Raw genomic sequence first — 54,860 nt, 5'->3', positions numbered from 1 at the left:
GCGCCCCGCGGCCCCCGCCCCCCCCCGCCCCCCCCCCCACGGCTGGGTGCTGGCTAACCGCGCGCCTGTAGGCGTAGCACCTCGCCCTGGCCGACCACGGTGCCCTTGTTGGAGATGTAGATCGTGCCGTCGTGGGCGACCGCGACGGCCGTGGGCGTGACGAGACCAGCTCGGGCGAGTTCCGTACGCGAGCCGTCGCGTTCGACCCTGATCAAGGCGCCGGTCGCGTCGCCGCTGAGCAGGCCGTTGGCGAAGATTTCCAGGACCAGCAGCCGGCCCTTCTTGTCGAAGGCGATGTCGGCGATGTTGGTGAAACCGCCGGCGGCGACGGCGGGCGCCTTGCCGGGCACGACGCGCCACACCTTCGCCCCGCCGACGGGGAACGGGAATCCGGTCAACTGTCCGACGTAGAGCGCGCCGTCGGGCCCGGCCGCCACGGTGGTGGGCACCGGGCGCCGCCGGACCGGCCTGCCGGGTGGCCGTCGTCCGCTGCTCGCCTGGACGGATTTGGTCGCGCGGCGGATCACGCGGCAAGCGTTTCCTTGATCTGTCAGGTGGTCGGTGATTAATTGACCGGTTGACGACTGAGATATCGGTCAACACCCCGGCCGCCGGGTTCGCAACTGCCGCTTGAACAGGGATTTTGCTAGGCGGATGTCATTTCGTTGACAGATCGAAAAGGGTGGAGCAGCTGACGCGGAATTCACTGTCGGCAAGCCGTCCGCTAATTCGCTTTCCTCGCCACGCTGCCGTGCCGCTAACTGTAGACATCCATTCGATGAAACGGAGTCAACCGTGTCCACTACCAATGAGATGCGGCAGGCGCTCGTCCTCGGCGGCAGCATCGGCGGCCTGCTCGCGGCGCGGGTGCTGAGCGAGTCGTACGCGAAGGTGACCGTCTTCGACCGGGACGAGTTGCCGACGGAGGCCACCGACCGCAAGGGTGTGCCGCAGAGCGAGCACTCGCACGGCCTGCTCGCCCGGGGCCGGCAGATCCTCGAGGAGCTCTTCCCCGGTCTGGTCGCCGACCTGACCGCCCAGGGCGCCACCGCCATCGACGTCCAGCGGGACTGTCTCTGGGTCAACGACGGCCACCCGATTCCCCGGGTCGCCTCCGGGCTGGACGGGCTCTGCGTCAGCCGGCGCGCCCTGGAGACGTACCTCCGGGGTCGGGTCCGGGCCCTGCCCAACGTGGAGATCCGGGACAGGTGCGAGGCGTTGGGCCTGCTCGCCGACGCCGACGGCGGCCGGGTCACCGGCGCGCGGATCCTCCCCCGGGGCGGCCAGGAGGAGCGCCACGACGCCGACCTGGTCGTCGACGCGACCGGCCGCGGCAACCGCGGCCCCACCTGGCTCGCCGAGCTCGGCTACCAGCCGCCCGCCGAGGACCGGGTGGACCCCCACACCGTGTACGTCTCCCGTGACTACCGCCGCACGCCCGGCGAGGCCGACTTCGCCGCCATCGTCTGCAGCCCGTCACCGGCCGTCCCGTACGGCGGGGTGGCCGTCTCGGTGGAGGGCGACCAGTGGATGGTCACGCTGCTCGGCGTCGGCCCGGGCCAGGCCCCGCCGACCGACGACGAGGGCTACCTCGACTTCACCAGGCGGCTGCCCGCCCCGGAGCTGCACGCGCTGCTGAGCCGGGCAGAGCCGCTCGGCCCGCCGAGGCGGATGCGGCTGCCCGCCAGCATGCGCCGCCGCTACGAGCACCTCACCCGCCTCCCGGAGGGCTTCATCGCGGTGGCCGACGCGGTGTGCAGCTTCAACCCGGCGTACGGGCAGGGCATGACGGTGGCCGCGGCGGAGGCGATGGTGCTGCGCGACTGCCTCCGGCAGGGCCGGCAGGAGCTGTCCCGCCGCTTCTTCGCCGCCGCGGCGAAGGTGGTGGACGTGCCCTGGGACATGGCCGTCGGCGCCGACCTGCGTTACCCGACGGTCGTCGGGCCGCGCAGCCGCCGAACCCGCTTCCTCAACGGGTACGTCAGCCGGCTGCACATCGCCGCCGCGCGGCACCCCGTCGTCGGGCGGCGGTTCCTGAGCGTGGCCAACCTGATGACCCCGCCGCCGGGGCTCTTCGCGCCGGGGATCGTCGCCCGGGTGCTCTGGTCCGGCCGGCGGGCCGTGCCTCAGGCGGCCCACCCCGAGCCGGCGGCGCGGGCCGAGGAGTTGGTGGCCAGGTGAGCGGGGCCTGCAAACGGGCTCAGAGATGCCACCGGCACGTCAGCCCGTGGTGACCGCAGCGGTCACCTCGACCTCCAGCACCGCCTCGTCCAGGAAGAGCCGGCTCACCTCCACGGTGGTGCTGGCGGGACGGGAGCGCGGGAAGTATCGGCTGCGGACCTCCGCGTAGCCGGCCAGGTTCACGCAGGTCGGTCATGAAGGTCCGGACGTGCATGACATCGTCGAACGTGGCGCCGTGCGCGGCGAGCAGACCGCCGATCAGCGCGAAGATGCGTTCGGACTGGGCTCGGACGTCGCCGGGCTCGACGATCGCGCCGTCGTCGTCCACATCCATCACGGCGGCAGCCCGGAGCCTGCGCTACACCCAGTCCGCGGTGTCCCGACAGGTCGCTGGGCTGGAGGCCGAGGTCGGGGCGCCCCTGTTCGACCGGCTGCCGCGCGGTGTCGCCCTGACCGAAGAGGGTCGCTGCCTGCTCGGCCACGTCGAGGCCGTCCTCGACCGGCTCGACAGCGCCCGTCGGGACCTGGCCGCGCTGCGCGAACTGACCGCCGGCCGGTTGCGGGTCGGCGCGTTTCCGACGGCGGTCGCCGCGCTCGTGCCACGTGCCCTGGCCACGTTCCGGTCCGCTCATCCGCAGGTGGCGTTGCAGCTCGTCGAAGGGCTGACGCCGGGGCTGCTGGACCGCCTGCTCGCCGGGGACGCCGACGTCGCCGTGGTGAGCGCGGCGCCCGATCAGCCGCTCGACGGCGAGCGGTTCGACCTGTGCCACCTCGTCGACGAGGTGCTGCTGGTGGCGGTGCCCCGCACGCACCGGCTCGCCCACCGCCGCACCGCCCGACCTCGCCCTGCTCCGCCTGCACCCCGACGACGCCTCGGCCCGGCGGGTCTTCGCCGCCACGGTGGCCGGACGCAGCCGACCGCCCGCGGTGCAGCGGTTCCTCACCGACCTGCAGGAGGCAGCGGCCGGGATGGGCTGAAGCAGTCTACTTATTTAGATTGATCGAGATTATGCTCTCAGCCAGTCCCGACGTGATCCACAACGGAGGTGCCCATGAGGAAGATGACCATCCGCCGCAACAGCACGCTGCGCCTGCTGTCCGGTGCCCGCCGGCTCTGGATCGAGTGGTGCTGGTAGTAGCCGGCACGGCGGGCGTCTCCGGACGCCCGCCCCTGCGGCCATCGGCCCGGCCGTGACCGGCGACCTCGGCGGCTACGACTGCCACCGCGACCACGGGCCGTACGCCGGGGTCGCGGCCTTCCTCAGCCGGATCGCCGCCGACCGACCCCGCCTGGCCTCCCGCCATCAGGTCGAGCTGCACGCGATCGCCCCACGGATCGACCCCACGGCACGACCGGCCGCCGAGGAGGAACCGATCCGGTTCCACCCGGCCCGGCGCACCGCCTACCTGGCCTACGGCGTGACCGAGTTCGTGGCCGCCTGGGCGGGCACCCTCCGACACCCGGTCACCGTGCGGTTCGACCACGTCGACAACGCCGACGAGACCACCCGGGAGCTGCTGGACGCGCTGACCCGCCACTGCCCCGAGCCGCTGCGCCTGGACCTGCGCGACGGCGGCAGCGAGCCGGCAACGGCCGACCAGACGCCGGAGACGATCCGGACCGCCCTGGGCGACAGCCTCGCCCGCGGCTTCTACCACCACGCGGCGCGAACCGCCCGGCGCGGCCGCGCCACGGTCACCCCCGACGGCGACCTGCGGCACTGGTGGGCGTTCACCACCGGCCTGGCCACCGCCCTGGCCGCGCTCGAGCGCGCCACCGAAGCGCTCGACCTCTACCACGAGGCCCGCGCCGCCACCGACGACCCGAAGATCACCATGTCGGCCGCGTACGCCACCGCCATGCTGTACGCCCGGCACCTGCCGGCGGCCGACCAGGACCCGGCGCAGGCGCGGCGCTGGCTGGAACAGGCGCTTCACCTCGCCGCCGGGTTGCCCGATCCGCGGCAGCGGGTGCTGTCCACTGTTTTCTACGAGCAGGGCCTGGCGTTGCTGGACAGCAGGGCCGGCGAACCCGCCCGCGCGCTGCGGCTGATCGATGACGGGCTGGCCCGGCTGGCGGCGGTGCTCGCCCCCGGCGAACGCCCGCAGGACCTGGCCCGGCTACGCCACAACCGGGCGCAGGTGCACCTGGCCCTGGGCGACCCGGCCCAGGCCCTGGCCGACCTGGACACCGTGATCGCCCACGACCCCGACAACTGCGAGTACTACGTGGACCGGGCCGCCCTGCACCGGGCGGCGGGCCGGAACCAGGCCGCGATCCGGGACTACGACACCGCGATCCGCCTGGGACCGCACCTGCCCGAGGCGTACTACAACCGGGCCGTGCTGCAGCAGGAGCGGGGCCGCCCCGGGCGGGCGCGGGAGGACCTGGATCGGGTTCTCGCCATCGACCCCGGGCACGTCGACGCCCGGATCGCCCTGGTCAACCTGCACCTGGAGCGCGGCGCCCGCGACGCGGCCGAGACGGCCGCCCGGGCCGGGCTCGCGCTGGCCCCACAGGAGCCCGCGCTGCTGTGCACCCTCGGGCTGGTCCGCTCCGAGCGCGGCAGCCTCGCCGAAGCCGAGGACCTGTTGACCCGGGCCCTGGCGGGGGACCCGAAGCTGGTCGAGGCGTGGACGAACCGGGCCGCCGTCCGGTTCGACCGTGGTGACGTGGCCGCCGCCGTGACCGACCTGGACCACGCGGTGGCCCTGTCAGCGGCGCCGGTGCCCCGCTACAACCGGGGTACGGCGCTGATGCGGCTCGGCCGGTGGGACGAGGCCGCCCGCGACTTCGACCACGCGCTCGCCCAGCCCGGCCTGGACCGGGCGCTGCGCCGCGACCTGCGCGCCGAGCTGGCCCGCTGCCGCCGCGCCCTGGCCGGCTGAGTTTCGCTGACCCCGAACCCATCACGGCTGTAGGTCGGTGCGTGCGGCACCGGTGTGCGGATCGAACGGGAACGACAGGTGCTGATGCACCATTGCCCAGCCGCCGCCGGTGCGGCGGAAGACGCGAGTGCCCCGCGACCAGAACTCGTCCACCTGACCGTCCAGCCCTTTCACCCGTACCCGGTTGAGCCCCCATGCCACGGCGAGGTCGTCCCGGGCCACGACCCTCAGGTCGGGCACCTGCCAGGTCACCTCGCCGGAGCCGGCATCGAGGCCGCGCTGGCACACCTGCCGCACCTGCGCCAGGCCGATGTACTGCAACGGCGTCTCGTGCTCGTACGACACCACCTCATCGGCGATGTGCGCCATGAGCCCGTCGAGGTCCTTGGCGGCCGTACGGTCGAACCACTCCTCGTGCAGTTCTCGGATTCCTCTTTGACGGCGGCGGTGTCCGCGGCCTCGTGAAGGGGGAACGAGTGATGCTCGTGCGCGACAACCCACCGGCCGCCCTCCTTACGCAACCCGAGCGTGATCCGTAGCCGGTGGTCGGGGTGACGGGAGAAATGCTCTGGCGTCCCGCAGCGCAGCAGCGCGTGGGCGAACGCCACGTCGGCACCGGCGGTCACCTCGAGGCGGACAATCTCGAAGACCGCGCCGCTGTCGAGCCACCGGAAGAACGGCGGCCACGCGTCGCGGTAGGCGTCGATGCCCCGCACCCCGTCCTGCGGCGGCGGCACGTCGAACATCACGATGTCATCGGCGTGGTCGGCGAGAACGCCCGCCAGGTCGCCCGCACGGATCGCGGCCGCCCACCGCTCGACGAGGTCGCTGATGAGCGTCTCGTCGTCCTTCTGTGTCTGCACCATGTGTGCCTCCTTTCACCGGTACAACCCGGCGAGAAGGCTGAACTCATCGCTGCGTCGTCACCCGCACAGACGCGCGGGTAGACCGAACGCGCCGACGTCCGCGTCGAGGAACGACACGACCTCCGCGATCCCGGAGCGGCGCAGCGTGAGCACGTCCAGCCCGCCGGGCACGAACGCGGCGAGGTCGTCGTCCCAGCGGTACGTGCCGAAGGCGAGTTGACCGTTCGCGATGGCGGGCACGAAACGCCACCGGTACGCCAGCGGACCGTCGAGCAGGAACCGACGGATCGCGTCCCGACCGGCGAACCAGGACCGCACCGGCGGCATCGAATACCGCGCGTCGTCGGTGAGCATGGCGACGATCCGGCCGACGTCGCCGTCCTCCCACGCCGCCGCGTACCGCCGGGCCAGCTCGCGGACCGCGGCATCGCCCAACTCACGTACGGCCTCCTGCTGGGTGACAGATGGCCGCCCCGCGTCAAGCATCTTGCGGGCGCGCTGCAGCGCGCTGTTGACGGCGGCCGCGCTCGTGTCGAGCTGTTCGGCCACCTCGCGCGCGGTGAAGCCGAGCACCTCGCACAGCAGCAGCACCGCTCGCTGTCTGGCGGGCAGCCGCTGCAACGCGGCGACGAACGACAGCTCCAGGCTCTCCCTGGCCAGCGCCCGCCCCTCGGGCCCCACCCGGTCGTCGGGGTACGGCTCAAGCCAGGCCACCTCGGCGTCGGGTGTGTCGGCGGAATGCAGGTCGGCGGGCAGCTCGCGGCGGGCACGCCGGTCGAGCATCGACAGGCAGCGGTTGGTGGCGATCCGGTACAGCCACGGCCGGATCGAACCGCGGTCTTCGAAACGTTTCAGCGCGCGCCAGGCCCGCAGGAGCGTGTCCTGAACCGCGTCGTCGGCATCGTGGGCGGAGCCGAGCATGCGGTAGCAGTGAGCGTGCAACTGCCCGCGCAGCGGGCCGACCATCGCCGTGAAGGCGTCCGCGTCCCCAGCCGGTGCCGCCAGCAACTGGTCGGGGCAGGACGCGTGCACCATCGGCTCATCCTTCCACACGGGATTTGCCTGGACCGGCTTGCGACGCAGGTCAGCGACGGTCACCGCCATCAGCCGGCCAGCTGCAGGATCTTGGCGGGGTACCTGCGCAGCTGATCTCCTATATATGCGCACCAACGCCAGGAGTCACGCGGCGGGTGCTTGGTTCCGCTCTCCGCCCGCATGCTCGAACACCTTGCGGTACTCGCCGTATCCTTCGCGCTCGAGGTCATCGCGCGGGATGAACCGAAGTGCGGCCGAGTTCATGCAGTAACGCAATCCGCCGGCTTCTGGGGGGCCGTCGTCGAACACGTGGCCGAGGTGACTGTCCCCGTGCGCCGACCGGACCTCGGTGCGGCTCATGCCGAGGCTCGATTCTCGGCGTTCGACCACGTTGTTCGGTTCGATCGGCGTGGTGAAACTCGGCCAGCCGGTGCCGCTGTCGTACTTGTTGACGGAGGCGAACAGGGGTTCACCGGACACGATGTCGACGTAGATGCCCGACTCCTTGTTGTCCCAATAGGCGTTGTCGAAGGCCGGCTCTGTTCCGGCCTCCTGAGTGACTCGGTATTGCTCCGGCGACAGCCGAGAGATTGCTTCGGGGTCCTTGCGGTATTCGTGTGACACCGTGGTTCCTCTCGGTCAGGTTCTCGGTAAGAGAGGCTCGGTTCAGGCGGCCTTCGCGCGCATTTTGGTGCGTACCCCGCCGGCGGTGGACTAACCACGATCTGCTGGTTCCGCAACTTGCCGCCGAGATCGCCTGGATGTCGCCCCTGCCCGGCAGACAGCAGCGACAGGAATTGGGTGGAGATCACGCGCCCCGCACGCGGACCCGTTGGTCAAGTTCCCGCAGGTAGGCCAGATTGTCCCGGGTTCGCTCGGCGAGTGGCACGACGGTCGAGAAGTCCTCGACCGTCACCCAACCGTCATACCCGAACTGGTGCAGGGCGGCGAAGTATGCCTCGATGTCGGCCTGCCCCTCGCGTAGCGGCGCCCACTCGGCCGACCAGCGCGGGCCGCCGTCGGCCCGGGTGCCGGTCACCAACCACGCGACGTTTTTCACGTGCACGTGGGCGAGGTACGGGCCGAGCATCTCGAAGGCCGCCAGCGGATCCTCGAATCCCTCGATCGTCAGGTTGCCGATGTCGTGGATCACCCCCACTTGCTGCGGGGCGAGGCCGTCGAGCAGCCGCATCGCCGCCGACGCGGAGGCGACGATGGTGCGGTGATGCAGTTCGACCAGCGCGGTGACGCCGTGGGCGGCCGCACGGTCGGCGATCCAGGTCAGGTCCCGGCGGGTCTGGTCCATCAGTTCCCGGTAGTCGCCGCTGTCCAAGCCCGGCAAAATGACCCGTGCCCGGCCGGCGCCGAGTGCTGCGACCGCGGCGAGCACCCGCTCGGCGTTGGCGCGGTCGCGTACTGGCACGTACGTGCCCAGCCCGGATATCTCCAAGCCCGCGGCGCGGGTGATCGCGGCAATTCGGGGTAGGTCCCCTTCCAGTCCGGAGAGGGGAAAGGTCGCCCGGTTGCCGGCCCAGAAGCCGGGCGGGTCGGCCTCATCCTGGTCCGTGACTCGCCATTCGACGCCGTCCCAGCCCTGCGCCGCCAGCTGCGCGACCGTCTCTTCCGGGGTCCAGTCCGGTGTGGACGCGCTGAACACCGCGAACCTCATCGCGTCGTCGCCGTTGAGGGGATGGCGGAACTCTCCAGCGTCGCGAGGACGTCGTCGAACTCGCCGGCGAGCACGGCCGGGACCTGGATCGGCCGGTGCAGGTACGCCGAGAGGTAGACCGTCTTCACGACCGCGACGGCGAGTAATGCATCGGCGGTAGTGACTGCCGGGCGGCGGCCGGTGTCGATCGCGTCGACCATGTCCTGGTACTGCCGTAGGTGCCCGGTGACGAAGGCCTCGGCGGGCTTGGGGGCGCCCCGCAGTTCGGACTCGGGCACCGCGGCGGATGACTGGTCCGGCCCGGCGGCGTAGGCGGACGGGTCCGGGCCGTCGGCTGTGTGCAGGTATTCCAACTGGTCGTCGTGGATCACCGCCGAGCCCTGCGTGCCGTGCACCTGCAGCCGCACACCGAGGCCCGGATACGCGGCGGTGGTGGCGTGCAGCACGGCGAGTGCGCCGCTGGCGAAGCGGATTGTTGCCGTGGCGACATCTTCGATCTCGATCCGATCGTGGGCGGTGGCGCCGGTGTAGGCGAACACCTCCTCGGGATGGCCGAGCAGCCACAGCAGCAGGTCCACGGTGTGCACACCCTGGTTCATGGTGGCGCCGCCGCCGTCCTGTCGCCAGGTGCCGCGCCAGCCCGCGGAGTCGTAGTACCGCTGGCCCCGCCACCACGGCACGCTGGCGACCGCCGAGGTGATCCGCCCGAACGCGCCGGCCCGTACCCGGGTGGCGACCGCGACGCTGGCCGGGTCGAACCGGTGTTGGCAGACCACCGCGCAGACCTGACCGGACGCCTCGACGTGCGCGGCCGCCTGGGCGATGCGGCGCGCAGCTGGCAGCGAGGCGTCGAGCGGCTTCTCGACGAGCACGTGCACGCCCGCCGCGAGCGCCTGCTCGGCGAGTTCGGCGTGCAGGCCGCTGGGCGTGCAGATCGCGACGAGGTCCACCGTCCCGGCCGCGAGCGCCTCGCCCAGCGAGTCGTGGCGCTGCGGCGCCGGGCCGCCGTGCTCGGTGATCCACCTGGCGAGCCGATCGTTGGCCTGTGCATCCGGATCGGCGAGTGCGGCGACACGCAGCCCGGGGTGGCGCAGGATCGCGCCGGCGTGCGTGTGGCCGATCACGCTGCTGCCCGCGATGACGACGGTGAGCCCGGTCATTGAAGATCTACTCCTATCGAGGTCGTGAGCTGCGCGAACGCGCGTGCGGCCCGGCCAAACTGGGCCGGCCCGGACAACCCGTGTTGGATGAAGAGGTGCGGTTCGAGGGAGGCGAACCCGGCGTAGCCGTCGTCGCGTAGCGCGGTGAGTGTCTGTCGTAGCTGGCCGTCGCCGTCACCTGCCGGCACGACCTCGCCGGTCGTCATCAGGGCGTCCTTGACCTGCAGGTAGTCGATGTGGGGGCGCAGCAACGCGTACCCGTCGTCGTACGGGCGCACGCCGACCTGCACGAAGTTGGCGCTGTCCCAAGCGACGCGCAGTGCCGGCGAGTCGACCGTTTCGAGGATGTCGATGATTCGCTCCGGCACGTCACCGTAGATGTTCTTCTCGTTTTCATGCAGGAGCACGACGCCCGAGTCCTCGGCGAGGGCGGCGAAGGCTCGCATCCGGGCCAGCACAGCGTCGCGGATCTCGGCTGCGGCCATTCCGGCGGGGCGGTAGAAGGAGAAGATCCGGATGTACCGGCTTCCCAACCGGCGGGCCGCGGACACGGCGGCCCGCAGCCGGGCCAGTTCGCCGCCGTCGTCGCTGGTCACATCGGCCTTGCCGACCGGGGACGCGATGGCCGAGACCGCCATGCCGCGTTCGGCGATCGCATCGCTGAGGGTGTGCAGCTGGACGTCGCTCATCTCCACGATGTTGGTGCCCCACGCGCTGCGTACCTCGATGTGTTTCGCGCCGAGGGCGCTGAGCACCGCGAGTTGGACGGCGGGTTCGGGGTCGATCTCGTCGCCGAAGCCGGACAATGTCCACTCGGTCATTTCTCGCCTCCTGAGGTCAGGCCGTTGACGATGTACCGCTGGAACACGAGGTAGAGCGCGACGACCGGTAGCGCGCAGACGAGTGCCGCGGCCATCATCTGCCCGTACGGCGGTATCGCCCCGCCCTCGGCGGATGAGCCGAAGACCTGGAGTACGACTGCTGCGGTCCGGGTGTCCACATCCGTCATGACCGAGGCGAAGAGCACGTCGTTCCAGCCGAGCAGGAACGCGAAGATCGCGGCGACGACCAGCCCGGGCCAGCTCAGCGGGATCACGATGCGCAGCAGGATCTGCCAGGTCCCGGCGCCGTCGAGTGTTGCGGCCTCCACGAGTTCGCCGGGCAGCCCGCGCAGGTAGGTCACCATGATCCAGGTCGAGAACGGCAGTCCGAAGGTGAGGTAGGTGATGAAGAGTGACGATCGGGTGCCGATGATCGGCACGCCCACGGTGTAGCCGATCGTGGCGAACAGGACGAACAGCGGCAGGAGCAGCAGCGTGCCGGGAATCGACTGCATGCCCAGCAGCGCACGCAGGATGGTTCGCCGGCCCCGGAAAGCATGCCGCACCAACACGTACGCCGAGAAGACCGCGGCGGCCGCGCACGCGAGTGCCACCGCCCCGGCGACGAGCAGGCTGTTGGCCAGCCCCCGGCTCAGGGGGACCGTCGACCAGATCTGCCGGTAGTTGCCGAAGCTGACCTGCTCGGGCCAGAACTCACCGGCGGCGACGGCCAGGTCGGAGTTGACCGAGGCGAGGAAGACGTAGCCGATCGGCAGGCCGACGATCCCCAGCAGGATCACCGTCAGGGCCACCTGCAGCGGCCGCGGCAGCAGACGCAGTACCGAGGTCATGTGGTGGCCTCCGTGGTGTCGAGTCGCACGGTGCGCAGGTAGACCAGCAGGGGGATCAGGATCAGCACGAGTGAGATCACGGCCATCGCCGCGCTCAGGCCGAACCGCAGGTTCTGGAAGCTTTCCACGTAGGTCAGCACCGGCAGCGCCTCGACGTCGTGGGGTGCCGGCACGCCGAACAGCACGAACGGCAGGGTGAAGCTGTTGAATACGTGTAGTACCGAGATGATCGCGGCGAGCGACAGGGGGCCGCGTAGCAACGGGAGGACGACGTACCGAAGTTTGGCCTGCCAGTGCGCGCCGTCGAGCGCTGCCGCCTCATGCAGGGTGTCGTCGATGCCCTGCAGGCCGGAGAGGGTGAGCAGGTAGATCAGTGGCCAGGACGACCAGGCCTGCACGACGATCAGGGCCAGATAGCTCTTTGGCCCGTTGAGCCACAGTCCGCCGTCGATGCCCAGCTGCGCGAGGCCGTGGTTGGCGACGCCGTCAGGCTGCAGGATGATCCGCCACATGGTGCCGACGACGAAGGCCGGTAGCACGTAGGGGACGAGGTACAGCGACCGGATGAGGGCCCGGCCGTGGAACGGCAGGTGCGTCGTCAGCGCGGCGGCCACCCCGAGCGGGAGTGCGACGAGCGTCGCGATGAGGGCGGTGGATCCGCTCACCCAGATTGCGTGCGGCATGCTCGTCTCTGCCAGCGCCTCGGCGTAGTTGCCGATGCCGATGAACGGCGCGGACAACCACTGCCGGAACGTGTACTGGTCGAGGTCGAGCACCGACATCACGATCGCGACGGCGAACGGGACGACGATGACGGTCACGGTGAGCAGGCCGCCGGGCGCGAGTAGCCACAGCGGGGCAGCGGAGCCGGCGGCGCGGCGGGCCTGTCGACCGGATCGCGCCGGACCGGGCGCCCGCGGTCGGTGCGGGTGCCCTCGGTCCGGTGCGTCCCCCGTCACCGATTCGGTGACGGCCATTTACTTCGCCTTGTCCAGGGCGGACTGCGCCTCGGACTGGGCTTGGGCCAGCAGGGTGTCGAGGGCCTTGCCGTCCACCTTGCCGGCGGCGAGGTTCGGCACCGACTGGACGACCACGTTGACCAGCGCGAGCTGAATCTGGCTCCAACCGCCGTGGAACGGGGTGCCGTGTGCCTTCGACGCGGATTCCACGATCGCCGCGAGTGCCGGGTCGGCGACGAGCTTGCCCGCCAATTCCTCATTCGTCGGCAACTCGCCGAAGGTCCGGTAGTAGGTCTCCTGTGCGTCGGCGCTGGTGAGCATGTTGACCAGCCGCAGCGCCAGGTCCTTGTTCTTGCTGTACTTGGCGATCACCAGGTTGTCGCCGGAGAGGATGCTGGTGGCGCCGACGCCGTCGGCGGGCAGGTCGGTGGCGCCCGGCGGGACCGTCGGCATGAGCGCGTAGCCGTACTTGCCGGCGACTGCGGACTTGTCCAGGGTGACCTTCGAGGTCGCGGAGACCATCGGCAGGAAGGCGGCCTTGCCGGCACCGAACGCGGCGATCGCCTGGGCGTTCTTCCAGCCGGTCGCGGCCGGGGCGACGATCTTGTCGGTGGCGAGCCAGCCGAGGTAGGTCTGGTAGGCCCTGACCGTCGCCGGATCGGTCAGCCGTGCCTTTCCGTCCTCCACTAGGGGGTTGCCGGCCTGGATGCTCATGGCCCAGATGAACTTCCACGGGTCGAAGCCGTCGGCGTAGGCGACGGCCAGGCCGTACCTGCCGTCCCCGGTCAGTTTCCTGGCCTGCTCTCGCAGACCGTCCCAGGTCACGGCCGGCTTGTCGATGCCCGCGGCGGCGAGCATCTCCTTGTTGTATGCCATGACGAACGGCCGGCTGGTGAAGGGAACAGCGATCTCGTGTGCGGGGTCCGGCCCCGAGATGCCCAGCGTCGCGGGCAGGAACCGATCGCGGCCGCCGATCTTCGTCCAGTCGTCGGCGGTGAGGTCGGCAAAGGCGCCGGTCGAGTACGCGGTGGGAGTGAAGGTCGTGCCGAGCGAGTAGATGTCTGGCCCTTGCCCGGACAGCACCGAAGTCTGGATCTTGGTGAGTTCGTCGTTGGGGCTGGCGAAGGTCTCGAAACGGACCGTCGCTCCGGTCAACTGCTGGAACTTCGCCGAGACGTCGGCGAACCACTGCTTCTGCTCGTTGGGATAGATCGAGTTCGCAGCGACGAGCATGTTGAGCGTCTTCGGGTCGTCGCCAGCCGAGCCGGAGTCACAGCCGGCCAGGGGAATGCTAATCGCGGCGACCGCGGCCGCCGCGACAAGTCGACGTGTGGCGATCATCTGCGCTCCTTACGTGGTTGGTTGTCCGTTTTCGATGGAGCGTGGGAGGCAACGTAACAACCTCAAAATCCTGATGGCAATCGATTGCCATTTCTTGCCAACCCGTGGTCTGCTGATCGACATGGATCCCGATGGTCCGCCCGGCTCGCCTGCGGTATTGCGCCGTGAGGGCCGCGTGACCATCAACGACATCGCGGCCCGCACCGGCTTCGCCGCCTCCACCGTGTCGCGGGCGCTGAGCCGCCCGGGACGGGTGAACCGGGTGACCCGCGAACGCATCCAGGCTGCCGCCCGGGAGCTGAACTACGTGCCCAACGTCCCTGCGCGGGCACTCTCGTCGGGCCGGACCGCGACCGTCGCCGTGCTCGTCTCGGACGTGACTAATCCGTTCTACTTCGGGCTCATCCGGGGTGCCCAGCACGAGCTGCGGGCAGCCGGCTACGCCCAGATGCTCGTTGACACGGAAGACTCACCGGAGCTGGAGACCCGCCTGTTGAGCACGGTGCGACAGTCGGTCGACGGGGTCATCCTGGCCGCCTCGCGTCTACCCGGGCGGGCCATCATCGGCATCACCGCCGAACTGCCGGTCGTCACCGTCAACCGCAACGCCCCCGGCGTACGCAGTGTCGTGATCGACAGCCCGGACGGCGTAATGCAGGCCGTCGAGCATCTGATCTCGCTGGGCCATCGGCAGGTTGTATACGTGGCCGGCCCATCCTGCTCCTGGGCCAACGAGGCCCGCTGGCGGGCGATGCGTACCGCGATGGCGAAGCACGGTCTGGCGGCGACCCGGATCGGACCGTTCGGGGCGTCCCGCCGGTCAGGCTCGGCGGCTGCGGATGCGCTGCTGAACACCGGTGCGACCGCGTGCATCGCCTTCAACGACCTGATTGCGATCGGCATCCTCCGTCGGTTGGGCGAGCGTGGCGTCGACGTCCCCGGCGAAATCAGCGTGGTGGGCTGCGACGACATCTTCGGTGCCGACTTCTGCAGCCCACCGCTGACCACTCTCGCCGCGCCGGTCGAGCAGGCTGGCCGAGTCGCGGTCTCGATGTTGTTGGAGCAGAATCTGGCGGTGAGGGCGAGCCGCCGGAACGTCATCCTGCCCACGCATCTCACCGTCCGGCAGTCCAGCGGACGGGCGCCACGGCGGTAGACCGAGCTGAAGCTCCTCTGCGACCAGGGTCGCTGACGTCCCATTTTGGCGCAGCCCCAGCGGGTCAGCTCATGCTGGCCTTCGGGGCGCCGGGGCCCGGGTCGATCCGGGTGGGGCCGGCGGCGGAGGGGCGTACGTCGAAGTCGAAGATCTCGGTGGGCAGGTAGACGGTCGCGCAGGAGTTGGGGATGTCCACCACGCCCGAGAACCGGCCTTCGATCGGTGCCGCGCCGAGCAGCAGGTACGCCTGCTCGGGCTGGTAGCCGAAGCGGGTCAGGTAGTTGATGGCGTGCAGGCAGGCGCGCTGGTAGGCGAGCTGCGAGTCGAGGTAGCGCTGTTCGCCGTCGAGGGTGACGGAGATGCCGGAGAAGGCCAGCCACTGGCTGAACTGCGGCGGGGTGTTTCCCGGGAGGAAGATCGCATTCTCGGTGACGCCGTACGTCTGCATGCCGTTCTTGATGAGGTCGACGTGCAGGTCGATGAAGCCGCCCATCTCGATGCCGCCGCAGAAGGTGATCTCCCCGTCGCCCTGAGAGAAGTGCAGGTCGCCGACGGACAGGTTGGCGCCGGGCACGTACACGGGATAGAAGACCCGGCTGCCGACGGTGAAGTTCTTGATGTCCTGGTTGCCGCCGTTCTCCCTGGGGGGAGCGGTACGGGCCGCTTCGGCGGCCACCCGGTCGAACTCGGCGCCGGTGAGGGTGCCGAGGATCGCGTTCTCGGGCTCGGGTGGCAGGGCCAGTGGCGGCACCCGGTCCGGGGCGGTGGCGATCAGCGTCCCTTCGCGCTGGTTCCATTTGGCCAGCAGCGCCGCGGACGGCGCGGTGCCCATCAGCCCTGGGTGGGACATCCCGGTGAACGACACCCGGGGGATGTGCCGGGAGGTGGCCCGGTGGCCGTGGAAATCCCAGATGGCCTTGTACGCGTCGGGGAACTGGTCGGTGAGGAAGCTGCCGCCGTTGGCCTTGGCGAAGATGCCGGTGTAGCCCCAGCCCTGGCCGGACAGGGGGCCGGAGTCCTCCTGCGGGATGGGGCCCATGTCGAGGATGTCGACCATGAGCAGGTCGCCCGGCTCGGCACCCTGGACGGCGAACGGGCCACTGAGGGCGTGGACCCGCTTCAGCGGGGCGTCGCGGATGTCCTCGGCCGAGTCGTCGTTGTGGATCGCACCGTCGAACCACTCTCGGCAGTGGACGCGGAACGACTGGCCGGGTCGTACGGTCGCCACCGGCGGGATGTCGGGATGCCACCGGTTGTGCCCGACCTTCGCCTGGTCGGTGAATTTTTTGCTTGAGTCGAGGGCGAACAGCAGCTCAGGCATGACGTCCCGCCTTTCGTTCCGCCCGCGAAGGCGGGGCAGGTGGATGTGACCGCCCGGCCCCGGTCACCATCGGGGCAGGCGGGCGTGGGCGGGATTCGACGACCGGCGAGCGGGGAGGCCGCCCGGCATCCGCCGCACCACCTCCGGCGTCTCCGCGCTTCGCTCCGCCCGGTCGAGCGCCGTACGGAGTCCCGCCGGCGTGCGCGTGAGTCTCGGAGGGGTGAACGTGCGTCGGGCCGGGGCTCCACACCGTGGACAGCGCGTCGACGGGCCGGCTGTCCCGATCGGCAGCGCGACGTCGAAGCTGCCGTCCTGGCGGCAGCGGTATTCGTAGGTGGCCATCGCCGCCCTCCGTCCCAGCCTCCCGTGCGGGCGGTGTCCGGTCTACGGCGACTCGCCCTGGCCCGTCAATTGTGGGCGATTGCCGACAAAATCGGAGGAGAACGACGAATCATCCAGGCGGCCGGAGGTGGCAGGCAGCCCGGCAGCGTCCCGCCCGACCACCTCAGGCGGCGGCCCGCCGAGAACGGTGACGTGGAGTGACGAGCGGGCTTCCCGCGGCCTTCACCCACTCCGCCCTTTGCTCTGCAGCCACCCACGCAACAGTCACGGGCGGTTGCTGCTGCGTATATGGCTGCAGAGCAAAGGGCGAGCGAAGGGAAGTTGCGCGCGGCGCCTGTCTTACGGATTTTCGCTGGTCACACGGCCTGAGGTGGCAGTGGGTCCTGCGTGAAGGTGACACCCGGCACCATCACGAAGAGTGACAGATGGTGTCTGAGAGTGGCTATCACCCACAGTCATTGACGGCAGGTGAGGCGGGACCGCCGGCGAGCAGTAGCCGCAGGCCGGTGAGGGTGGCGAGCGACGGATCGGGCGGCATGGTGACCGAACGGCCGGTCAACGCTGCCAGCCGGGCGGCCGTTCCGGGGTGCATCGCGCCGCCACCGGTGAGCAGCAGCCGGCGGTTACCCATCCGGCCCGGACCGGCGTCGAGCGCGAGCCGCCGGACGCAGTCAGCGATCGCGGGCACCTGGTCGATCGGGTTGACCAGGTCGACGCGTTCGGCGGAGACGATCGCCCGGTCGGCGATCCGGGCGACCTCCGTGCGGCCGTGGCCGATGTCGACGGCCACGATGTCGCCGCCGTGCAGGTCGGCCTGGCAGGCCAGCGCCGCCGCCAACGGTTCCTCGACCGCGGTCACCCGCCCCCCGCCGGCGCGACGGACCGCGGCGACCAGCAGGTTCCTCTGGCGCAGGGTGGCGGTCGCGGGCACACCGACGAGCACCGGGGACGTGTCACCATCGGTCCGGCCAACGGCGGCGAGCAGGACCCGCAGAAGTCGTACGCAGCCGAAGAAGTCCTCGACGACACCCTGGCGTACCGGCCAGACGAGATTGGCGCCGCCGGTCCGCGCGAGGTCGAGCGCCGCCCGCCCCACCGGTTGCCGGCCACTTCTGCCATGGGTGATCACTGCGGGTTCGCTGAGGACCGTGTCGGAGGCCGCGGCCCAGACACGGACCGCCGACGTGCCCAGGTCGAGCGCGACGGGCCACCGGACACCCGGCCGGGCGTGGGTGCCGGCGGCCACCCTGGTCACCGCCCCTCGTTCCAGGGCAGGACCGGTGGGTACGTGTGATCACGCGAGGTGGGCATGGTGCTCCAGGCCGGTGAGCCAGCGCCAGGGGGCGTGCGCTGGTGAGGGGTGGGCGGACGTCAGGCGGTGACCGAGACCCGTGGGGGAGCGCGGTCGGCCGACCAGGCCGCCACACATCCGGGTACGGCCCGCCGCGCCAGGCGGAACACGATGCACAGCCCCACGGCCCGTGCGGTGGCCAGAACCACGACGAGGAAGGCCAGCACGAACAGCGCCGACACCGACAGTTTCTGATCGGTGCGACGGACACCGTGCCGGGCCTGCATCCGGCCACCATAGCCCGGCCTCTCGGACGTGGGGCTGATCGGGGACGCTGTGCTCGATCGTTACCGCAGGAACGCGGTGATGCGCGCCCAGGCCTCGGCGGCGGCCTCGGCGTGCCCGGCCCGGCCGAAGTGGTCCCACTCGATGAAGCCGTGCGGCTGGCCGGGGAAGACCACGATGTCGTGCGGCGTGTTCGCTGCGGCCAGGTGTGTGGCGAGGGCCTTGTGCACGGTGTCGGGCACCTCGGTGTCGGCCCCGCCGAACAGGCCGAGCACCGGTACCCGGATCCTGGACGCGAAGTCCTCGGGCAGCGCCGGTGACACACCCACCTGCCCCACGTACGGGCAGATTCCGATGACGCCGGCCAGGCCGAGGTCGGCGGTACCGGCGTACAGCGCGTTGGTTCCGCCGATGCAGAAGCCGGCCGCGTAGACCGGCCCGTCCCCGGTTTCCCGCAGGTACGCCAGTGCCGCCGTCAGGTCCGCCAGCATGAGCTCGCGGTCGAAGGTCTCGCTGACCGTGGGGTCGTACTCCTCGTCGCGGGCTGCGGGCCCCAGTGCCCGGCCGTAGTAGTCGATGACCAGCACGTCGGCTCCGGTACGGGCGAACCGGCGGGCCAGGTCGCGAAATGGCGAGCGCAACCCGGCGACGTCCGGCAGGAGCACCAGCCGGGCGCCGGTGGGTTCGTCGGCCCGGGCCAGGTAGGCGCCGAAGCAGGAACCATCGGCCGACGTCAGCTCGATCTAGGGCTCGGTGGCAGCGGAGGCGGGGGCATTACCGTCGAGGCACATGCCCAGACCGTATCGACGCGGTCAACATCATTGCGTCGCCCACGAACCGGCTCGCTTCGCCCGCTCGGGCGCCCTCGACACCTCCCGGTAAGGTGTGCCATTGCACTGACCCTGATCAGGGACAACACAGAAGGAGTGTCACCGTTGCGTGAGGGCAAGCCGCCGAAGCTGTCCGAGATCCCGGGGTTCGTGGCGTACATGAACACGGGCTGGGGCGTGCCAGACCGCACTCCACCGGTTGTCCCCGGCGCCGTCGAGGCGGCCGCCGCCCACCGGGCCCGGCTGGCCGAGGCGCTCCCCGGCCGGACCATCGTGCTGGCGGCGGGGGAGGCGCCCGTACGCAGCAACGACATGACGTACGACTTCCGCCCGGACAGCGACTTCCTCTGGGTGACGGGCTGCGCGGTCCAGAACGCCGTGGTGGTGCTGCGGGACGGCGAGCCGACCCTCTACCTGCCGCCGCCCGCCACGCCCGGCAACGCCGGCTTCTGGTCCGACGCCCGTTACGGCGAGCTGTGGGTCGGGGCCGAGCCCGGGCTGGCCGAGTGGGCGCGGGCGCTGGGCGTCGAGGTCCGTCCGCTGTCGGAGCTCACCGAGGAGGTGACCCGGGACGAGGAGGTGGGCCGCACCCTCGCCGAGTTGCGCATGTACAAGGACGAGTGGGAGATCGGGCAGCTCCGCGAGGCCGTGGACCGTACGGTCGAGGGCTTCGCCGAGGTGGTCCGCGAGATTCCCACCGCGGTCGCGGGGCCCGGTGAGCGGTGGCTGCAGGGCACCTTCGACCGGTACGCCCGCGCGTACGGCAACGGCCCCGGCTACGCCACGATCGTCGGCAGCGGCCAGCACGCACCCACCCTGCACTGGTGGCGCTGCGACGGCCCGGTGCTGCCGGACGAGTTGCTCCTGCTCGACATGGGCGTCGAGGTCACCAGCTGTTACACGGCCGACGTCACCCGCACGTTCCCCGCCTCCGGGCGGTTCACTCCCGTCCAGCGGCAGGTGCACGACCTGGTGGAGCAGGCCCACCGGGCCGGGCTGGCGGCGGTGGGTCCCGGCCGCCGGTGGACCGATTTCCACCACGCGTCGATGGAGGTGATCGCACAGGGCCTGGCGGACTGGGGACTGTTGCCGGTCTCCGTGGACGAGGCGCTCTCCGACACCGGCCAGCACCATCGGCGCTACCTGGTGTGCGGGGTCGGCCATCACCTGGGGTTGGACGTGCACGACTGCGGCCGGGCGACACCGGAGGCGTATCAGGGCGCGGTCATGGCGCCCGGCATGGTGCTCACGGTCGAACCCGGGTTGTATTTCCATGCGCACGATCTGACCGTGCCGCCGGAGCTGCGCGGTATCGGCGTACGGATCGAGGACGACCTCATGGTTACGCCCGACGGCATGGAGGTGCTCTCCGACGCGCTGCCGCTGGACGCCGACGGCCTGGAGAAGTGGATGGCTGCTCGATCGGCATAGTGGTATCGCTATTGCTGCCCGGCTGGCGCGACCACGGCGCGGCCGGTGAGCTCGCCGGCCTCGAGCCGGCGGTAGGCCTCGAGGGCGTCGTCGAGGGCGAACACCTCGATCTGTGGGGCGATCTTCCCGGCCCGGTACAGGTCGACCACCTCGTACAGCTCTTCGATCGTGCCCCAGTAGGTGTTCGTGATCTCGGCCTCGTACGGCACGCCGTAGAAGTTCCAGGAGTAGGTGCCGTTACCGATGCCGACGACCGTGACCCGGCCCTGCACGGCGACGACCGACATGGCGAGCGCGATGGTGGGGTTGACGCCGACGAAATCGAAGACCGCGTGGACGCCCCGGCCACCGGTCAGGTCGCGGATGGCCGCGGCCTGTGCCGGCCCACCGGGCACGGTCACCGCTCCGCTGGCCTCGGCCCGGGCCATGGCAGCCGGGTTCATGTCGGTGGCGATGACGGTGGCGCCGGTGATGGCGGTGAGGATCTGCACCGCGACCTGTCCGAGGCCGCCGAGGCCGATGACCAGAGCATGCCGGCCGCCGCCCGCCAGCGCCGGCAGTGACTTCTTGATCGCGTGGTACGGCGTCAGGCCGGCGTCCGCGAGCGGCGCTGCGGCGACGGGGTCGGCCTCGCCCAGCGGGACGAGGTTGCGTGCCGGCACCGCCAGGTACTCCGCCATCCCGCCGTTCCGGCCCAGGCCCGCGGCGAGGTAGGGCATGGTGGCGGCGTTTTCGCAGTAGGTGTCCTGGCCGCGGGAACACGCGCGGCAGTGGCCGCAGCCAATCGGCCCGTAGACGAGGTACGCGTCGCCCACCGTGAAGCCGTCAACGCCGGACCCCAGCTCCGCGATCCATCCGGCGTTCTCGTGCCCGAGCACGAAGGGTGGGCGTAGTTGTGGTGGGCCGAACTCCCTGTCGAACTCGCGGTAGACCGCGACGTCGGAGTGGCAGGCTCCGGCTCCGGCAACCTTGAGCAGCACCTCGCCGGGCCCGGGCGTCGGACGGTCGACCTCCTTCAGCACCGGTGTGGATTTGTACTGATCGAAGACGACTGCTCGCACGGGTCACCCCTTCTCCGCTTCGGCCACCCCAGATCAAATTACCGCGAAACACCCCAAAGTAAGGACGTTTCGCGGTGCTCGGATGGTGACCGTCACGGGCCGGCGACCACGGCGGCGAGGTTGGCTCTACCGCCACGTGCGTTGCTCGTTGTGTTGTTCCTTCCGGCGCAGGGCATCGCTCAGGTCGATGCCGTAACGGTTGGCGACCGCGCAGAGGAAGATGAGGACGTCAGCCAACTCCTCGTCAACCGTGCCGACGATGGACGTGCTGCTGATGGGAAGCTGTTGATGCTTGCGGACCGCCTTGAACAGCTCACCGACCTCTTCGCCAAGCATGAGGCATTGATCAATCACCGTGCGGTCGGTAAATCCGCGCTGTTTCTCCATGTCGGCGACATAACGCTGAAGGTTGGCCAGCGTGGTGGTGGGGGAGAGTGGTTGCATCGGCCAGCTCCGCGAGGACAGTCAGGTGTCGTGGACGCTACCAGCCGTACAGGGTGTCGGTCAGGGAGCGAGTGGCGTGTCGTCCGGCTGCTGTGGTCGTGATCCTTGGCGCAGCGCCGCGGTGACGCGTTCGGCTGCGCGGCGGATACCTGCCCGGTCTGCTGGGCTTGTGTGGCCGCGGAAGAGGGTGTGGGTCACGGCCCGAACGCGGGTGTCCCAACTCCAGACGCCCACGACGCGGCCAGCGAGAAGGATGGTGGGTAGGGCCTCGCCGATCTGGTTGAAGGCAGCTCGCTGGTCGAGCAGGCCCAGGTATCGGGTGCGGGTCTCCGCGTAGGCCTTGAGAGCGACGTCCTCGTGGGCGAGCAAGACCGGTTCGGCCGGTGGTGGTTCCCCAGAGCTGATCTGCTCGAATTCCCTGAACCGGTGACGGAACATGTACAGCGGTGCCGGGGCCCATGGGGTGTGCAACGCGATGAGTGGTTGGCCGATCCGGTCGAGAGCCGCAATTATCCGGGTGCGGGACAGCCCAGACCACCAGGTGACGTCGCGCAGCGAGGCCGGGCCGTAGCGATCGAAGTATTCGGCGACGAGCTGCTCGGTGGCTGTGGCCCGGTCGAGGTTCATGTCGAGCTGGGGGTGGACGGTGGCGGTGAGAGCGAACGTGCGAAGTTCCCGGTTCCAACTGGAGCTTCGATTGCGGTAGGTGAACAAGCCTCGTTCCCAGCCGAGTTTGAGTGCCAAGCGGACGGCGACAACGGTGGTGACGCCGGTAGCGAGACGCTCCTCGATCTGGCGCGGTGTTAGGCGACCATGCTCGGTGAGGAGCGCTTGGATGGCCCGGGCCGTCCGCGCGATGAGTGGAGTGGACAGGTCAGCGTTGAGGATTTGCCGCAGCGCATCGCGTTCTCGGTAGTGCAGGGTCGCCGCGTGGGCCACCGCCGCCAGGTTGAGCGGGAGAGTGTGCAGCGTCTTCCGCATGCACCGGACCGTGGTCACCACCTGATGGGTGGCCGGGTGCCACAGGCGCAACGCGATCTCCGGCGTCCGAGCCCGTGCCAGCACTGTGGCGAACGGAGACGACAACCGGGCGGCATGCAACCCCAGGGTGGCGTCGACGATGTCCGGCACGGTGGCGTATCGGTCGCTGGACCCTACGCCTTGGCGGCGTAGCACCCACTGCCAGAGCCGATCGGCCTCTGACGAGTTGAGGCGATGGGTGGCCGTGACTCCTGCTGGCACCTCGCGCACCCACCGAAGCTAACACGGGTCTGCCCGCACAGCGGCTAAGCTTGCCGCCCCCAGCGTTGTTCGACGAAGTCTCGCAGTAGCTCGTACGATCGTTGCGTCTCTTCCCACTGCGCGTTGGTCCCCCACCAGTGCCGATTGTTGTGGTGAATGTGGAACTTCACCCACTCGCCGTCCCAGTCGGGCTGCAGGTGAATGCCGCGTATGCCGTGACTGGCGGCCTGGTCATACACCTGCGTCCCCGGCAGCGGAACGAATCGAAACAGCGACACCCGGGACAGCGCCGGTTCCAATTCGGCCAGTAAGGAGATGGTCTCCTCGGTGCTGGCCAAGGTTTCGCCCGGATAGCCATGGATGACGAACACCTTGGCGGCTATTCCCGCCTCAACAGTCGCTCGGACCGCCCGGCGGATCTGCTCGCGGGTGGTGTTCTTCCGCATCGCCTTGAGCAGGTGCTCGCTGCCGGACTCCATGCCGTACTTGATCTCGATGCACCCGGCGGCGGCCATCTTGGCCAGCAGCGGACCGTCAACGGTGTCGACCCGGGACAGCGCGGACCAGCGCATGCCCAGGTCAGCGATGGAGTCACAGATGTCACCCACCTTGCGCTTGTTGACAACGAAGTTGTCATCCACGATCGCAAAGCCTTGGATCCCGTAGGCCTCGATGAGGTGGATCAACTCGCGTCGGGCGCTGGCCCCGCTGCGGTATTGGATCCGCGTCTGCCCCGCCGCGCAGAAGGAACACGGGAAAGGGCATCCCCGGCTGAACATGACGTGCGCCATCCGCAAGTCCGTGCCGGCCAACCGGTCGGTGAGGATCAGATCGTCGGCCGGCAACAGGGACCGGGCCGGTAGCGGCAACTGGTCAATGTCGCGCAGCAGGGGGCGGACGGGCTCCCGCCGCAGCTCGTCGCCATGGCGCCAGAGAACCCCCGCTACCCCGTCGAAGCGCTTTTCTGCTGCGTGGGAGAGCACCTCGAGGATGCTCTCCTCCGACTCGCCTATGGCAGCGACGTCGGCTCGGAAGTCCGTCAGACTCATCTCGGGATAGAAGTTGCAGTGCACACCGCCGACCATGATCAGCGCGCCGGCTCGGATGCGAGCAGCATTGCGGGCCGCCAGCATCATCCCGTACGTGGCGGACGAGGCAAGCGAAAAGCCGACGGCATCGCAGTCGGACAGGTCGGGCTCGGTGTCCTCCGGCGTGACTTTGACAACGCGTACGCGGTGCTCCGCCTCTTGCAGGACTGCGGCCAGATAGAGCACGCCGAACGGCGGGAACTCCTTGCGCCCCTCTCGGAAGCGCGCCATGTCATACACCTCTGGATAGAGCAGTCCGACCTTCACCGCCCAGCCTCCTCGTGCGCCAGAATCAGCTCAACCAGGTCGTCGGCCACGGCCGGGGCGGTGGCGACGCCTATCTCGTGTGTGATCGCTGGGCACCCGCCGCGCCGTAACTCCTCGACGACCGCCTCGTACGCGGTGCGCTCACGGTCGTTGGCTCGCGGATCGGGTGTGTGAAAACGGCTGTAGAGACCCCGGGCCGTGGCCCTCGCGGCGCACACCTGCGGATCACCGCATAGGACGACCGTCAGACCGGCCGGCGGCAAGCCCCGGTAGATCGCCCGCACCAGATCGGGCGCCACACCGTCGAGCGGATCCAACACCAGCGAAGACGCCAGATATCGGTCGCACACCACAATGGCGCCATCGGCTACGGCCGGACGAACGACCGTACGTTCGTGGTGATAGCGGTCGGCTGCCACCAGCAGGGTCAGTTCCAACCCTCGTAAATCGGCGGTTCCGCCACGGGCCATCGTGCCGATCTTGGAGGTGGACGGGGTTCGGGTGAGCAATGTTTTCCGGCCGAGGCGCTGAAGTCCTTCGCACACGAGTCGAGCGGCGGTGCTCTTGCCGACTCCGCTCTGACCTTCGAGGGCGACGACGAACCCTGACCGGACACCCATTTACCAAGGGTCACCCGATCGATACATTTTGTGAAGACGGCTCAGGGTTCTGAAGTGTCAACCAACCGACACCCGCCCCCTCCTGATACCTGCTGCGGCCAGCGTCAGCCGGGTGCGGGCGCGTGGGGCTGGGCGTGCCGGGCGAGGGCCACCGCACCAGTGACAGCGAGCACGAAGCCCAGCACCGCCACCGGCGCGAACCCGGGCCGGACCTGGTCGCCGAGCAGTAACCAACCGACCAACGCCGGCGCCACCGTTTGTCCCACGATGGTCGACGCCGAGGCGACCGTCACCGATCCGCGTTGCAGGGCCGCGGCGTACAGCAACAGCCCGTTCAGGCCGGCGATCACCAACGCGTAGGTGATCGGATTGGTCGCGAGGCCATCCACCGAGCCGATCCGGCCGAGCAGCCGGGCGCCGAGGGCCGCGGAACCGAAGGACAGCCCGGCCAGCAGCCCCGGCAACGCGGGACTTCGCATCCGAGGGCTGCCCAGATAGCTGCCGACGGCCAACGTGACCACCGCCCCGAGCAGCCACCAACCGGCCACCCTCGGCATCGCCGACGGCGGCCCGATGACGGCCGAAATCACCAGCAGCACCAGCCCGATGACCACCCCGCCGATCGCGACCGCGTCCTGCGCCGACAGTTTGACCCGCAGCACCAGCATGGCCAGGAACGCGACGATGCTGAGGTTCGCCGCCCCCACCGCCTGGACCGCGAACAGCGGTACGCTCCGCAGAGCGGTGAAGGTGAGCCCGGACGATGCCCCGTCCAACGCCAGTCCCGCCGCGTACGGCCCGCTTCGCAGCAACCGGTACAGCAGCCGAGGATCAAGGTGCGCGGTTGTCGCGATCCGACGCGCCCCGATCGACTGCAGGGTCGCGGCGGTGGCACTGCAGAACGCGGCGCCGAGCGCCAGCACGAAGCCAAACATGATCGGCCCCCCCGGGTCGTCGCTGCCGGAAACAGTCGGCAGGAGGGACTACCCGTCTACGCGCCGGAATCGCGGGGACCAGGACTTTGTGGCGTTCTGGTGCCTTCATCCCGTCGGCGGGCCGCAGCGAGCAGTTGGCGGAGGGAGTCCCGCGACCGGCCTGTCGCGATGGCCAGCGCCCCGAGCGGATCGCCGTGCCCGCGACCGGACAGGTCCTCGAAGACGGCCAGCAGGTCCGCCTCGAAGCCGGCGGCGGTCGCACCCCGGGCCTGGGCCAGCTCGGCGAGCCGGCCCTCGATGTAGCGGCGCACCATCACCTCGTACGCCCCGACGCTGGGCAGCTCGTGGTAGTCGGCCACGAGGTCGTCGACCTGCCCTCGTCCCTGCGGAACAGCTCAACAGGCCGATCGGCGTGGTCGCGATGGTTTCGGGACATGCACCTCTCCTACCGTTCGAATTCCGTTCCCTGCTCGCGTACGTAGCCGATCACTGGCCGGGCCGCAGGGTCACCACCGACCGCTCGGCCCGGGCCACCGCCACGATGCGGGCGGCACCCAGGCCGAGCCGGCCGAGCGCGTCGGGCAGCCGGGTGTCGTGGGTGAACACCACCAGCTGCCGCTGTTCGGCCAGCTCGGCGAGGACCCGCGCCAACCCGTCCACCTTGGCCGGGTCCATGCTCTGCACCGGGTCGTCGACCACGATGAACCGGAACGGGCTCTCCGGCGCGCAGCCGCGCGGCAGGAACGTCGCCAACCCGAGGGCGTGCATCTCGCCCTGGCTCAGCACGCCGAGCGCGGTGCCGTTGTCGACGCCGTCCACGCTGACCGGGATCACCACTCGCCGTCGGGTGTTCGTACCCTGCAGGGTCAGCGCGCCCAGCTCGACGTTGCTCTCCTGCCGCAGCTGCGCCCAGATCCGCTGCGAGTGTTCCGCGAACGGGGCCACCCGCTGGTCGCGCAGCCGCTCCCCGGTCGCCCGCAGCCACGCCCGCGCCGCCCGCACCCGGGCCAGGGCGCGTTCCCGCTCCGGCAGCAGCCCGGCCGCCGCGACCCAGGCCCGCAGCTGGTCGGCCGCCGCCCGCCAGCCGGTGTCGCGCTCGCGCAGCAGAGCCTTCGCGTACGCCTGCGCGGCCTGCGCCGCCGCGAGCACCGCCGGGTACCGGGCGGTCAGGTGCGCGGCCAGCTCCTCCGGCCCGCCCGGCGCCAGCCGCAGCGCGGCCACGGCATCGTGCAGCCCGTCGACCGGCACTCCGACGGCGGTGCCGTCGGGCACGTCCAGGTCGTCGATCAGGTAGTGCGCCCGCTGCAGCAGCGCGGTCAGCCGGGCGGCGGCGGCCTGCGCGGCGAGCGTACGGTCGCGCAGCTCCGCCAGGGACGCGGCGGCGTCGGCCCGCCAGCCGACGTCGAGGCGGCCGGTCGGGCAGACCGGGCACGACCCGTCCCCTTTGTCGTCGTGGTGTTCGATGGCCAGCCGCAGCAGCTCGGCGCTGCGCAGCGACGCCCGCGACCGGCCGCCGTCGTGCCGGCGTGCCTGCGCGGCGGCCTCCCGCAGCTGCCCGGCGAGGCGGGTCACCTCGGCGGCGTCGGGCAGCTGCATCGTCACCAGCCGCCGGCACAGCAGCACCGCCTGGTCGGCGGTCCGCTCGTCCGGTTCGTCGAGGATCGCCGCCAACGCCGCCAGGTCGGGGCGGGTCACGTGCAACGCCGCCGCCCGCCGCGCCCGGTCGTCCGGCACCTCGGCGAGGGTGGCGGCGAGGGCGGCGCGCTGTGCGCGTACCTCTTTGATGGCCGCGTCGACGGGCCGCGCGGCGGCCAGCAGCCGGCGGTCGGCGTCGGTGATCGCCTCCAAGCCCAGGATCGCGCAGAGCGCGTCGAACAGTTGACTCTGCGTGCCGGCGGTGAGCCGGCCCAGCTCGGCGGCGGTGAGGAACGGCCGGTACAGCTGCAGCGGCCGGGTCAGACCCAGCTCGGCGAGCTCCTGGTGGCCGCCGTCCGCGCTGGTGACGTTCACCTCGGCCGCGCCCAGCTTCGCCCCGGACGGCCACGAGCGGACCACCCGGATCGGCGTGGCCTGCCCGTCGACCCGCAGTTCGACGGCGATCCGGCACGGGTCACCGGCGTGCAGGTTGCGCCACCCGGTACGCCACACACTGGTGCGGTCGGCCCAGCGGGCGCTGTCCCCGGTCAGGGCCAGCTCCACCGCCTCGGCGAAGCTGGATTTGCCGGAGCCGTTGCGGCCGACCACCACGGTCAGCCCCGGCCCGGGTTCGACGGTGAGGGTGCGTTCCGGGCCGACGCCGCGGAAACCGGCGACGGTGACCGACGAGAGCCAGATCCGCTCCCGCGGCTGGTCCGCCGCCGTGCGCTGCGGCTTCGGGGCGGTCGGCTTGCCGGCGAGCGCCGCGTCCAGGTCGGCCTCGCCGCGCAGTGCGGCGAGGACCACCTCGGCGGTGTCATCGGGTACGCGGTCGGCGGCGAGCCGCTCGAAGATCAGCTCGACCAGGGGTTCGATGCGGGTCATGTGGTGACCTCCGCTTGATGCGGGCCTGCTGGCGGTGGCGGTGCGACGGCTTCCAGTAGCTGGCTCTGTCCTGGCGTGTTGGCACGCGCCTGGTGAGCCCCGGCGACGCTGTGGAGCTGATGTCGCAAACGGATCAGGCGGGCGTGATGGTCCAGTTGCCATCCGCGGTGATCTGCACGAGGGCGGGCGCCGACAGTGGGCGTACGCCCGAGTAGCCGCCAATCTCGTTGACCAGCAGGCCACCTTCTCCGGTCTCGAGCGAGTAGGCGTAGACGACGAAGTTGGCCGTACCCCGACGGTGGGTGATCTTGGCGGCGGTGGCGTCGCCCCCGAGCACCAGCACGTCGTCGCCCTTCCCGGAAGCCTTCCCGGTCGGGAACTTGCCGGCGAGTTGGGCGACGGTGCCGATGGTCAACGTCCAGGACCCGGACGCCATGATCTCGAACTGGGTGGTCAGCGAACCATCTTCCAGATTGATCCAGCGTTTGCCGCTGTACGAGCCGATCTCGTTGACGAGGAGGCCGTCTCCGTCGCTCTTCAGCACCGTGTTGCTGGTGCACTTGCAGGTGAATTTCACGACGGCCAGGTCGGTCAGGTCGGGGATCCGCACCAGATCGTCGCCGCGTCCCTTGATCACCTTCGGCTTGGGGGCGGGCGGGGCGGTGGTGGGTGCCGGTTCCGTCGTGGCAGGGGCAGCCGAGGTGGGCGCGGCAGCGGTCGGTGCGGCGGTCGTCGGTGCGGCGGTGGTGGGCGGGGCGTCGCTCGGGCTGGCCGACTTGGCGGCGATGGATTGCGGCTGGGCGTCGTTGGCGTCGCTGAACGCGTTGACGACCGCGCCGCAGCAGCACAGGGCGACGACGAGGGCGATCCCGCCGACGAGCCAGGCGCGAGCGGTGGAGCGCTTGCCCCTAGCGGCCGGACCGGGCGGGCCGGCGGGCGTGGCACCCTGGTACTGAGCGGCGGGCGGGGGAGCGCCGGCGCCAGGCGGGATCGGCGACGGCTGCGGCGGTACGCCGGCCTGGTGAGGGAGATGATCAGGCGGCATCTGGCTGGTCGGGTCGGTCATGACGATCTCCTCTGTGAACAGTCGAGGCAGGCGGAGCGGGCGGTGGCGCCCGCCCCGGGACGAGTGGTTGATCAGTTCAGGGAGACCGTCACGCCGCCGGAGAACGGCGAGTCGTGCAGCTTGAGCTTGGTGAGCTTGACGTTCTTCGGGATGTCGAAGACGACCACGCCGGTGATCTGGTTGCCGGGGTTGATGTCGTTGAGGAACGTCTCGGCGTTCTTGTTGGCGTAGAGCGAGGCGCTGCTGTCCGAGGAGTACTCGGTGCCGTCGGCGGCGTACGCCTTCTGGCTGCTGTCGGAGAACATCTGCGCCTTCTTGCCGATGTTCTTGACGTTGATCGTGACGAGGCAGAACTGGCCCTGCGCCTTCGCGCCGAGCATGTCGTTGCCGACCTTGGCGACGCCGCACTTGGCCGATTTCACCGTGAACTCGAACTTCCCGTCCCGGGCCGGATCGCCGATCTTCGCGGTCTTCGGCTTGTCGTCGGCCTTGGCGCCCCCAGCGTCGGCCTTGGCGCCGCCGCCGTCGGCCTTGACGGTGCCGGCCTTGCCGTCGGCGCTCTCGTCGCTGCTGCCGGCGCCGCAGCCCAGCGCGACGAGGGCGGTGGCGATCAAAGCGACGGTCGTGGTCTTGCGCATCGTTTTCCTCCTGCTGTGAACGTAGCGGCGTCAATGAGAGCATCACCCGTGAACGCTGTCAACAGACATGATGCTTGACGGGTATGACACACTCCGGAGGTGCAGGAGACACCGACCATCACGGCAGCGGAGATCGCCCGGCTCGCCGGGGTCGGCCGCGCCGCAGTCAGCAACTGGCGCAAACGCCACACCGACTTCCCCACCCCCGTGGGCGGCACCACGGCCAGCCCCGAATTCGACCTGACCCAGGTCGAACAGTGGCTACGCGCCCAGGGCAAACTCCCCGAGCTCGCCACCGCCGAGCGGCTGTGGCGACGCCTCGCCGCCGCCAGCGAATCCCCGGCCGCCGGCCTCGCCGCCGTCGGCGCCCTGCTGCTGGCCCGGCAACGCGGCCAACACCCCCACCGACCCGCCGACCCGCACCTCACACCGCTGCTGCCCGACCTCGACGCGCTCGCCGACGAACTCGGCCCGCAGGGCGCGTTCGACGAGCTGTGGCAACGCTTCTCCACACCCGGGCCGGGCCGCCCGTTCGCCACCCCCGACGACCTCGCTGACCTCATGGTCGCCATCGCCGCCGTCGGCGGCGGCTCCGTCCTCGACCCGGCCACCGGCTCCGGCGCCACCCTGCGCGCCGCCGTCCGCGCCGGCTGCACCTCCGCGTACGGGCAGGAACTCGACGAGGACCTCGCCCGCCTCGCCGGGCTGTGGCTCGCCCTGCGCGAGGTGCCCGGGGAGGTCTGCACCGGTGACTCCCTGCGCGCCGACGCGTTCACCGGCCGCACCGTCGACGCCGTCGTCTGCCACCCTCCGTTCGGCGTCACCAACTGGGGCGACGACGAACTCGGCCACGACCCACGCTGGATCGTCGGCACCACCCCACGCACCGAGCCGGAACTCGCCTGGGCCCAGCACGCCCTGGCCCACCTGCGGATTGGCGGGCAGGCCGTACTGCTGATGCCACCCACCGTCGCCAGCCGCCGCGCCGGCCGCCGCATCCGCGCCGAACTGCTGCGCCGCGGCGCCCTGCGCGCCGTCATCGCGCTTCCACCCGGGGCAGCCGCGCCACACGGCGTACCCCTGCATCTGTGGGTGCTGCGGCGGCCCGCGCCCGACACGCCGCCACCAGCGCGGACGCTGCTGGTCGACGCCGCCGGCGGCGACCTCGCCGAGACCGGCCCGCGGATCCTCGCAGCCTGGCGGGCGCTGACCACGGACGCCGAGGTCGAGGAGGCCGGTTTTGCCCGCGCGGTCCCGGTCATCGAACTGCTCGACGAGGACGTCGACCTCACCCCCGCCCGCCGGCAACCCGCCGTCGCGGGCGCGACCGGAGAACATCTGGTACGCACCAGAGAGCGCCTCGCCGCCGTCGTCAACGATCTGCCGGCGCTGATGCCGCAGGTCACGCCCGTGCCGGACGGCCCGGACGGGCAGTTCCTGACGGTGGGGGAGCTGGCCCGGGTCGGCGCTCTGCACCTGCTCGGCCCGATCCGCGCCGCGTCCAGCGAGGTGGGCGAGCCGTCAGCCGGAGGGCCGCCGGTGCTGACCGTGCAGGACGTGTTGAGCGGCGAAGGGCCCTCCGGGCGGGACGACGGCAAGCTCGGCCAGGAGATCCGACTCGCCGTCGGCGACGTGGTGGTGCCGATGATCGCCCGGCAGCTCACCGCCCGGGTCGTCACCACCGAGGGGGCACTGCTCGGGCGCAACCTCTATCTGCTGCGACCCAACCCGGCGGCCCTGGACCCGTGGTACCTCGCCGGGCAACTGCGCACCTCGGCCAACGAGAAGCAGGCATCGAGCCTGTCCGGCACGCTGCGCTTCGACATCCGGCGGGCGCAGGTGCGCCGGCTGCCACTGGATGAGCAACGGGCGAACGGGGAGGCGTTCCAGCGGCTCGACGCGTTCGAAGCCGCGGTGCGGCAGGCGGCGTCGCTGGGAGCCGAGCTCGTCCAGCTCACCGCCGACGGGTTGGCCCGGGGGGCGGTCCGCCCCGACGAGCAGAAGCGGTGAGGTCAGACTTCCAGGAGCTGCAGTCCTCGCCAAGCACGACATGGATCTGGTCGGGTCGCGGGGTGATGACTCCCGCCTGGTTGGCCAGCGCCACCCAGGCGGTGTGACCAGCACCGAGCTGGCCGGTGTGCCCCAGGCTGCCAATGGTCGGGGTTGTTGGTTAGCGGTCCATAGTGGTCTCTAGTCATCCCAGCCCGGCGCAGCCAGTACCACGTCCTCGCCTCATTGCCGCGGACCGTTCGGGAAGCGCACCGTCTGGGCTGCCCGGCACGGAGTGGCGCCTGCGGATCCCCAGGCTCTGACACCTCTCCGCGATTGAGGATTCGGCGAGAAGCTAGCGAGAGGCTGCCGAGATGCTTGCGCCAGTGCATCGGCGCTCGAACTGGGGGAGATCCGATGGACCAGACTCTGACGGCGCAATCACGAGGGAGAGGCATGTTCTACAGAATCCTGCGGGGCGGGGTGGCAGCGGCAGTCGTCTTGGGCAGCCTGCTGTTCCCCGCTGCGGCTCACGCCACTCCGGCTCCAGCCGTTGTGACGGATGCCGGTTTCACGGCGGTGCCCAAGCCGACGCTGGTTCCGGTCGGCTCCGGCAGGCCGGAGCTGGAAAGCCAGCGGCAAGCCACGACGGAGCTGGCAGCGGCAGTGTCGGGGAAGGCCATGGCGGCGGCCCAGGTGCATCCGGAACCGTGCTGGGTGAACGTCTCGTTCAGGCGGTACGGCCTGATCAAGTACGTTTCGATGGAGTCGAGCTACACCGGCGACCGGCAGTACGAGCTCAGGGCGCGATCCGGCTCGGTCGGTCCCTGGGAGCTGTTCACCCTCTGCCGCGACCAGGTCAGCAAGGTCACCACCATCCGTTCGCAGAGCAACTGGAACTACGTGTCGGTTGAGGAGGCATACAAGGGCACGATCTACGCCATGCTCCGGGCCCGGACGGGCGAGATCAACCTCGGGCCGTGGGAGATCTTCTACACCGACATCAACCCGGGGCAGGGCTACTGCGGCCAGATCAAGGCGAATTCCAATGGACTGTTCGTCGCGGCGGAGGAGGACTACACGGGCGCATCGCAGGGCATGCTCCGCGCCCGCACGCCGGGATCACAGATCGGCACCTGGGAGACCTTCTGCTACTGAGCTGACGTGACCGGGGTCCGGGCCGGGTGGTCCGGGCCCCGCAGCAGCCACTGTCCTGCCGTTCCACATTTTGACAGCGCCCAACGACACTGTCGTATGTCCATATACGATTGCCCCCGCATTCCGACACACGGGCGCGGGGGATCGCGGCATGGAGGTTCGGATTCTCGGCCCGATCGAGGTGCGGTCGTCGGGGAACCCGATCGACGCCGGCCCGTCCCGGCAACTGGCCGTCCTGGCCGTGCTCGCCGTCGAGGCCGGCCGCACCGTCTCACCCGATGCGTTGCTCGACCGGGTCTGGGGCGATAACCCGCCCAGGCGCGTCCGGCACAACCTGCACGTCTACATCTCCCGCATCCGTCAGGTGCTGGCCGCCGCCGGCGCACCGGGCACTGTGGTCCGGGGTCCCGGCGGCTACTCACTCGACCTCCCGGCCGAGGCGATCGACGCCGGCCGGTTCCGTGACCTGGTGTCCCGGGCCGACGGCTCGCCCGATCTGCTCGGCGAGGCCCTCGAGCTGTTCCGGGGCGAGCCGCTTGCCGGCCTGACCGGAGAGTGGGCGGCCCGCGAGCGCGAGGCCTGGCAGCGGCGCTACGTCGAGGCGTCGCTGCAGTGGGCCGCGGCCAAGCAGCAGGCCGGGGACATGAGCGGCGTGGTCGAGTCGCTGTTACGGTTGTCGGCCGCGCATCCCTACGACGAGGCCGTCGCCGCCCGGCTGCTGCGCGTACTCAATGCGAGCGGGCAGCGGGCCCGCGCGCTGGACCACTATCAGGTGGTGCGGACGACGCTCGCCGAGGAGCTGGGCACCGAGCCCGGTGCCGAGCTGCGCCAGCTGCACCAGCAGCTGCTGCGCGACGAACCCGCAGCCCCGGCGCCGCGGCGCGGTCCGGCTCTGCTGCCGCCCGACGCGTACGGGTTCATCGGCCGCGAACCGCACCTGGCCCGCCTGGATGAGACGCTCACCCGCGTCGCCGACCAGCCCACCGCCATGCCGATCTGCGTGGTCACCGGCCCGCCCGGGGTCGGCAAGACCACCCTGGCCGTGCACTGGGCGCACCGCGTCCGTGACCGTTTCCCGGACGGTCAGCTCTACCTCGACCTGCGTGGCTTCGGACCTGGCTCGTCCGCACTGACCACCGGGCAGGCTGTCCGCCGCTTCCTCGACGCGCTCGGCGTCGCGTCTCGCCGCGTCCCTGCCGATGTGGACGCCCAGCTCGACCTTTACCGCAGCGAGATGGCCGGCCGCCGCGCGCTGGTGCTGCTGGACAATGCGCATGATGTGGAGCAGGTCCGCCCGCTGCTGCCCGGCAGCTCCGGCACCGTGGTCGTGGTGACCAGCCGCCGCCGGCTGACCGGGCTGGTCGCTGCCGACGGCGCATGGCCGGTGCCGGTGGACGTGTTCAGCGACGCCGAGAGCCGGCAGTTCCTGCTGCGGCGCATCGACGACGGCCGGGCCGACGCCGACCCGGTCGCCGTCGCCGAGCTGACCGCCCGTTGCGGACGGCTGCCGCTGGCGCTGGCCATGGTCGCCGCGCGGGCGGTGCTCGAGCCGTCCTTCTCGATCGCCGAGCTCACCACCGACCTGGCCCGGCCCGGCGAGCGGCTGGACGCGCTCGACCTGCGCTCGGTGTTCGCCCGCTCCTACGCCGCCCTCGACCCCGCCGCCGCCCGCCTTTTCACGCTGCTGGGCGCCTGGTCCGAGCCCGAGATCACCCTCGCGGCCGTGGCGAGCGTGGCCGGCGAGCCGGAGGCTGAGGCCCGCCGGACGCTCGGCCGCCTCGGCGAGGCGCATCTGGTGGCCGAGCGGCCCCGCTCACGCTGGGTGCTGCACGATCTGCTCCTCGAGTACGCGGGGGAGCTGCCCCTCGCCGACGAGGACCGCCGGGCGGCCCTGCACCGTGGGTTCCAGCACCTGCTGCATACCGCGGTCGCCGCTGATCTGGCACTGAACCCGCACATCGAGCCGGCCCCGCTCGTCCCGGCGCGGGCCGGCGTGGTGGTCGAGCCCATCGCGACGAAGAACGAGGCGTTCGACTGGTTCAACCGAGAGCTGACCGGCCTGCTCACGGCGATCGAGAGGGGCGAGCGTACGCCCGGTTTCACCGAGTACGTGCCCCCACTCGCCGAGGCGCTTTGCACGTTCCTGCACCGGAACGGCTACTGGACCGAGCAGGCCAGGGTCCAGATGGCGGTCCTTCGCACGGCCCGCCGGCTGGGTGAGCCGGCGCTGGAGGCCCGGGCGCATTTGAGGCTCGCGCATGCGCTGACCACCGGCCGGGACGGGGAGGCGGAGGAGCACTATCTCGCCGCCATCGACCTCTATCGCGGATGCGGCGACATCGACGGCCAGGCGCAGGCGCACCGGCACCTCGGCTGGCTATACGAGACACGCGAGCGCTACGCCGAGGCGCTGGACCAGGCCGAACGGGCGCTGGAGCTGGCCTCGGCGGCCGGGAGCGACCGCTCGCTGGCCGAGGCGCTGAACTCCGTCGGGTGGCACAACCTGTTGCTCGGCCGCCTCTCCGGGGCGGTCGACTTCTGCGAACGGGCCGTGGAGCTCCACCGGAGGCTGGGCAGCCGGGCCGGCGAGGCGGCCGCCCTGGACAGCATCGGCTTCGCCTATCACCGACAGGGCCGCCAGCCCGACGCCATCCGATACTACGAGCAGTCACTGGCGCTGTTCCGTGCCGTCGGCGCCCGGCTGGACGAGGCCGAGGTTCTCGACCATCTCGGCGACGCGCACGTCGCCGCCGGCTCCACCGAGGCCGCGCGGGCGGCATGGCGGGAGGCGGCGACGATCCTGGATTCGCTCGGCCAGGACTGGGCCGAGGTGGTGCGCGCCAAGATCACCGACTGACTCCGGGTGACCGCCCGGTTGCTGTCCGGCGGTTGGAGGCTCTTGAGTCGGCTATCCGACAGATAGCTGTCTGGGTGCTCCGCTCGTGCAGCTCACCGCAGGCGGGCTGGCTCGCCGCGTGCTGGCGCTGGGAAACAGCCAACAAGGTAGCGGCTGACGATTGGGCTGGCTGCGCCTTCGTCGGTGAGAAAGTCGCTGGTCAATGCCCCTTTCGGCGATAGCCGGCCCGAGGCCGTCGAGCCTGATGAATGGCGCCAATGCCATTCCACCGGAAGCGGAGAAGACTTCAACGATGGCTGTCAAGTGCTCGACGTTCGGCTGAGCATCCTCGCTGACCGGACGAATGCCGCGCCGCGGCTGGCGGTCCATACTCCACGGACGGCATCGCGACCAAGGCTTCGAAGGGACAGGGCGTCGGAGCTAGTCCCGTGAACGGGACCGCGACGGGCGGGTGGGGGCACCCGGCCCAGAGCGGATAACCGTTGCGTTCGCCGTGCACGACGAGCTGGGGGCGTGTGAGGTTGACCGGGGCACATGACTGGGTGGCGGGCCGGTTCCGTCTCCTGAACGCTATTGGCAAGGGCAACATGGGCGAGGTCCATCGCGCCGAGGACATGAACGCGGGAGAGGGCTCCGCCGACCGCGTCGTCGCGTTGAAACTGATCCTGCGCAGTCGCTCGGGCGCCAGCATCGACACGTCCGCCGACAGCAACGCCAAGCAGCGGTTCGAGCGTGAGGTGCGCATCATGCGCAGGCTCAGCCACCCCAACCTGCCGCGTATCATCGCCGGATCGGTCGGCCCGGACGTGCTGCCGTACATCGCCATGGAGCTCCTGGACGGCGAGACCCTGCGGGACCTGGTGTCCGAACATCCGCAGCTGCCGATCTCGTGGGTCGCCGCCCTCGGCGCGCAGATCGCCGACGGGCTCTCCGCCGCGCACACGGCGGACGTGGTGCACCGCGACCTCAAGCCGTCCAACGTCATGGTCGTCCGCGACGGCACGGTCAAGGTCCTCGACTTCGGCATGGGCCGGATCCTGGACGACACCGAGGCCGGCAAGGTCACCAGCACCAACGTCACCGTCGGCACCGCCCGCTACATGGCCCCCGAACAGTTCCTCGCCGCCGCGGTCACCCCGGCCGCGGACCTGTACGCGCTCGGCTGCGTCCTGTTCGAACTGCTGACCGGCGTGCCGCCCTTCCTGAGCGAGTCGTCGCACGAACTGGGGCAGAAGCACCTGCAGGAGCCCGCCCCCTCGGTCCGGCTGCTGCGCTCGGACGTGCCGGACGACCTGGTGCGCCTGATCGACCGCCTGCTCGCCAAGGAGCCCGCCGACCGGCCGGCGGATGCCGCAGCCGTACGACAGGCGCTCCTGCCACTGGCCACGGGCGCCGAGACGGTCGCCGGATGGGAAGTCTTCAACCCGGTGCGCTACGTCGCCGCCAGCCGAGGCAGGGTTACCGTTCCGGCGCCCGCCGCCTCGCCGGAAGAGGGTGTCCTCACCCGCCCGGCCGGCGTGGGCATGGACGTCTTCGGGGTCCACGAGCAGCTCATCAACGACTACCGCGACTTCACCCAGGGCAGCACCATCATCCGCGACGATCGGATCGCCACGTTCGTCGAGGACGACCTGACCGCCAAGTCACAGTGGCCGGACCCCTGGGTGTCGCTCAACCCGTTCTTCGCCTCGGGCGGCTCGATCCTCGAACTCGTGAGCCAGGGCGTGCTGCACGAGGAGTGCGCGCGCATCTTCCAGGCCGGCAAGACCGAGGCCGGCAGGGCGTGCGACGGCCGCCCGCTCACGCTGCACCAGCACCAGCGGGAGGCGATCGACAAGGCGCAGTCCGGCGCGTCGTACGTGCTGACGACCGGGACCGGCTCCGGCAAGTCGCTGTCGTACATCGTGCCGATCGTCGACCGGGTGCTCAAGGTCCGGCAGCAGGAGGGGCCCAAGGCGGCCAAGCGGGTCCGGGCGATCATCGTCTACCCGATGAACGCGCTGGCCAACAGCCAGCTCAAGGAGCTCGACAAGTATCTGCGGGACGGCTACGGGCCGGGCCGCGAGCCGGTCACCTACGCCCGGTACACCGGCCAGGAGAGCGACGAGCGGCGCAAGGAGATCCGCGACAGCCCGCCGGACATCCTGCTCACCAACTACGTGATGCTGGAGCTGATGCTCACCCGCCCGGACGACCGGCGGTCACTGATCAGGATGGCGAGCGGCCTGGAGTTTCTCGTCTTCGACGAGCTGCACACCTACCGGGGGCGGCAGGGTGCCGACGTGGCGCTGCTGATCCGCCGGGTGCGGGAGGCCTGCCAGGCGCAGCACCTGCAATGTGTGGGCACCTCGGCCACCATTTCCAGCGAGGGCACGGCCGCCGACCAGCGGGCCGTGGTGGCCCGGGTCGCCACCACCCTGTTCGGCACCGAGGTCACGCCGGCCAACGTGATCGGCGAAACCCTGGTCCGCGCCACCGCCGACGCCCCCGACACCGTGCCGGCCGAGCGGCTGCGCGCGCCGGGCGCGCCGCGTGCCTACGCCGATCTGGTCAAGGACCCGCTCGCCCGCTGGATCGAAACCCGGTTCGGGCTCGCGGTCGAGGCTGGTCAGCTCGTTCGGCGGAAGCCCGCCAAGATCGAGGACGCGGCGGTCGTGCTCGCCGAGGCCAGCGGGCTCACCGTGGCCGACTGCGCGAAGGCCATCCGCCGTACGCTGAAAGCCGGTTCGGAGGCGCGGCACCCGGTCACCGAGCGGCCCCTGTTCGCCTTCCGGCTGCATCAGTTTCTCTCCAAGGGCGACACCGTCTACGTGACCCTGGAGGACGAACTCACCCGTCACCTCACCCGCGACTATCAGCTTGTCCTGCCCGGTTCGGGGGGCAAGATCCTGCTGCCGCTGGCCTTCTGCCGCGAGTGCGGCCAGGAATACCCCACGGTGTGGCGGACCACCCGGGACGGCGACACCGTTTACGAGCCGCGCCGCGACACCATCGCCACGGGTGGCCACGCCACCGACGGCTACCTCTACATCGACTCGGATCGGCCCTGGCCGGAGAGCATCACCGAGGCCATCGAGGATCGGCGGATCCCCGAGTCCTGGCTGGAGGTCGACGGCAACGGGCAGGAGACGGTCCGCACCAACTACCGCGACCGGCTGCCGACCGCGATCACCGTCGACCCCTACGGCTATGAGGGGCGGGGCGCGCTGCGGGCCGCGTTCATCCCGTCGCCGTTCCTGTTCTGCCCACACTGCGGGGTCAGCTACGAGCAGACCCGGGGCAAGGACTTCGCCAAGCTCGCCAGCCTCGACCAGGAGGGGCGGTCGTCGGCGACCTCCCTGGTCTCGGCCTCCATCGTCCGCTCGCTGCTCGCCGCGCCCGCCGAGGCGCTGGACAAGAAGGCGCGCAAGCTGCTGACGTTCGTCGACAACCGGCAGGACGCTTCGCTGCAGGCCGGGCACTTCAACGACTTCGTGCAGATCACCCAGCTACGCGGCGCGCTCTACCAGGCGACCGTCAAGGCCGGCGAGGACGGCGTCACCCACGAGCACCTCGCCGCCCAGGTGACCGAGGCTCTCCAGCTCAAGGCCGGCGACTACGCGCGGGGCGAGGACCTGCCGCCGTTGATGGCGAAGAACGCCGCGAAGACGCTGCGGGACGTGGTGGCCTTCCGCCTCTACCTCGACCTCGAACGAGGCTGGCGGATCACCATGCCCAACCTGGAGCAGACCGGCCTGTTGGAGATCGACTACCAGGATCTGGACTGGCTCGCGGGTAACCAGGACCGCTGGTCGAAGGCGCACGAGGTGCTCCGCCACGCCGAGCCCGAGCGGCGTGCCGAGATCATGCGCGCGCTGCTGAACGAGATGCGGCGGGCGCTCGCCATCGACGTGCAGTATTTCCGGGACGACTTCGACATGCTTCAGCGGGCCAGCGAGGAGCGCCTGATCGACCCGTGGGTGCTGTCCGTGAGCGACAGCCCGAAGGTCGGCACCGCGTACCCGCAGCCGTCGGGGCGGGGCATGGACCGTTCCGGGTTGTTCCTGTCCGGCCGGGGCAAGTTCGGCAAGTATCTGCGGCGGGTGCACTTCGGCACGGAGCTGACGTTCGCCGACGCGCAGGACGTCATCGCCGACCTGCTCAAGGTCCTCGCGGCAGCCGGCCTGGTCACCGAGATCGAAGCCGCGCCGCAGCGGGCCGGACGGTTCCGGGGCCCGGCCGGCCCCCGCACCACCGGTTACCGCGTCTCGGCGGCGTCGCTGATCTGGCGGGCCGGGACCGGCGAGGCCGGCAGCCACGACCCGCTGATCCGCACCTATGCCAGTGGCGACGGCCCACGGGTCAACACCTTCTTCCGCGACCTGTACTGCAGCGCGGCGGGCACGCTCGCCGGCCTCGCCGCCCGTGAGCACACCGCCCAGGTCGACCCGCTGGAGCGCGAGAAGCGGGAGGAGTTGTTCCGTAAGGCGGAGCTGAAGCTGCTCTACTGCTCGCCCACCATGGAGCTCGGCGTCGACATTTCCGAGCTCAACGCCGTGATGATGCGCAACGTCCCGCCCACCCCGGCCAACTACGCGCAGCGCAGCGGCCGGGCCGGGCGTTCGGGGCAGCCGGCGCTGGTGACCACCTACTGCGCCACCGGCAACAGCCACGACCAGTACTATTTCCGCCGCTCCGAGCGGATGGTGGCCGGCGCGGTCGCCCCGCCCCGCCTCGACCTTGCCAACGAGGACCTGGTGCGGTCGCACGTGCAGGCGATCTGGCTGGCCGAGACGGGGATCAAGCTGGGCCGGGCCATCCCGGAGACCATCGACATCAGCTATCCGGAGGACTCGCGGCTGCCGAACCCGGGCCTGGCGTTGCTCGACCACATCAACGCCACCCTGCATGACACCCGGTCGCAGGAGCGAGCGGCCACCGCCGCCCGCCGGGTCTTCGCCGGCCTGCTGCCCGAGTACGAACAGTCGAGCTGGTGGGACGACCGGTGGATCGAGGACACCGTCCGCACCACACCGGAGCGTTTCGACCAGGCCTTCGACCGGTGGCGCGGCCTGTTCAAGGCCGCCCTGGTCGATCAGGCCGAGCAGAACCGGCGGGTGCTCGACCACACCCTGTCCGAGCGGGACCGGCGGATCGCCGTCGGCCGCCGCAAGGAGGCCGAGACCCAGCTCAACCTGCTCAAGAACGAGAGCGTCGACAGCAAGTCGGTGCTGTCGGACTTCAACCCGTACCGCTATCTGGCCAGCGAGGGGTTCCTGCCCGGCTACTCGTTCCCGCGGCTGCCGCTCGCGGCCTACGTCCCCACCACCGGCCGCCGGTTCGGCGACGGCGACTACCTGCAACGGCCCCGCTTCCTCGCCATCCGCGAGTTCGGCCCCGGCGCGCTCATCTATCACGAGGGCGCCCGCTACCAGGTCACCCGCATCCAGCTACCCCCGGACGCGGCGGGTGACGTGGTCACCGGCGAGGCGCGCCGCTGCGCGCAGTGCGGCTACCACCACGACGCGAAGGAGAAAGCCGACCGCTGCCAGATGTGCGACGAGCCGCTCGGCGAGACGACGACCGGCCTGCTGCACCTGCACACCGTCTACACCAAACGCCGGGAACGCATCTCCTCGGACGAGGAGGAACGCCGCCGGGCGGGTTTCCGCCTGGTCACCTCGTACCGCTTCCACGACCACGGCGCTCGCCCCGGCCGTCGGGACGCCATCGTCTCCGACGCCGCCGGGGGCCTGGCGACCCTCTCGTACGGCGACTCGGCGACCGTACGCATCACGAACGTCGGGCGCGTGCGCGCCAAGCCGGACGAGTCGGACGGGTTCTGGCTCGACCCCGCCGACGGGCGGTGGATGAACGAGCGCGACGCCAGCGAGGCGTCCGGCGACTCCAGCGAAATGCCGGTCGTCGACGCCGACGGCAACGAGAAACGCCGCAAGAAGCGGGTCATCCCGTACGTGGAGGACCGGCGCAACATCCTCGTCCTCAAACTCGACGAGGCGCTTGAGGCCGACGTCGCGCTCTCCCTGATGTACGCGCTGGAACGCGGCATCGAGGCGGAGTTCGAGTTGGAGGACTCGGAGCTGACCACCGAGCTGTTGCCGCCGAACGACGGCCCGCGTGAGCGGATGCTGTTCACCGAGGCGGCCGAGGGCGGCGCGGGCGTGCTGCGCCTCATGCAGGCCGACCGGCACGCCCTGGCGCGGGCGGCAGCCGAGGCACTGGCCATCTGCCACTTCACGCCCGACGGCACCGACCTCGGCGGCCCGCACAAGGACCGGCCGTGCGCGCTGGGCTGCTACGAGTGCCTGCTCACCTACGGCAACCAGCTCAACCACCGGTCCATCAACCGGCACGCGGTGCGGGATCTGCTGCTGCGCTTCGCCGCCGCCACGGCCGCCCCCACCGGTCAGGGCGAGTCGCGCACCGAGCAGCTGCAGCGGCTGACCGCGCAGTCGGACACCGCGTTGGAGGCCAAGCTCATCACCTGGCTCAAGGAACGCGGTCTGCGCCTGCCCGACGAGGCGCAGACCCTGGTCACCGAGGCGCTGGCCCAACCCGACTACGTCTACCGGCTGCCCGGTGCGACCGTCGCGGTCTTCGTGGACGGGCCTGTGCACGAGCACGAGACGGTCGCCCAACGTGATCGCGACGCCGAGGAACGGCTACGCGACGCGGGCTGGGAGGTCGTCCGTTTCCCGCACGACGGCGACTGGGCCGCGATCGTCGACGAAAACCGCTACTGCTTCGGCGGCTGACCCGCCAACCCCGCCCCCCCACAACCGCACAACACGACGCGCGAGGACCCCCTCATGACCACCCCCTTCAGCGCCGGCACGCTGGTCTCCGCCCGAGGCCGCGACTGGGTCGTACTCCCGGAGAGCGCACCGGACATGCTCGTCCTGCGCCCCTTGGGCGGCGCGGACGACGACATCGCGGCCGTCTTCCCCGCCTTCGAGAGCGTGAGCAGCGCCGAGTTCGCGAACCCGTCGCCCACCGACCTCGGCGACGCCCAGGCGGCGGGCCTGCTCCGCTCGGCGCTGCGGATCGGCTTCCGCTCCGGCGCCGGCCCGTTCCGCTCGCTCGCCGGGATCGCCGTCGAACCCCGCGCCTACCAGCTCGTGCCGCTGCTGATGGCGCTGCGGCAGCAGACCGTCCGGATGCTGATCTCCGACGACGTGGGCATCGGCAAAACCGTCGAGGCGGGCCTGATCGCCAGCGAACTGCTCGCCCAGGGCAGCGCGCGCGGGCTGGCCGTGCTCTGCGCGCCCGCGCTCGCCGAGCAGTGGCAGGCGGAGCTGCGTACGAAGTTTGGCATCGACGCCGAACTGGTCCTCGCTTCCACGGTGTCCCGGCTGGAACGCGGCCTGGACCTGGGGCAGTCGCTGTTCGACCGGCACCCGCACGTGATCGTCTCGACCGATTTCATCAAGTCGACCCGGCACCGCGACGACTTCGTCCGGCACTGCCCCGACCTGGTCATCGTCGACGAGGCGCACACCTGCGTGGCCGCCGACGACGCCACCGCCAGCCAGAACCAGCTCCGCTTCGAACTGCTCCAACGGGTCGCCGCGAAGGCCGACCGGCACCTGCTGCTGGTGACCGCGACCCCGCACAGCGGCAAGGAGGGTGCCTTCCGCAACCTGCTCGGCCTGCTCAAACCAGAACTGTCCACTGTCGATCTTGGCTCGGACGCCGGCCGCCGGACCCTCGCCCAGTATTTCGTGCACCGCAAGCGCGCCGACGTGCGCCAATATCTCACCCGCGAGGACGGGCTCGCCGACGACAGCCTCGCCGAGGAGACGTCGTTCCCCACCGACCGACACTTCAAGGACGAGACGTACAAGCTGTCGCCGGCCTACCGGGCGCTGCTGGACGACGCCATCGCGTACGCCAGTGAACGGGTGACCGCCGCGGACCAGCGCGGCCGGCGGGAGGTCCGGATCGCCTGGTGGTCGGCGATCGCCCTGCTGCGTTCCCTGGTCTCGTCGCCGCGCGCCGCCGCGCAGACCCTGCGCACCCGCTCGGCGACCGCCACGGCCGCCACCGCCGAGGAGGCCGACCGGCTCGGCGCCCCACTGACCAGCGACTTCTCCGACTCCGACGCCTTGGAAGGGCTCGACGTGGCCCCCGGCGCGGAGACCGTCGAGCTGGACGCCGGGGCGCGGCTGGCCGAGCTGGCCGACCGGGCCGCCGCCCTGGAGGGCACCACCGACGACCGGAAACTCGCCACCCTGGTCACCCAGCTGAAGGCGCTGCTCAAGGACGGCTACCACCCGATCGTCTTCTGCCGCTACATCCCCACCGCCGAATACGTCGCCGAACACCTCGACGGCAAGCTCGGCAAGAAGACGATCGTCCGCGCGGTGACCGGCACCCTCTCCCCGCAGCAGCGCCTCGAACGCATCGAGGAACTGGCCCGCGACGCCGGCGACGACCCCGCCGCCCGCCGCGTCCTCGTCGCCACCGACTGCCTTTCCGAGGGTGTGAACCTGCAACATCACTTCGACGCCGTCGTCCACTACGACCTCGCCTGGAACCCCACCCGCCACGACCAACGGGAGGGCCGCGTCGACCGGTACGGGCAGCGGCGCACCGTCGTGCGGGTCATCACCCTCTACGGCAGCGACAACGGCATCGACGGCAAGGTCCTCGACGTCCTCATCCGCAAGCACCGCCAGATCCGCAAGGACCTCGGCATCTCCGTCTCCGTGCCGGACGCCGCCTCCTCCGGGGTGACCGACGCGATCGTCGAATGGCTGCTGCTGCGCGGCCGGGACGGCGAACAGGGCAGCCTCTTCGACGCCGACGAATACCGCGCCCTCGACAAGAAGGCCACCGCCCTGGCCGCCGAGTGGCAGTCCGCCGCCGAACGGGAGAAGGCCTCCCGCTCCCGGTTCGCCCAGCAGACCATCAAGCCGGAGGATGTGGCCCGCGAGGTCGCCGCCGTCCGCGACACCCTCGGCCGCGCGCAGGAGATCACCACCTTCGTACGCCAGTCGCTGCGTGCCCTCGACGGCGTCCTGCGCGCCGACCCGGCTCGGCCGGGCGACTTCACCGCGGAGCTGAGCGGCACCCCCGCCGGGCTGCGCGACGCCCTCGCCCCGGTGCTCGGCGGCGACGCCGTGGAGACCGGCCGCCCGGTCCCGTTCCGCGCCACCGCGGCCGTCGCACGCGGCGAGGCCGCCCTGGTCCGCACCGACCCGGCGGTGGTGGCGCTCGCCGGGTACGTGCTCAACGCCGCCCTCGACGACCAGGCCACCGGCCCCCGCCCGGCCCGCCGCTGCGGCGTCATCCGCACCCGGGCCGTCACCACCCGCACCACCCTGCTGGTGGCCCGCTACCGCTTCCACCTCACCCTGCCGTCCCGCACCGGCACCCGGCAGCTCGTCGCCGAGGACGCCCGGCTGCTCGCCTTCCAGGGCGCACCCACCAACGCCCGCTGGCTGTCCACCGGCGACGCCCTGGCGCTGTTCGACGCCACCGCCGACGCCAACACCGACCCCGGCTTCGGCGAACGCACCATGCGACGGGTCCTCGACGAGCTGCCCGCCGTCGACGACCACCTCCGCGCCTACGGCGAGACCCTCGCGGCCGAACTGCTCGCCTCGCACCGCCGGGTACGCAGCGCCTCCGGCGAGATCGTCCGAGGCCTCACCGTCACCGTCCAGGACCGCGCCGACGTCCTCGGCGCGTACGTCTACCTGCCCGTCGCCGCCACCCCCACCGCCGTCGGAGGCACCGCCTGATGTCCGCCACCGCCCGCAACCAGGTCTTCACCGCCGTACACACCATCGGCGGGCTGCTCCCCGCCGACATGCTGGTCCGCATCGCCGAGGGCCGGGACGTCAGCGGCGCCAAACCCGCCGACTATCGGGTGGTCGGCTCCCGCTCGGTGCGCGACGACGCCGAACGACACTGGGACTATCTCAAGGCGGTGTGGCAGGACCTGCGCGGCAAGCTGCCCATCGCCCCGGAGGCGGACGCCCCCGCCGACCCGACCGGCCTGGCCGTCACCCAGTGGCTCGAACCGCTGTTCACCGAACTCGGCTTCGGCCGGCTCACCGCGCTCGCGGAAACCGGCATCACCTCCGACGACGGCGGCAAGACCTTCCCGATCACCCACCGCTGGAACCACGTCCCGGTGCACCTGGCCCCCTGGAACGCCGGCCTGGACAAGCGCCCGGCCACCGGCGGCATCCCACCGCAGTCGATGGTGCAGGAATGTTTGAACCGCTCCGACGCGCACCTGTGGGCGGTCATCACCAACGGCCGCCAGCTCCGGCTGCTGCGCGACTCCAACGCCCTCGCCACCGCCTCGTACGTCGAATTCGACCTGGAAGCCATCTTCGACGGCGAACTGTTCAGCGAATTCGTCCTGCTGTATCGGCTGCTGCACGTCTCCCGCTTCGAGGTGGGGGAGGGGACGGCCCCGTCAACCTGCTGGCTCGAAAAGTGGCGCACCGAGGCGATCGCCGCCGGCACCCGCGCCCTCGACCAACTCCGCAAGGGCGTGCAGGACGCCATCACCGCCCTCGGCACCGGCTTCCTGCGCCACCCCGACAACGGCACCCTGCGGGAGAACGTCGACCCGCAGGCCCTGCACAACGCCCTGCTGCGCCTGGCCTACCGGCTGCTCTTCCTCTTCGTCGCCGAGGACCGCGACGCCCTGCACCACCCCGACGCCGACGAGCAGACCCGCGAACGGTACGCCGCCTACTTCTCATCCGCCCGGCTGCGGACGCAGGCACGCCGCCGCCGGGGCACCACGCACAGCGACCTCTACCAGGCACTGCGGATCGTCCTCGACACGCTCGGCAACGAGAACGGCCGCCCCGAGCTGGGCCTGCCCGGCCTCGGCGGCCTCTTCGACCACGACCCGGGCGCGGACACACCGCTGGACGGCCTGTCGCTGTCCAACGAGTACCTGCTGACCGCTGTCCGGCACCTCTCGCAGGTGCGCGACGCCGGCACCCGCCGGTGGCGGTCGGTCGACTACCGCAACCTGGACGCCGAAGAGCTGGGCTCGATCTACGAATCCCTGCTGGAGCTGGTGCCGAAGCACAGCGCCGTGGACCGCACCTTCGAGCTGGTCGAACTCGCCGGCAACACCCGCAAGACCACCGGCTCCTACTACACCCCGTCCTCCCTGATTGAGTGCCTGCTCGACTCGGCGCTCGACCCGGTCATCGACGATGCGGTCAAGCGCGGCGAGCAGGCCGCCACCGCCGCCGGGCAGCCCGACCCGAGCGACGCGATCGTCAACGAGCTGCTGTCGCTCACCGTCTGCGACCCGGCCTGCGGCTCCGGCCACTTCCTGGTCGCCGCCGCCCGCCGAATCGCCAAGCGGGTAGCCGCCGTCCGCGAACGCAACCCCGAGCCGACCGTCGACGCCGTCCGCCACGCCCTGCACGAGGTCGTCGCCCGCTGCATCTACGGCGTCGACATCAACCCGATGGCCGTCGAACTCGCCAAGGTGTCGCTCTGGATGGAGGCGCTGGAGCCGGGCAAGCCGCTCAGCTTCCTCGACGCCCACGTGAAGTGCGGCAACGCGCTGATCGGGGCCACGCCCGCGCTGCTCAAGCAAGGCATCCCCGACGCGGCCTTCAAGCCCATCGAGGGCGACGACAAGAAGTACGCCAAGGCCCTGGAGCGCCAGAACGCCGAGCAGCGGAAGCAGCAGCTCAGCTTCTTCGACTTCGAGGGGGAGACGAAGGTGGCCAACAGCGTCTTCGCGCTGAGCCTGCGCCGGATCACGGCGGCCCCCGCCAACAACCTCGGCGATGTTCGCAGGCAGGCCTCCGCCTACCAGAGCTGGAAAACCTCCGACGAGTACGCCCGCGCCCTGCACGTCGCGGACGCCTGGTGCGCAGCATTCATGTGGGAGAAGACGCCGGACGCTCCGCCCGCCGTCACACACGGTGTCTTCTGCGCGCTGGAGGACCCGAACGCCTCGGCCGCGCCGCAGGCGACCCACGACGAGATCACCCGGCTGCGCCAGCAGTACCGGTTCTTGCACTGGCACCTGGAGTTCCCCGAGGTCTTTGAGGTCCCCGAGTATGGTGCGGGCGTCGAGCCAGCGACGGGCTGGGCTGGCGGCTTCGATTGCGTCTTGGGTAACCCACCGTGGGAGCGCATCAAGCTCCAGGAGCAGGAGTTTTTCGCGCAGCGGGACGAGGCGATCGCGACGGCGGCGAACGCTGCCGCACGGAAGAAGCTGATCGCCGCGCTCAAGGACGACGAGGACCGCCGCTCGCTGTACAAGGAGTTCGAGGCAGCCAAGCGGAAGGCGGAAGGCGAGAGCCACTTCCTGCGCAACGGCGGGCGTTATCCGCTCACCGGCCGCGGCGACATCAACACCTACGCGGTCTTCTCCGAAACCGACCGCATCCTGACGGCGCCGCAGGGCCGAATGGGCGTGATCGTACCGACGGGCATTGCGACGGACGCCACCACGCAGTTCTTCTTCAAGGACCTCGTGCTTAACGGATCGATCGTGGCCCTGTACGATTTCGAAAATGCGGCACCGCTATTCCCCGGCGTGCATCGCTCATTCAAGTTCAGCATCCTATCCCTCGCTGGGCGCGCGCTGCGTGAACCGGCCGCCAAGTTCGCCTTCTTCCTCCACGATCCAGCCGAACTGGGCGGCGCTGGCAAGTCGTTCACCCTTACCCCGCCCGAGATCAACCTCCTCAACCCCAACACCGGCACCTGTCCCGTCTTTCGCTCCCGCCGAGACGCGGAGATCACCCTCGGCATCTACCGGCGGGTGCCGGTCCTCATCAAGGAGGGCGACCCAAAGGGCAATCCGTGGGGTGTGTCATTCATGACGATGTTCCACATGTCCAACGACTCGCACCTCTTCCACACTCGCGGAGGACTCGAATCCGACGGCTGGACCCTCACCGGCAACGTCTTCACTAAGGGTTCCTCGAAAATGCTTCCGCTATATGAAGCGAAAATGATCCACCACTACGACCACCGCTGGGCTACCTACGACGAAGATGGCGATACCGGCGACCTCACGCTGGCAGAGAAGCAGGAGGTGGGCACGGTGGTTGTTCCTCGTTACTGGGTCGCCGAACGTGAGGTCGACGAGAAACTCGCTTCCAAGCATTGGAATCGGGGCTGGCTCCTTGGTTGGCGCGACATCTGTCGCGCGACTGATGAGCGAACGGCGATTATTGGGGCTTTTCCACTTGCCGCAGTCGGTAACAACCTCCCTGTATCAACGTTAACGAATCAGGGTGGAATTCTGGCGGCCTCCCTGGCTGGGATTCTTTCGTCTTTCGTCTTTGACTTTGCTGCGCGTCTGAAGGTGGGCGGTACCCACCTGAACTTCTTCATTTCACAGCAACTGCCGGTTCTTCCTCCGGAGAGCGTTCGGGTTCACGACCAGTTCGTTCGGGTGCGTGTCCTGGAACTCGTCTACACGGCGTACGACATGTCTCCCTTCGCCCGTGATCTTGGCGACGAGGGTGCACCCTTCCGGTGGGACGAGGAGCGCCGTGCGGTCATGCGAGCCGAGTTGGACACGTTTTTCTTCCACCTCTACGGCACGTCACGAGACGATGTGGACTACATCATGGAGACGTTCCCGGTCGTCAAACGCAGGGATGAAGCGAAGCACGGCAAGTACCGAATTAAGGAACTGATCCTCGCCGAGTATGACCGGATGGCTGCCGCCGGCGTTAGCCTGACCAACCCATTGGTAGACGGAGAGAACTACACCTCAACCCTCACACCGCCGCCCGGACACGGCCCCCGCCATCCGGTTACCCCTGTCATCCCTCGGCAGCGCACGGGGGAGTCCGACGTCCAACGAACAAGCCGGGTTCAGCCTGGTTAGTTAGGCTGCGGTTCTTTCCATCACCGTCGAGAGGCATCCTCATGCTTCATTGTGTCCTCGGTCAGTGCCTGCGAAGGGCGTTCGTTCAAGCCGTTCCGCTCGGCTCGCTCTCATGGGTGGCCGCCGATGACTGATCTGCGTGCAGTTGTTGAGCAATGCGTGCAACGGCAACGGCGCTGCCGCCAGCGCGGCCAGCGGCTCAACGAGCAGAACACCAAGGCAGCGCTGATCGATCCGGTGATCGGGGCGCTCGGCTGGGACCTTGTCGACACCGACGAGGTCCATCGCGAGTACAAGCGTGGCGGTCACGAGAATCCGGTCGACTATGCCTTGCTGCTGATGCGCACCCCGCGCTTGTTCATCGAGGCGAAGGGGCTGGAGGAAAACCTCGACGATCCACGCTGGGCCAACCAGACGATCAGTTACGCGACGATGGCCGGGGTGGAGTGGGTTGCCCTGACCAACGGTGCGGAGTGGCGAGTCTACAACGCGCATGCGCCGGTGCCGATCGAGCACAAGCTCTTCCGGGCGGTCCGGCTGGAAGATGACATCGATGGGGCCCTTGAACTGTTGTGCCTGCTAAGCAAGCAGAACATGGGCGACAACCGGATCGAGGAACTGTGGAAGGGCTTTTTCGTGGACCGGCAGGTCCACACCGAGTTGGCGGACCTGTTCGCAGGGTCGGACCCGGCATCGGACCTGGTCGACCTGCTTGATCGCCGGATGCCGAGGCTTAGCCGTGAGGAGATTCGGCAGAGCCTGATCCGCGCACGGGCCACCTTCGACTTTCCGATGTCGGCGGCGGTCGCCGCGCCGGCCCAGCGGCAACCCTCCGCGATCCAGACGTACGAGCCTGCCGTGCGGCGGAATGTGTCCGAGCCGCCGGCCCCGGCGATGCCGGCGTACCAGTCGCCAGCGACGAGAAGCTCGAAACGAGCCCCAGGCGTTACGCCGGACGAGCGGAGGCTGAAGCTCGTAGATCTCCTCGCCGCCGGGCGGCTGCGGCCGGGCACCACGCTTTTCGGTCGCTACCTCGGTAAGCAACACACTGCGGAACTGCTGGCGGATGGTCGGGTCCGTTACCTGGGGGAGGTTCACAACTCACCCTCGCGAGCGGGGGAAGCGGTGAAGATCGCGGTCCATGGCCGAGACATCACGGATACCCGCAAGGCGACCGACGGGCTCGACTTCTGGCAGGCCCAAGACGCGGTGGCGGGTGACGTGGTCACCCTCAAGGAGATCCGCCGTCGCCTCGCGTCGGGGAGGTAGCGATGCTATCCGGTTGGCTCGGATTACCCGACATCATTGCCGTGCTCGATGAAGAGCAGTCGATCGACGCACTACGAAGCTATTTTGCGCACGGCTCGAAGTCCTTCACAGGCAGTCAGTTCGAGGCGCTGGACGCTGGCCCTGCCGTTATACACCGTGACGTCGTGACCGCCGAGGACTTGGTCGCCGTTCAGTTGTTGAACGTGCGTGTCCCACCTGCAGTCGCCCTCGGCCTCCTGCAAGGTGGGTCAGCGGATCAGCGACGAACTGCGCAAGATCCCAATTGCGGTGGACCTGAGTGAAAGAATGGCCAGGCCATACATCGAGGACTGGGGTCCGGCCGGTCGCGCGTGGCAAATGCTGATGGACTGTCACGGCGTGAACAAGGCCATCGCCGGGAAGCTTCTGGCCCGCAAACGTCCGAGGCTTGTTCCTGTCTACGACAACGTGGTCGCGTGCGCGCTTCGTGGTCGCCACGGGTTCTGGCTTTGGCTGCACGAGCAGCTTCGGGCCGAGGGTCTTCTCCTGACCCGTAGGTTGCGCGAGCTCCGAGCTGACGCCGCCATCCCCGCCTACGTGTCCGACATCCGCGTTTTCGATGTCGTCTTCTGGATGCGGCATGAACGCGATCATCGGCGTCGGAGCTGTCCCGGGTTGCCGCGATCTCGTCAAAGTCTATGAGTCTTGCTCCGACGCGTCCGCTACGAAGACGCCGATGCCCATGCGGCCTACCAGTTCACCAAGCTCAATCATGGAGTCCAGCGCACGACGGACAGTCATGTGGCTCGTGTCGTACTTCTCAGCCAGGAGACGAGTAGAGGGGAGCTTGCTTCCTGGCGGGCAGATGCCAACCCGGATCTTCGCGCGGAGATCTTCTCTGATCTGGCGCCAGAGCGGCTGGGCGTACGGCATGTCGGTTACCCAGTTCAATCCAACGGCTTGGCGACAAAGACACCAACGCCTTGTCGGCCCTCCAGGACGCCTGCCTCGATCAGGAGGTCAACCGCCTTCCTGACAGTTACGCCCGAGGTCTCGTACTGCTCGGTCAGTTCCTTGGTCGTGGGCAGCTTCTCGCCGGGCTTCAAGATGCCGGCATCAATCTTGGCCTGGATCTCCCGCCGGATCCGTCGCCACAGTGGCTCGTAGAGCGCCATGGACGGAGTCCATCACAGCCGAGGGCCGGGGGGCTACCCTTCCGCGTCCTGAAGATCCGGCCGGTGATCTCTGACCCACCGCTCCACGTCCTCGGCCTGCCAGATCCGTCCGACCGACAGGACGGCCACCGGGTCAGGGAAGGACTTCGAGTTGGTGATCTGGTAGGCGCGCGTACGGGAGACACCGAGCATCTCCTGTACTTCCTGGCTCGCCATCAGTCGAAGCTTCCCCATGCTGTCACGGTAAGAGCATGCGAACTGAACACATGTTCTCTGTGCAGATGCACTGCGCATGTGAGTATGGGCGTGTAAGCTGTGCATCTGCTCACCTCGAACTTCGAAACCACCACGGACAGGAGGGGCATGGGCAGGCGGTGGAAGTGGTTCTTGCGGCCGGGTGACGTCGCGGTTGACCTGGTCGGGCAGGTCGTGCCGGATGGTGACGTGCCGGGGCGCTGGCGGCGGCCGGGCGCTGGGGACGGCGTACCCGATGGGGTGGTGACGTCGCGGTGCGACGGCGCGGTGGTCTACGAGCGGCCCGAGCGGCGGCGGGCGGCTGCGGCGCGGAACCCGCGCGCGGAGCGCGACGACCCGCGGCCGTCCGGCGAGCGGCGCGACGAGCGCCGGGGGAGCGGCCCGGCCGAGGGGCAGGGTTCGGATGGCTGAGGACATGGGGTCGACTTCTGGGGCGCGGGGGCCATCCCGGCTTTCGGCCTCGCCGGAAGGGGAGAGTGCTCGTGGTTGCTGAGGTTGTTCCGGTCGTGTTGGGCGGGTTGACGCTCGGGTTTCTGCTCGGGCTCCTCGCGTTTCGGGTCAAGGAGCGGTGGTGTCCGCGTTGCGGCGAGTCCACCGAGGCCATGCACCGGACGGAGGAACGATGAACAGCAGGCCAGGCCGGTACGTCGCCGGTGAGCTGCCACCCGGGCGGCGGGTGGCGCAGTTGCGGGCGCGACGTGGGATGACCCAACAGATTTTCGCCAACCGGATCGGCAAGTCGAAAAGCTGGGTCGACAAGGTCGAACGCGGCCTACGCAACCTCGACCGCTTCTCCACCATCGAAACGGTCGCCGAGGTCCTCGGCGTCACCCCGGAAATCCTGCTCTCCAAAGCAGCCCGATGGCCCGAACCTACCGGCCCCACCGCCGAAGCCCTGGAACGCGTACGCGCCGCGCTGGTCGGCTTCGACACCACCAGCACCGCCGGTCGACCGGGGCCGTTGCCGGCGGACGAGTTGACTCGCCGGGTCAACCACGCCTGGGAGGCCTACCGCCACGCCCACCACCCCCAGGTGCTACGCATGCTGCCCGACCTGCTCCACGACGCTCGCCACCTCACCACCACCAGCCAGGCCGACACCACCAACACCCTGATACGGGTCTACCGACTCGCCGCCCAGGTGCTGGTCAAACTCGACGAGCCGGAACTGGCCTGGCTCGTCGCCGACCGGGCCATGACCACCGCCGCCGGCGACCCACGCCACACCGCCATGGCGGCGATACCGCTGACCCAGGCGCTACGCGCTTTGAACCGGGGACGGCTGGCCATGACCGCCGCCACCACCGCCGTACAACCGCTTGCCCTCACGCCATCCCGGCCCGCTCCGCTCGACCATCTCGCCCTGGTCGGCATCCTGCACGTCCAAGCCGCACTCGCCGCCGCCACCTGCGACGACCCCACCGCCGTACGTCACCACACCCGCCAGGCCGACCACCTCGCCGCCGCTCACCGTGACCACCCGGACCACGACGGCGGCGGTGACCTCGATTTCGTGCCCGTCATGGTCGACCTCGCCCGCGCCCTGACCGCCGCCGAACTCGGCGACAGCCAACACGCCATCACCCTGCACCGTCAGGCCACCAGCGGCGACGCCTGGCGTCGGCTACCCGCCGAACACCGCGCCGCCCACCTCATCGACATCAGCCGCGCCTACCTCGACCTCGGCGACCACCGCGCCGCCGGCCAAGCCCTGGTCACCGCCGACCAGATCGCCCCCGCCGAAACCCGCACCCGCCCCGCCGCCCACACCGCCCTGACCACCCTGCTGCGCACCGGACCCACCACAGCCGACGTCACCCGCCTCGCCACCACCATGTCAACGGCCAATCAGATCTCCCCGTAGGCGGCCAGTAGTTTTCCCCGCTGGCGGCCACGGTTTTCTCCCCAGCGGCGGCCAGAGGGGCTGTCTCGCTAACGGTGTTTCCGGCGATCTTGGTTAGTAGGTTTCAGCGGCTGGGAAGCGGTCGCTGAAGGTGATGGCGAAGGCGTTCAACGCGGGTTT

At 70.1% G+C, this 54,860-nt stretch carries 42 protein-coding genes and 2 pseudogenes; 15 read left to right on the top strand and 29 right to left on the bottom strand.

All coding sequences use genetic code 11. The annotated features are described in order from the left end of the window. Positions 1-53: 53 nt before the first annotated feature. Positions 54-527, bottom strand: coding sequence for a ScyD/ScyE family protein (locus tag ABZ671_RS24705; protein ID WP_357862276.1), 474 nt, complete (start codon positions 525-527; stop codon positions 54-56). Positions 528-795: 268 nt separating this feature from the next. Here ABZ671_RS24705 and ABZ671_RS24700 point away from each other — a divergent pair, with 268 nt between their 5' ends. Then, complete coding sequence (locus tag ABZ671_RS24700; protein WP_357862273.1) at positions 796-2,181, top strand: FAD-binding protein; 1,386 nt, start codon at positions 796-798, stop codon at positions 2,179-2,181. Positions 2,182-2,200: 19 nt separating this feature from the next. Here ABZ671_RS24700 and ABZ671_RS24695 read toward each other — a convergent pair whose 3' ends face one another. Further along, positions 2,201-2,509, bottom strand: a complete 309-nt coding sequence (locus ABZ671_RS24695; RefSeq protein ID WP_357862271.1) for a Rid family hydrolase — start codon at positions 2,507-2,509, stop codon at positions 2,201-2,203. Between ABZ671_RS24695 and ABZ671_RS24690 the strand changes: the two genes are divergently transcribed. Together ABZ671_RS24690 and ABZ671_RS24685 are read left to right on the top strand one after the other, a co-directional pair. Continuing rightward, positions 2,394-3,182: a LysR family transcriptional regulator gene (locus ABZ671_RS24690; RefSeq protein ID WP_357862269.1), complete on the top strand. Its 789-nt coding sequence runs from the start codon at positions 2,394-2,396 to the stop codon at positions 3,180-3,182. The two genes, ABZ671_RS24695 and ABZ671_RS24690, sit on opposite strands and share 116 nt — an antisense overlap. Before the next feature lie 190 nt (positions 3,183-3,372). Continuing rightward, positions 3,373-5,070 (top strand): tetratricopeptide repeat protein, encoded by a 1,698-nt coding sequence (locus ABZ671_RS24685; protein ID WP_357862267.1) that lies wholly within the window; start codon positions 3,373-3,375, stop codon positions 5,068-5,070. 21 nt (positions 5,071-5,091) lie between these two features. On the opposite strand, the pseudogene ABZ671_RS24680 reads toward ABZ671_RS24685, so the two are convergent. From ABZ671_RS24680 to ABZ671_RS24640, 9 genes and pseudogenes are all read right to left on the bottom strand, one after another. After that, positions 5,092-5,936 (bottom strand): annotated as a pseudogene (locus tag ABZ671_RS24680) (SgcJ/EcaC family oxidoreductase). A gap of 57 nt (positions 5,937-5,993) precedes the next feature. Then, positions 5,994-6,971, bottom strand: a complete 978-nt coding sequence (locus ABZ671_RS24675) for a sigma-70 family RNA polymerase sigma factor (protein ID WP_357862264.1) — start codon at positions 6,969-6,971, stop codon at positions 5,994-5,996. Positions 6,972-7,115: 144 nt separating this feature from the next. Further along, positions 7,116-7,595, bottom strand: coding sequence for a peptide-methionine (R)-S-oxide reductase MsrB (gene msrB, locus ABZ671_RS24670; RefSeq protein WP_357862262.1), 480 nt, complete (start codon positions 7,593-7,595; stop codon positions 7,116-7,118). A 184-nt stretch (positions 7,596-7,779) separates the two neighbouring features. Next, positions 7,780-8,640 (bottom strand): sugar phosphate isomerase/epimerase family protein, encoded by an 861-nt coding sequence (locus ABZ671_RS24665; RefSeq protein WP_357862260.1) that lies wholly within the window; start codon positions 8,638-8,640, stop codon positions 7,780-7,782. Next, positions 8,637-9,800: a Gfo/Idh/MocA family oxidoreductase gene (locus tag ABZ671_RS24660; protein WP_357862258.1), complete on the bottom strand. Its 1,164-nt coding sequence runs from the start codon at positions 9,798-9,800 to the stop codon at positions 8,637-8,639. Before ABZ671_RS24660 ends, ABZ671_RS24665 begins: the two co-directional genes overlap by 4 nt. Beyond that, a complete protein-coding gene (locus ABZ671_RS24655) occupies positions 9,797-10,621 on the bottom strand; it encodes a sugar phosphate isomerase/epimerase family protein (protein ID WP_357862256.1) in 825 nt (274 codons plus the stop codon). The genes ABZ671_RS24660 and ABZ671_RS24655 overlap by 4 nt, the downstream gene beginning before the upstream one ends. Continuing rightward, positions 10,618-11,472 carry a carbohydrate ABC transporter permease gene (locus tag ABZ671_RS24650; RefSeq protein ID WP_357862254.1) on the bottom strand — a complete coding sequence of 285 codons (855 nt, stop codon included), beginning with the start codon at positions 11,470-11,472 and terminating at the stop codon, positions 10,618-10,620. The genes ABZ671_RS24655 and ABZ671_RS24650 overlap by 4 nt, the downstream gene beginning before the upstream one ends. Then, a complete protein-coding gene (locus ABZ671_RS24645; protein WP_357862252.1) occupies positions 11,469-12,449 on the bottom strand; it encodes a sugar ABC transporter permease in 981 nt (326 codons plus the stop codon). Before ABZ671_RS24645 ends, ABZ671_RS24650 begins: the two co-directional genes overlap by 4 nt. After that, positions 12,450-13,772, bottom strand: a complete 1,323-nt coding sequence (locus tag ABZ671_RS24640) for an extracellular solute-binding protein (RefSeq protein ID WP_357862250.1) — start codon at positions 13,770-13,772, stop codon at positions 12,450-12,452. It abuts the gene before it with no gap. Positions 13,773-13,947: 175 nt separating this feature from the next. Between ABZ671_RS24640 and ABZ671_RS24635 the strand changes: the two genes are divergently transcribed. Further along, positions 13,948-14,928: a LacI family DNA-binding transcriptional regulator gene (locus tag ABZ671_RS24635; protein WP_357862248.1), complete on the top strand. Its 981-nt coding sequence runs from the start codon at positions 13,948-13,950 to the stop codon at positions 14,926-14,928. A gap of 64 nt (positions 14,929-14,992) precedes the next feature. Here ABZ671_RS24635 and fmdA read toward each other — a convergent pair whose 3' ends face one another. The 5 genes from fmdA to ABZ671_RS24610 form a co-directional block, all read right to left on the bottom strand. After that, entirely contained in the window at positions 14,993-16,249 is a 1,257-nt protein-coding gene (gene fmdA, locus ABZ671_RS24630) for a formamidase (RefSeq protein ID WP_357862246.1), read from the bottom strand. A gap of 63 nt (positions 16,250-16,312) precedes the next feature. Then, complete coding sequence (locus ABZ671_RS24625; RefSeq protein ID WP_357862244.1) at positions 16,313-16,591, bottom strand: zinc ribbon domain-containing protein; 279 nt, start codon at positions 16,589-16,591, stop codon at positions 16,313-16,315. A 445-nt stretch (positions 16,592-17,036) separates the two neighbouring features. Further along, on the bottom strand, positions 17,037-17,846 hold the full coding sequence (locus ABZ671_RS24620; protein WP_357862242.1) for a rod shape-determining protein: 810 nt from the start codon (positions 17,844-17,846) through the stop codon (positions 17,037-17,039). A 116-nt stretch (positions 17,847-17,962) separates the two neighbouring features. After that, positions 17,963-18,169 (bottom strand): hypothetical protein, encoded by a 207-nt coding sequence (locus ABZ671_RS24615; RefSeq protein WP_357862240.1) that lies wholly within the window; start codon positions 18,167-18,169, stop codon positions 17,963-17,965. Between the two features lie 60 nt (positions 18,170-18,229). Beyond that, positions 18,230-18,904, bottom strand: a complete 675-nt coding sequence (locus ABZ671_RS24610; protein WP_357862278.1) for a dienelactone hydrolase family protein — start codon at positions 18,902-18,904, stop codon at positions 18,230-18,232. Between the two features lie 198 nt (positions 18,905-19,102). Between ABZ671_RS24610 and ABZ671_RS24605 the strand changes: the two genes are divergently transcribed. Next, positions 19,103-20,428, top strand: coding sequence for an aminopeptidase P family protein (locus ABZ671_RS24605; protein WP_357862238.1), 1,326 nt, complete (start codon positions 19,103-19,105; stop codon positions 20,426-20,428). Between the two features lie 8 nt (positions 20,429-20,436). Here ABZ671_RS24605 and ABZ671_RS24600 read toward each other — a convergent pair whose 3' ends face one another. The 10 genes from ABZ671_RS24600 to ABZ671_RS24555 form a co-directional block, all read right to left on the bottom strand. After that, a complete protein-coding gene (locus ABZ671_RS24600; RefSeq protein WP_357862236.1) occupies positions 20,437-21,489 on the bottom strand; it encodes an NAD(P)-dependent alcohol dehydrogenase in 1,053 nt (350 codons plus the stop codon). A gap of 126 nt (positions 21,490-21,615) precedes the next feature. Further along, the gene (locus ABZ671_RS24595) at positions 21,616-21,933 is read right to left on the bottom strand and encodes a MazG nucleotide pyrophosphohydrolase domain-containing protein (RefSeq protein ID WP_357862234.1); all 318 of its coding nucleotides are present in this window, start codon (positions 21,931-21,933) and stop codon (positions 21,616-21,618) included. Positions 21,934-21,993: 60 nt separating this feature from the next. Further along, positions 21,994-23,184, bottom strand: a complete 1,191-nt coding sequence (locus ABZ671_RS24590; protein ID WP_357862232.1) for a crosslink repair DNA glycosylase YcaQ family protein — start codon at positions 23,182-23,184, stop codon at positions 21,994-21,996. A gap of 35 nt (positions 23,185-23,219) precedes the next feature. Beyond that, complete coding sequence (locus ABZ671_RS24585; protein ID WP_357862230.1) at positions 23,220-24,530, bottom strand: radical SAM protein; 1,311 nt, start codon at positions 24,528-24,530, stop codon at positions 23,220-23,222. Beyond that, positions 24,527-25,150, bottom strand: a complete 624-nt coding sequence (locus tag ABZ671_RS24580; protein ID WP_357862228.1) for a dTMP kinase — start codon at positions 25,148-25,150, stop codon at positions 24,527-24,529. The genes ABZ671_RS24585 and ABZ671_RS24580 overlap by 4 nt, the downstream gene beginning before the upstream one ends. A 104-nt stretch (positions 25,151-25,254) precedes the next feature. Beyond that, positions 25,255-26,085, bottom strand: coding sequence for a hypothetical protein (locus ABZ671_RS24575; RefSeq protein ID WP_357862226.1), 831 nt, complete (start codon positions 26,083-26,085; stop codon positions 25,255-25,257). Between the two features lie 56 nt (positions 26,086-26,141). Further along, positions 26,142-26,444, bottom strand: a complete 303-nt coding sequence (locus tag ABZ671_RS24570; RefSeq protein WP_357862224.1) for a hypothetical protein — start codon at positions 26,442-26,444, stop codon at positions 26,142-26,144. 127 nt (positions 26,445-26,571) lie between these two features. Beyond that, complete coding sequence (locus ABZ671_RS24565) at positions 26,572-28,605, bottom strand: AAA family ATPase (RefSeq protein WP_357862222.1); 2,034 nt, start codon at positions 28,603-28,605, stop codon at positions 26,572-26,574. 133 nt (positions 28,606-28,738) lie between these two features. Continuing rightward, entirely contained in the window at positions 28,739-29,671 is a 933-nt protein-coding gene (locus ABZ671_RS24560; protein WP_357862220.1) for a hypothetical protein, read from the bottom strand. Positions 29,672-29,742: 71 nt separating this feature from the next. Beyond that, positions 29,743-30,309, bottom strand: a complete 567-nt coding sequence (locus tag ABZ671_RS24555) for a DUF4352 domain-containing protein (protein ID WP_357862218.1) — start codon at positions 30,307-30,309, stop codon at positions 29,743-29,745. A gap of 99 nt (positions 30,310-30,408) precedes the next feature. On the opposite strand from ABZ671_RS24555, the gene ABZ671_RS24550 reads away from it, so the two are divergent. The 8 genes and pseudogenes from ABZ671_RS24550 (at position 30,409) to ABZ671_RS24515 (ending at position 52,109) form a co-directional block, all read left to right on the top strand. Then, on the top strand, positions 30,409-32,319 hold the full coding sequence (locus ABZ671_RS24550; RefSeq protein WP_357862216.1) for an N-6 DNA methylase: 1,911 nt from the start codon (positions 30,409-30,411) through the stop codon (positions 32,317-32,319). 396 nt (positions 32,320-32,715) lie between these two features. Continuing rightward, the gene (locus ABZ671_RS24545; RefSeq protein ID WP_357862214.1) at positions 32,716-33,456 is read left to right on the top strand and encodes a hypothetical protein; all 741 of its coding nucleotides are present in this window, start codon (positions 32,716-32,718) and stop codon (positions 33,454-33,456) included. A 151-nt stretch (positions 33,457-33,607) separates the two neighbouring features. After that, positions 33,608-36,313, top strand: a complete 2,706-nt coding sequence (locus ABZ671_RS24540) for a BTAD domain-containing putative transcriptional regulator (protein ID WP_357862212.1) — start codon at positions 33,608-33,610, stop codon at positions 36,311-36,313. Between the two features lie 521 nt (positions 36,314-36,834). Next, positions 36,835-43,068, top strand: coding sequence for a protein kinase (locus ABZ671_RS24535; protein WP_357862209.1), 6,234 nt, complete (start codon positions 36,835-36,837; stop codon positions 43,066-43,068). Positions 43,069-43,122: 54 nt separating this feature from the next. Continuing rightward, on the top strand, positions 43,123-46,059 hold the full coding sequence (locus tag ABZ671_RS24530; RefSeq protein ID WP_357862207.1) for a DEAD/DEAH box helicase: 2,937 nt from the start codon (positions 43,123-43,125) through the stop codon (positions 46,057-46,059). Next, complete coding sequence (locus tag ABZ671_RS24525) at positions 46,059-50,159, top strand: DNA methyltransferase (protein ID WP_357862205.1); 4,101 nt, start codon at positions 46,059-46,061, stop codon at positions 50,157-50,159. Before ABZ671_RS24530 ends, ABZ671_RS24525 begins: the two co-directional genes overlap by 1 nt. Positions 50,160-50,285: 126 nt before the next feature. Beyond that, complete coding sequence (locus tag ABZ671_RS24520) at positions 50,286-51,428, top strand: hypothetical protein (protein ID WP_357862203.1); 1,143 nt, start codon at positions 50,286-50,288, stop codon at positions 51,426-51,428. 2 nt (positions 51,429-51,430) lie between these two features. After that, positions 51,431-52,109: pseudogene (locus ABZ671_RS24515) on the top strand (DUF6308 family protein). On the opposite strand, the gene ABZ671_RS24510 reads toward ABZ671_RS24515, so the two are convergent. From ABZ671_RS24510 to ABZ671_RS24500, 3 genes are read right to left on the bottom strand one after another with little or no spacing between them, the layout of a single operon-like run. Continuing rightward, complete coding sequence (locus ABZ671_RS24510) at positions 52,104-52,340, bottom strand: GntR family transcriptional regulator (protein ID WP_357862200.1); 237 nt, start codon at positions 52,338-52,340, stop codon at positions 52,104-52,106. The pseudogene ABZ671_RS24515 and the gene ABZ671_RS24510 overlap by 6 nt on opposite strands. A 14-nt stretch (positions 52,341-52,354) precedes the next feature. Next, on the bottom strand, positions 52,355-52,582 hold the full coding sequence (locus ABZ671_RS24505; RefSeq protein ID WP_357862198.1) for a GntR family transcriptional regulator: 228 nt from the start codon (positions 52,580-52,582) through the stop codon (positions 52,355-52,357). A gap of 33 nt (positions 52,583-52,615) precedes the next feature. Further along, positions 52,616-52,816 (bottom strand): AlpA family phage regulatory protein, encoded by a 201-nt coding sequence (locus ABZ671_RS24500; protein WP_357862196.1) that lies wholly within the window; start codon positions 52,814-52,816, stop codon positions 52,616-52,618. A gap of 129 nt (positions 52,817-52,945) precedes the next feature. Here ABZ671_RS24500 and ABZ671_RS24495 point away from each other — a divergent pair, with 129 nt between their 5' ends. Beyond that, positions 52,946-53,248 carry a hypothetical protein gene (locus ABZ671_RS24495; RefSeq protein WP_357862194.1) on the top strand — a complete coding sequence of 101 codons (303 nt, stop codon included), beginning with the start codon at positions 52,946-52,948 and terminating at the stop codon, positions 53,246-53,248. Between the two features lie 211 nt (positions 53,249-53,459). Beyond that, the gene (locus ABZ671_RS24490) at positions 53,460-54,701 is read left to right on the top strand and encodes a helix-turn-helix transcriptional regulator (RefSeq protein WP_357862192.1); all 1,242 of its coding nucleotides are present in this window, start codon (positions 53,460-53,462) and stop codon (positions 54,699-54,701) included. The last annotated feature ends 159 nt before the right edge of the window (positions 54,702-54,860 follow it).

The sequence above is a fragment of the Micromonospora sp. NPDC006766 genome (genome assembly GCF_040636055.1).
GTDB lineage: Bacteria > Actinomycetota > Actinomycetes > Mycobacteriales > Micromonosporaceae > Micromonospora.
This window is presented reverse-complemented; position numbering and strand designations above follow the sequence as displayed.

Excerpts from the sequence above, each read along its gene's own strand:
- ABZ671_RS24520 (WP_357862203.1), top strand. The coding sequence starts at position 50,286 with ATGACTGATCTGCGTGCAGTTGTTGAGCAATGCGTGCAACGGCAACGG.
- ABZ671_RS24615 (WP_357862240.1), bottom strand. The coding sequence starts at position 18,169 with ATGCAGGCCCGGCACGGTGTCCGTCGCACCGATCAGAAACTGTCGGTG.
- ABZ671_RS24555 (WP_357862218.1), bottom strand. The coding sequence starts at position 30,309 with ATGCGCAAGACCACGACCGTCGCTTTGATCGCCACCGCCCTCGTCGCG.
- ABZ671_RS24505 (WP_357862198.1), bottom strand. The coding sequence starts at position 52,582 with ATGGCGCTCTACGAGCCACTGTGGCGACGGATCCGGCGGGAGATCCAG.
- ABZ671_RS24525 (WP_357862205.1), top strand. The coding sequence starts at position 46,059 with ATGTCCGCCACCGCCCGCAACCAGGTCTTCACCGCCGTACACACCATC.
- ABZ671_RS24645 (WP_357862252.1), bottom strand. The coding sequence starts at position 12,449 with ATGGCCGTCACCGAATCGGTGACGGGGGACGCACCGGACCGAGGGCAC.
- ABZ671_RS24665 (WP_357862260.1), bottom strand. The coding sequence starts at position 8,640 with ATGAGGTTCGCGGTGTTCAGCGCGTCCACACCGGACTGGACCCCGGAA.
- ABZ671_RS24510 (WP_357862200.1), bottom strand. The coding sequence starts at position 52,340 with ATGCCGTACGCCCAGCCGCTCTGGCGCCAGATCAGAGAAGATCTCCGC.
- ABZ671_RS24495 (WP_357862194.1), top strand. The coding sequence starts at position 52,946 with ATGGGCAGGCGGTGGAAGTGGTTCTTGCGGCCGGGTGACGTCGCGGTT.
- ABZ671_RS24660 (WP_357862258.1), bottom strand. The coding sequence starts at position 9,800 with ATGACCGGGCTCACCGTCGTCATCGCGGGCAGCAGCGTGATCGGCCAC.
- ABZ671_RS24530 (WP_357862207.1), top strand. The coding sequence starts at position 43,123 with ATGACCACCCCCTTCAGCGCCGGCACGCTGGTCTCCGCCCGAGGCCGC.
- ABZ671_RS24490 (WP_357862192.1), top strand. The coding sequence starts at position 53,460 with ATGAACAGCAGGCCAGGCCGGTACGTCGCCGGTGAGCTGCCACCCGGG.
- ABZ671_RS24640 (WP_357862250.1), bottom strand. The coding sequence starts at position 13,772 with ATGATCGCCACACGTCGACTTGTCGCGGCGGCCGCGGTCGCCGCGATT.
- ABZ671_RS24625 (WP_357862244.1), bottom strand. The coding sequence starts at position 16,591 with ATGGCCACCTACGAATACCGCTGCCGCCAGGACGGCAGCTTCGACGTC.
- fmdA (WP_357862246.1), bottom strand. The coding sequence starts at position 16,249 with ATGCCTGAGCTGCTGTTCGCCCTCGACTCAAGCAAAAAATTCACCGAC.
- ABZ671_RS24595 (WP_357862234.1), bottom strand. The coding sequence starts at position 21,933 with ATGCAACCACTCTCCCCCACCACCACGCTGGCCAACCTTCAGCGTTAT.
- ABZ671_RS24580 (WP_357862228.1), bottom strand. The coding sequence starts at position 25,150 with ATGGGTGTCCGGTCAGGGTTCGTCGTCGCCCTCGAAGGTCAGAGCGGA.
- ABZ671_RS24500 (WP_357862196.1), bottom strand. The coding sequence starts at position 52,816 with ATGGGGAAGCTTCGACTGATGGCGAGCCAGGAAGTACAGGAGATGCTC.
- ABZ671_RS24540 (WP_357862212.1), top strand. The coding sequence starts at position 33,608 with ATGGAGGTTCGGATTCTCGGCCCGATCGAGGTGCGGTCGTCGGGGAAC.
- ABZ671_RS24655 (WP_357862256.1), bottom strand. The coding sequence starts at position 10,621 with ATGACCGAGTGGACATTGTCCGGCTTCGGCGACGAGATCGACCCCGAA.
- ABZ671_RS24545 (WP_357862214.1), top strand. The coding sequence starts at position 32,716 with ATGGACCAGACTCTGACGGCGCAATCACGAGGGAGAGGCATGTTCTAC.
- ABZ671_RS24565 (WP_357862222.1), bottom strand. The coding sequence starts at position 28,605 with ATGACCCGCATCGAACCCCTGGTCGAGCTGATCTTCGAGCGGCTCGCC.
- ABZ671_RS24650 (WP_357862254.1), bottom strand. The coding sequence starts at position 11,472 with ATGACCTCGGTACTGCGTCTGCTGCCGCGGCCGCTGCAGGTGGCCCTG.
- ABZ671_RS24575 (WP_357862226.1), bottom strand. The coding sequence starts at position 26,085 with ATGTTTGGCTTCGTGCTGGCGCTCGGCGCCGCGTTCTGCAGTGCCACC.
- ABZ671_RS24690 (WP_357862269.1), top strand. The coding sequence starts at position 2,394 with ATGACATCGTCGAACGTGGCGCCGTGCGCGGCGAGCAGACCGCCGATC.
- ABZ671_RS24560 (WP_357862220.1), bottom strand. The coding sequence starts at position 29,671 with ATGACCGACCCGACCAGCCAGATGCCGCCTGATCATCTCCCTCACCAG.
- ABZ671_RS24675 (WP_357862264.1), bottom strand. The coding sequence starts at position 6,971 with ATGGTGCACGCGTCCTGCCCCGACCAGTTGCTGGCGGCACCGGCTGGG.